The sequence below is a fragment of the Microcoleus sp. FACHB-1515 genome (genome assembly GCF_014696105.1).
Taxonomy (GTDB): domain Bacteria; phylum Cyanobacteriota; class Cyanobacteriia; order Elainellales; family Elainellaceae; genus JAAUTJ01.
On record NZ_JACJPO010000049.1, the window covers coordinates 1 to 43,465 of the forward strand.

The 43,465-nt window shown below is 53.5% G+C and carries 36 protein-coding genes; 19 read left to right on the plus strand and 17 right to left on the minus strand.

Translation table 11 applies throughout. From position 1 onward, the window contains the following. Window positions 1–195 precede the first annotated feature (195 nt). Window positions 196–420, minus strand: a complete 225-nt coding sequence (locus tag H6F67_RS16920) for a hypothetical protein (RefSeq protein ID WP_190767798.1) — start codon at window positions 418–420, stop codon at window positions 196–198. Window positions 421–833: 413 nt separating this feature from the next. Between H6F67_RS16920 and H6F67_RS16925 the strand changes: the two genes are divergently transcribed. Then, complete coding sequence (locus tag H6F67_RS16925; RefSeq protein WP_190767799.1) at window positions 834–1,133, plus strand: SDR family NAD(P)-dependent oxidoreductase; 300 nt, start codon at window positions 834–836, stop codon at window positions 1,131–1,133. A 384-nt stretch (window positions 1,134–1,517) separates the two neighbouring features. Here the strand turns inward: H6F67_RS16925 and H6F67_RS16930 are convergent, their stop codons facing one another. The 10 genes from H6F67_RS16930 to H6F67_RS16975 all read right to left on the minus strand — a co-directional run bounded on the left by H6F67_RS16930 (window position 1,518) and on the right by H6F67_RS16975 (window position 20,152). Then, window positions 1,518–2,192, minus strand: a complete 675-nt coding sequence (locus tag H6F67_RS16930) for a pentapeptide repeat-containing protein (RefSeq protein WP_190767800.1) — start codon at window positions 2,190–2,192, stop codon at window positions 1,518–1,520. 57 nt (window positions 2,193–2,249) lie between these two features. Further along, a complete protein-coding gene (locus tag H6F67_RS27800) occupies window positions 2,250–5,123 on the minus strand; it encodes a response regulator (RefSeq protein ID WP_190767801.1) in 2,874 nt (957 codons plus the stop codon). A gap of 5 nt (window positions 5,124–5,128) precedes the next feature. Next, complete coding sequence (locus H6F67_RS16940; protein ID WP_190767802.1) at window positions 5,129–8,548, minus strand: GAF domain-containing protein; 3,420 nt, start codon at window positions 8,546–8,548, stop codon at window positions 5,129–5,131. A gap of 69 nt (window positions 8,549–8,617) precedes the next feature. Continuing rightward, the gene (locus H6F67_RS16945) at window positions 8,618–9,151 is read right to left on the minus strand and encodes a chemotaxis protein CheW (RefSeq protein ID WP_190767803.1); all 534 of its coding nucleotides are present in this window, start codon (window positions 9,149–9,151) and stop codon (window positions 8,618–8,620) included. A 7-nt stretch (window positions 9,152–9,158) separates the two neighbouring features. Next, window positions 9,159–9,536 carry a response regulator transcription factor gene (locus tag H6F67_RS16950; protein WP_190767804.1) on the minus strand — a complete coding sequence of 126 codons (378 nt, stop codon included), beginning with the start codon at window positions 9,534–9,536 and terminating at the stop codon, window positions 9,159–9,161. Between the two features lie 44 nt (window positions 9,537–9,580). After that, complete coding sequence (locus tag H6F67_RS16955; protein WP_190767805.1) at window positions 9,581–10,663, minus strand: response regulator; 1,083 nt, start codon at window positions 10,661–10,663, stop codon at window positions 9,581–9,583. 672 nt (window positions 10,664–11,335) lie between these two features. After that, complete coding sequence (gene bcsA, locus H6F67_RS16960; protein ID WP_190767806.1) at window positions 11,336–13,924, minus strand: UDP-forming cellulose synthase catalytic subunit; 2,589 nt, start codon at window positions 13,922–13,924, stop codon at window positions 11,336–11,338. 126 nt (window positions 13,925–14,050) lie between these two features. Further along, the gene (locus tag H6F67_RS16965; protein ID WP_190767807.1) at window positions 14,051–16,375 is read right to left on the minus strand and encodes a cellulose biosynthesis cyclic di-GMP-binding regulatory protein BcsB; all 2,325 of its coding nucleotides are present in this window, start codon (window positions 16,373–16,375) and stop codon (window positions 14,051–14,053) included. Between the two features lie 106 nt (window positions 16,376–16,481). Further along, a complete protein-coding gene (locus H6F67_RS16970) occupies window positions 16,482–18,689 on the minus strand; it encodes a tetratricopeptide repeat protein (protein WP_242020681.1) in 2,208 nt (735 codons plus the stop codon). After that, window positions 18,686–20,152, minus strand: a complete 1,467-nt coding sequence (locus H6F67_RS16975) for a carbohydrate porin (protein WP_190767808.1) — start codon at window positions 20,150–20,152, stop codon at window positions 18,686–18,688. Before H6F67_RS16975 ends, H6F67_RS16970 begins: the two co-directional genes overlap by 4 nt. Window positions 20,153–20,154: 2 nt before the next feature. Here H6F67_RS16975 and H6F67_RS16980 point away from each other — a divergent pair, with 2 nt between their 5' ends. Further along, on the plus strand, window positions 20,155–20,301 hold the full coding sequence (locus H6F67_RS16980) for a hypothetical protein (protein WP_190767809.1): 147 nt from the start codon (window positions 20,155–20,157) through the stop codon (window positions 20,299–20,301). Window positions 20,302–20,786: 485 nt separating this feature from the next. After that, a complete protein-coding gene (locus tag H6F67_RS16985; RefSeq protein ID WP_190767810.1) occupies window positions 20,787–21,515 on the plus strand; it encodes a hypothetical protein in 729 nt (242 codons plus the stop codon). 88 nt (window positions 21,516–21,603) lie between these two features. On the opposite strand, the gene H6F67_RS16990 is transcribed toward H6F67_RS16985, so the two are convergent. After that, a complete protein-coding gene (locus tag H6F67_RS16990) occupies window positions 21,604–22,104 on the minus strand; it encodes an orange carotenoid protein N-terminal domain-containing protein (RefSeq protein ID WP_190767811.1) in 501 nt (166 codons plus the stop codon). Window positions 22,105–22,223: 119 nt separating this feature from the next. Here H6F67_RS16990 and H6F67_RS16995 point away from each other — a divergent pair, with 119 nt between their 5' ends. Both H6F67_RS16995 and H6F67_RS17000 read left to right on the plus strand, forming a co-directional pair. Next, window positions 22,224–23,033: an SDR family NAD(P)-dependent oxidoreductase gene (locus tag H6F67_RS16995; protein WP_313926848.1), complete on the plus strand. Its 810-nt coding sequence runs from the start codon at window positions 22,224–22,226 to the stop codon at window positions 23,031–23,033. Window positions 23,034–23,058: 25 nt separating this feature from the next. After that, window positions 23,059–23,790 carry a sulfotransferase domain-containing protein gene (locus H6F67_RS17000; RefSeq protein WP_190767812.1) on the plus strand — a complete coding sequence of 244 codons (732 nt, stop codon included), beginning with the start codon at window positions 23,059–23,061 and terminating at the stop codon, window positions 23,788–23,790. On the opposite strand, the gene H6F67_RS17005 is transcribed toward H6F67_RS17000, so the two are convergent. After that, window positions 23,787–24,092 carry a TIGR03792 family protein gene (locus tag H6F67_RS17005; RefSeq protein ID WP_190767813.1) on the minus strand — a complete coding sequence of 102 codons (306 nt, stop codon included), beginning with the start codon at window positions 24,090–24,092 and terminating at the stop codon, window positions 23,787–23,789. The two genes, H6F67_RS17000 and H6F67_RS17005, sit on opposite strands and share 4 nt — an antisense overlap. A gap of 82 nt (window positions 24,093–24,174) precedes the next feature. On the opposite strand from H6F67_RS17005, the gene H6F67_RS17010 reads away from it, so the two are divergent. The 5 genes from H6F67_RS17010 (at window position 24,175) to H6F67_RS17030 (ending at window position 29,540) form a co-directional block, all read left to right on the plus strand. After that, window positions 24,175–24,495, plus strand: a complete 321-nt coding sequence (locus H6F67_RS17010; protein ID WP_190767814.1) for a phasin family protein — start codon at window positions 24,175–24,177, stop codon at window positions 24,493–24,495. Window positions 24,496–24,545: 50 nt separating this feature from the next. Then, a complete protein-coding gene (locus tag H6F67_RS17015) occupies window positions 24,546–25,079 on the plus strand; it encodes an FKBP-type peptidyl-prolyl cis-trans isomerase (protein WP_190767815.1) in 534 nt (177 codons plus the stop codon). A gap of 177 nt (window positions 25,080–25,256) precedes the next feature. Further along, window positions 25,257–26,060, plus strand: a complete 804-nt coding sequence (locus tag H6F67_RS17020) for a CAP domain-containing protein (RefSeq protein WP_206753913.1) — start codon at window positions 25,257–25,259, stop codon at window positions 26,058–26,060. A gap of 44 nt (window positions 26,061–26,104) precedes the next feature. Then, entirely contained in the window at window positions 26,105–28,867 is a 2,763-nt protein-coding gene (locus H6F67_RS17025) for a PAS domain S-box protein (RefSeq protein WP_190767817.1), read from the plus strand. After that, complete coding sequence (locus H6F67_RS17030; protein WP_190767818.1) at window positions 28,839–29,540, plus strand: response regulator; 702 nt, start codon at window positions 28,839–28,841, stop codon at window positions 29,538–29,540. The genes H6F67_RS17025 and H6F67_RS17030 overlap by 29 nt, the downstream gene beginning before the upstream one ends. A gap of 36 nt (window positions 29,541–29,576) precedes the next feature. Here H6F67_RS17030 and H6F67_RS17035 read toward each other — a convergent pair whose 3' ends face one another. After that, window positions 29,577–30,482, minus strand: coding sequence for a LysR family transcriptional regulator (locus H6F67_RS17035; protein WP_190767819.1), 906 nt, complete (start codon window positions 30,480–30,482; stop codon window positions 29,577–29,579). A 104-nt stretch (window positions 30,483–30,586) separates the two neighbouring features. On the opposite strand from H6F67_RS17035, the gene H6F67_RS17040 reads away from it, so the two are divergent. The 9 genes from H6F67_RS17040 (at window position 30,587) to H6F67_RS17080 (ending at window position 37,569) form a co-directional block, all read left to right on the plus strand. After that, complete coding sequence (locus H6F67_RS17040; protein WP_242020682.1) at window positions 30,587–32,002, plus strand: Na+/H+ antiporter NhaC family protein; 1,416 nt, start codon at window positions 30,587–30,589, stop codon at window positions 32,000–32,002. Continuing rightward, window positions 31,945–32,247 carry an urease subunit gamma gene (gene ureA / locus H6F67_RS17045; protein ID WP_190767820.1) on the plus strand — a complete coding sequence of 101 codons (303 nt, stop codon included), beginning with the start codon at window positions 31,945–31,947 and terminating at the stop codon, window positions 32,245–32,247. Before H6F67_RS17040 ends, ureA begins: the two co-directional genes overlap by 58 nt. A 21-nt stretch (window positions 32,248–32,268) precedes the next feature. Next, on the plus strand, window positions 32,269–32,640 hold the full coding sequence (locus tag H6F67_RS17050) for an urease subunit beta (protein WP_190767821.1): 372 nt from the start codon (window positions 32,269–32,271) through the stop codon (window positions 32,638–32,640). Next, window positions 32,640–33,245, plus strand: coding sequence for a glutathione S-transferase family protein (locus H6F67_RS17055; RefSeq protein ID WP_190767822.1), 606 nt, complete (start codon window positions 32,640–32,642; stop codon window positions 33,243–33,245). The genes H6F67_RS17050 and H6F67_RS17055 overlap by 1 nt, the downstream gene beginning before the upstream one ends. Before the next feature lie 32 nt (window positions 33,246–33,277). After that, window positions 33,278–33,631 carry a DUF2237 family protein gene (locus H6F67_RS17060; RefSeq protein ID WP_190767823.1) on the plus strand — a complete coding sequence of 118 codons (354 nt, stop codon included), beginning with the start codon at window positions 33,278–33,280 and terminating at the stop codon, window positions 33,629–33,631. Beyond that, a complete protein-coding gene (locus tag H6F67_RS17065) occupies window positions 33,632–34,357 on the plus strand; it encodes an aspartate/glutamate racemase family protein (RefSeq protein ID WP_190767824.1) in 726 nt (241 codons plus the stop codon). It begins immediately after the preceding gene. Between the two features lie 631 nt (window positions 34,358–34,988). Continuing rightward, entirely contained in the window at window positions 34,989–35,825 is an 837-nt protein-coding gene (locus H6F67_RS17070; protein ID WP_190767825.1) for an SH3 domain-containing protein, read from the plus strand. A 157-nt stretch (window positions 35,826–35,982) separates the two neighbouring features. Further along, window positions 35,983–36,738 carry an SH3 domain-containing protein gene (locus H6F67_RS17075; RefSeq protein WP_190767826.1) on the plus strand — a complete coding sequence of 252 codons (756 nt, stop codon included), beginning with the start codon at window positions 35,983–35,985 and terminating at the stop codon, window positions 36,736–36,738. 165 nt (window positions 36,739–36,903) lie between these two features. Beyond that, a complete protein-coding gene (locus H6F67_RS17080) occupies window positions 36,904–37,569 on the plus strand; it encodes a Pr6Pr family membrane protein (protein WP_190767827.1) in 666 nt (221 codons plus the stop codon). A 24-nt stretch (window positions 37,570–37,593) separates the two neighbouring features. On the opposite strand, the gene H6F67_RS17085 is transcribed toward H6F67_RS17080, so the two are convergent. The 3 genes from H6F67_RS17085 to H6F67_RS17095 form a co-directional block, all read right to left on the minus strand. After that, the gene (locus H6F67_RS17085; RefSeq protein ID WP_190767828.1) at window positions 37,594–41,070 is read right to left on the minus strand and encodes an AAA-like domain-containing protein; all 3,477 of its coding nucleotides are present in this window, start codon (window positions 41,068–41,070) and stop codon (window positions 37,594–37,596) included. 18 nt (window positions 41,071–41,088) lie between these two features. After that, window positions 41,089–42,462 carry an AAA-like domain-containing protein gene (locus tag H6F67_RS17090; protein ID WP_190767829.1) on the minus strand — a complete coding sequence of 458 codons (1,374 nt, stop codon included), beginning with the start codon at window positions 42,460–42,462 and terminating at the stop codon, window positions 41,089–41,091. Between the two features lie 148 nt (window positions 42,463–42,610). After that, window positions 42,611–43,027: a peptidoglycan-binding protein gene (locus H6F67_RS17095; RefSeq protein WP_190767830.1), complete on the minus strand. Its 417-nt coding sequence runs from the start codon at window positions 43,025–43,027 to the stop codon at window positions 42,611–42,613. Window positions 43,028–43,465 lie beyond the last annotated feature (438 nt).

The window sequence follows — 43,465 nt, forward strand, 5'->3', positions numbered from 1 at the left end:
ATAGCGCTGCTCTAACTCGTCCACACTCAAATGCTCGGCGATTTGAATTCGTTTGGGCATTGGTCGTATCAAGTGCTACCCCTTTATTATGGGCTTTTACCCGGATTTAATATTAAGTTTGCTTCGCAGTGTACTAAAGTGTGACACTTTAAAGTTTGCTAATTGAAAAAAGTGAAAAAGCGATCGAATCAAAAACTAGCTCATTGAGCCTTCATCACTGAACGTTGGCATTTTGGGTTTGAGGATAAACAAGCTCAGCAGGCCGATCGCCATCATCAACACCTGAGCAAGCTTAAGCAAGGTCAAGTGTTCTTCCGTTAACACACCAACAGTTCGTTCAATCAGGCCGAACATCCAAACCGCGATCGACATCAGCCAAATGCAAGTTTTGAGACTCGCTGATGCAAGAGAAGCACTCATTAATTGTCGGTTTACCATACACTCCTATCAAGGCAACAATTGACAACAAGTTTCAGTCGAAATTTGCAAAAAACAAATTTATTTTTGAGAAATTAACTGTCTACCACACTAAGAAAACAAGGATTGAATGAATTCGACCCTAGGCGGGAGTTAAGGCTTGATTAACATGCTCTTAGGATTGAAGAAGCAACTGTATGATTCAACACAATCAAGCTCAGTCCAATCGATTTTTTGGGTGCAGGAAAATTGAGATGGCGCTCAAGTTGCTATGTGATTGAATGAACACTTTAGCTTAAAAATATTCTACTCATTCAGATAGAGCGATCGATTCGACATCACTTCTTCAGTCAGAGTAATCAACAGTTTCACCTTGCGTAGCATGAAAGCATCAAAACTTCTTTTAATCTTGATTTATGAGCGCGAGTCAAAGTGTATTGCTGCTGACTACAGGTGCGATCGGCACGCTGTTCAGTTCTATTGTGGTCGATCGCTGGTGGCGCGAACGCATCTATGGCCTGCCCGGAAAAACAATTCTAATCACCGGAGGTTCACGCGGATTAGGACTTGTGCTGTCTCGCCAACTGATCAATGCAGGTGCAAAGCTGGCAATTTGTGCGCGGGATGCAGCAGAACTAGAGCAGGCGCGAACAGAATTAGAGCAGCACCGTGAAGTATTAGCCTTGCCTCATATTCCTTCGTTAATCACTCGTTGATCACAAAGTTGCGACACAGTGCGTTAAAGCTTGCCGTTAGATCGGGGAATGCCCTGTCGAAATAGCAGAAATGACGCTGGGATTTGATTGAGAGATTGAGCATCTATAGCCAGCACTTGGCGTTGCTTGTCGGTTTCATTTCCGTTGCACTTAATCTCGAACGCCGTTAAGCATCACTCGCCATACTCCGTTGATGCGCCAGGTGTGAAAGTAACGATAAACCGTTTTCTAGGGTGGAAACTTGTGCGGCAGTAGTCGTCAAGCACAACCGCTGTGAAGATAAAAAATGGCGTTGATGATCTCACGTACATCTGTCTCGTAGGTTTCGGTTCATGCTTCCAGTCTGGCGAATGCGGATAATGACGCTACTTCTCAGTCATCCTCTTAGTGATAGCGAACAACGCCATCCGGCATAATTGCCAAGTCCAATCTTGCTCCGGTTAAATTTGCGCCATTCAAATTCGCGCCCGTCAAATCGGCATAGCGCAAATCGGCATTTGAGAGGTCGGCGTTTTTGAGGTTGGCGTCGCGCAAAATCGCTCCATAGAGGCTGGCGTTGCGGAGGAGGGCATTTTCCAGCTTGACGCCTGTGAGGTTCGCGTCGCGGCATTCGATGCGATCGAGCGTCGCCTCACTCAGATCTGAGTGTGCCAAGCTGGTGTTGAGAAATTGCGCTTCTGTCAAATCGGCTCCCCGCAAATTGGCATTCTCGACATCGGCTCCATAGAAGTGAGCGGCAACGAGGCTTGCTCGATCGAGTTTCGCCTGATGCAGAATTGCGTTGATCAGTTTGGTGCGATCGAGCGTTGCCTCGGTTAAAGTGGCGAGCCGCAGATTGATTCGGCTCATATCTTGATTGCTGAAGTTTGCGCCTGCGAGGTTGCAGCCGATGCAGCGACGGTTGAGCAATACCTGTTCGGGGTCGCTGGGGGCAGTGGCTACTGCTTCCACTGCGGCAGGCGGATTGTCTTGCGCTTGGGTTTGAGTGGCAAGGTGGAGGGCGATCGGTAGAACAGCCGCTGAAATGGCTGCGATGATTGACAGGATTTGCAGATTCATGAGTTTTGAGGGAGAGGAGGCGAGGCAGAAGGGCGATCCTCCTGCCTCTGGCCTTGACTAAGCCACCAGTTGCTCTAGCGTTTGCAGCAGCGTTTGCTCGTTATATGGCTTTGAGAAGTAGGCGGTTGCGCCCAAACTCATTGCCAGTTGGCGATGTTTGTCGCCGCTGCGCGAGGTGAGCATGGCGATCGGAATTTGCTCAAAGGCGGGCATCGATTTGACTTTGGCAAGAAAGCCGTAGCCGTCGAGTCGAGGCATTTCGATGTCGCAGATCACGGCTTGGATGGGCAGTCCGGTCGAAAGTTTTTCGAGTGCGTCTTCGCCATCTTTGGCCTGGGCGACTTCGTATCCGGCCTTTTCCAGCGTCAGGGCGAGCAGGCGGCGGACGTTGATCGAGTCGTCTACCACAAGAATTGTGGGTTTGCGATCGATCGTCGTGGCAGAAGCCAAGGTGAGCAAAACGGGCGCGGTCGGCAGCATCGGCGGAGTGGGGGCAGGTGCAGCAGCCAGCCAGTGCAGCAGGTCGGGCACGTTGACTAGGGGCACGACGCGACCGTCGCCCAAAATGGTGCAGTTGCTAAATCCGGCGGGCATCGGCAGATTGCCTTCGACACGCCGGATTGCAACTTCCTGTTCGCCCCAGCAGCGATCGACCTGAAGCGCGACCATCTGCGTTCCCTGATTGACGATTAAGATCGTCGGGACGTTGATGACGGGCGGCGTTTCGAGTCCTTCCATTTGGCGCGGACAGTGGAACTTGAGCCAATTACCCAATCGCACAAGCTGGACGAGCGAATTTTGCCAGCCGATCGCCTCGCTGCCTGCGGTTTGAATGACGCGATCGGCCTCCAGAACCGACATTTCTTCGATTACGTCGGTCGGGAAGGCGATCAGCATTCCGTTACTTTCGGCCAGCACGACGCGAGCGACCGAAAGTGTGAACGGAACGGAGATCGTGAAGACTGTTCCGACTCCCGCTTCGGTGTTGACCGTGATTTCGCCGCGCACCTGTCGGAGGTTGCTGCGAACCACATCCATGCCGACGCCGCGACCGGACAAGGCTGTCACCTGATCTTTGGTGCTGAAGCCGGGTTCAAAAATCAGCGACAGCAGTTCTTCGTCGCTGGCCGCTGCCAGCAGCGTTTCGTCGAGTCCCATTTGGCGGGCACGATCGCGCACTCGATCGAGCGGAATGCCGCCCCCGTCGTCGCGAATTTCGATCTGGGTGCGGTTGCCTTTGTGAAAGGCGCGAATTTCGATCGATCCGGTTTCGGGTTTGCCGCGATCGCGCCTGAGTTGAACGTTCTCGATGCCGTGATCGAAAGCGTTGCGAATCAGGTGCATCAGCGGATCGCTGAGCGCTTCGAGGATGTTGCGATCGACCAGCGTGTTCGCCCCTTGCAGCTTAAGCTGGACGGGCTTGTCGTACTGCAACGACAGCTCGCGCAGGGCTTTCGGGAAGCGCTCGACCACATCTGACAGTGGACGCATCCGAATTTGACTGAGATTCGTCTGAAGCTGTTTGGCCGTTTTCTTGAGATCGTGGCTGGTCTGGTCGCTGTCTTCCAGGCCAAGCTCAATGTCGCTGGTGACTTCTTGAATCTGGACGATCGTTTCCATCACCGACTGCGCCACGAGATGCACTTCGCCGTAGCGATCGAATTCGAGCGCGTCAAAGTTGAAGTCGTTTTCCGGCGGCAACTGGCGCAACTGCGTTTTGTCGTAGGTCGATCGCCACTGCGAATTGGCTTCGTCCAACACCTGGACGCGCTGAGACAGCATTCGCACCATGCTCCGCAAGCGCTTCAGGTGCAGATCGAGTCGATTGCGCTCGATCGTCAGTTCGCCAAACAAATCGTTGAGCGTGTTGAGCTGCTTCATCGGGACGCGCACCGAGTTGTCTGGCTCGTCCTCGATCGGTTCGGGCGCAACGCGATAGGCACTGGCGCGATCGCTCCGGGTCGACGCCGCGACAGGTTGCGGTTCCTCGGCTTCCGGTTCCGGGTAGAAAATTTCTTCCTCGGCTTGCGGATAGAAGAGTTCTTCCTCCGATTCCGCAATCAAATCGATCGCAGGCAGATCGTCAGCCTGAGCATGGAACGGATGCACTTCGACGATCGTGGGTTCATCGCTGCTGCTAAATTCGATCGGCTCGATCGTTTCAGCGGCAATACCGGGAATCGATCGCGGCATCAAATCAAGCTGTCCGGCCAGCACGAGGGCTTGCGATCGCCGCCATGCTTGTAGGGCTTGCGTCGCGATCGACGTGATGTCGGGCGATTGAGCGAGGTGAAAGGCGATCGATTCGCAAAGCTGCACGAACGCTTCAATCTGAAGCATTTCACCCAGTCCGCCCAATTCTTGCGCCAAGACTTCGACTTCTTCACGCAGGCAGGGGTCTTGGGCATTGAGGACAGATTCGAGCCGCTGGAGGCAGCCCTCGACCTCGGTTTCAAACAGCAGCGGCACGATATCTTGACCGTCTTCGGGAGACAGCATCGACTGGGCATCTTCGTCTTGCGGATCGCCCAAGCGATCGTGCAGTTGCGTAAAGATCGATTCGACCTGCGATTCCAGCCAGCCTTCGGGCGGAACGATTTGATTTTTGCTGGCGGCGATCGACTGCGCGATGCAGTCAATTCCGCCGAGCAACAGCGCTTCAAGTTCTCCGTCCAGGGCGATCGAATTGCGCTGGACTTTCAGAACTTTGAACGAATCTTCTAGTCGATGGGCGAGGGCGCTCAATTCGTGGTAGCCCATCATGCCTGCGCCGCCTTTGATCGAGTGGGCAGCGCGGAGGGCGGCGTTGATTTTGCCGCTGTCGATGCCCTGTTGGGCAATGCCGAGGACGGCGGCTTCGAGCGTTCCTAAATAGGCTTGCGCTTCATCGAGGAACTGACGCTGAATTTCAAGTTCTTTCTCGTGTGACACCGATGTTACCCCCTTTCGCCGACTTCAAATTCACCGACCGAGGCTTGCAGTTCTTGAGCGATCGCCACCGTCTGCCGCAAGGCTCCCGACACCTGCTTGGAAGAAGTCGAAGTGCGCTTGGAGACTTGCGCGATGTCTTTCATCAGGCGGGTCACTACCTCCGAGGTTTCCACCTGCGAAGCGGTCGCCTGCGAAATCGACTGCACCAACTGATCGATCTGCTGCGACACATTGAGAATCTGACTGAGGCTTTGCTTTGCGCCCTCGACAAGCTGCGTGCCTTCAACGACTTGAGCGGTACTTTCTTCCATCGCCTGAACGACCATGCTAGTTTCGCGCTGGATGTTGTTGACGATCGCCTCAATCTCTTGCGTGGCGGCACTCGATCGCGCAGCCAGTTCGCCGACTTCTTCGGCCACGACTGCAAAGCCCTGACCTTCTTCTCCGGCTCTGGCCGCTTCGATGCCCGCATTGATGGCGAGCAGGTTGGTCTGCATGGCAATCTGGTTAATCAGCGAGACGACCTTGGAGATTTGCTGCGAGGCTTCACCCAATCGCTTTACTTTCTTGGCCGTTTCGCCAACGGTCTCGCGCAGGCTGAGGATGTTCTGGACGGTGAGATCCATCGCCTGACCACCGGATTCTGCCGTAACCGAGGCGGTGCGGGCGACTGCGGCGGCTTGCTGAGCGCTTTCGGCAACGGCCTGGATCGATCGCGTCATTTCCTGCATCGAGTCCAATGTCCGCGTTGTTTCTTCTGCCTGAATCAAAGCGGCTTCGGCCAGTTGGCGAATCGCGCCTTCGTTTTCACCCAGCGAGCTGTTGACCTGCGTTGCTGAGTCTTTTACCTTCGTGACGATTTGGCGGAGGCTTTCCACGATCGAGTTGAAGAAGTCTGCCACCGTGCCGATTTCGCCTGCCGTCACGTCCGCGCGGACGGTCAAGTCACCTCTGGTTGCGCCTTCCACATCGCTCAGCAGGCCAAGAAGCTGCATTTGCAGCGATTCTTTTTGCTGACGGCGTTCTTCGGACAAGGCTTCCGCTTCGAGGCGGGCTTGTTCGCGCTGGGCAAACAGGTCAGCTTGCTCTAGCGCAAAGCCAAGCTGAATTCCGGCCTGCCGCAAAAAGTTGATGTCGGCTTCTTTCCAGTGGCGCGGCTGTCTGCACTGATGGACGATGAGCAGGCCGATCAGTTGCTCTTTGAGCAGAATCGGCGCGACGATGTTCGCCTTCACGTGCATCGGGTCAAGCTGACGTTTGTAGCAATCGCTCAAACCAGATTCTGCGATGTTGTCCAGCGCATGAACACGACCTTGCCGATAGCGTTCAACGTACTGATTGCCAAAGCACGGATCGTCTAGCTTGATGTCGAGGGCGGGCGGGAAGCCCGGTTCGATCGATTCCGCGATCACCTTGCCGCCCCAGTCGGCATCGAACTCGTAGACCATGCAGCGATCGGCCTGCATTGCCGCCTGCACATCGCGAACGACCGTGCGAAAAATCTGAGTGCGATCGAGCGAGTCGCGCATCCGCGACACCACTTTTGTCAACTGGCGTTCGCGCTCTGCCGTCAACTGTTGCTCTTCCAAGATTTGAGCTTGCTTGACCGCATAGCCAACCTGAACGCTGAGCTGCTGAATCAAATTGATTTCTCCGGCGTCCCACTGACGCGGGCCAGAACACTGATGGACGCAGAGCAGGCCGATCAGTTCATCTCCGACCAGAATTGGCGCAACCATGTTTGCCTGCACTTCCAGACGGCGCAAAATTTCGCAGTGACAGGCGCTCAAATCCGAGCGGTTGAGGTCTTCCACAGTGGAGATTTTGCCGCTCTTGAAGCGATCGATCGCTTCGGGCGTCAGCGGATCGTGAATTGTTTGGCCGATCGCCCGCATCCAGCCGCGACTGACGGCTTCAGCCGAAATTTCGCCACTCTTGAAACCAGGATGGAAGCGGTAAATGACAACGCGATCGACCTTCAGCACCTCGCGAATTCCTTCCACCGAAGTCCGCATAATCTCGTCACTCTTGAGCGACTGACGAATCTGGCTGGTCAGTTCGGCCAGCAGTTCGGCGCGGCGGGTAACTTGTTCTTGCTGCTGATATTGACCTTGCAGCTCAGCTTCCGACTGCGAAACGGTATCGGCCAAGTTGTTGAAGGTCTGCGTGAGCTGGCCGACTTCATCGCGAGCAAACAGTTCGGCTCTCGCTCGGCGATCGCCTCCTGCGAATGCGATCGCTGTTCGTCGCAAGCGTTCAATTGGGCTGACGATCGCATGACCAAGCAGCATTGCGAGCAAAACATCCACGCCGATCGCCAGCGTTGCCAAAGCCAACTGGAGCTTCAAGGTGTTTTGCACCAGTTGATTGAGTCCGGCTTCGGACGTGCCGCGCACCAAAACTGCGACAGGTTCACCATTGAGTTGAGGAACGGTTTGGGCGGCAACGGTGTAGGTTTGGTCGCCGATTTTCAATCGCTGGGCGACGGGTTCGCCCGATGCCACTGCCCGCTCTAATAAATTTGAGCTGGGCAAGGCGACGTTTCGCGCGACCTCATCGATCGCTGCCCCGTCGGGTAGCTTGGCCGACGTTGCCAGGGCAAATTCCCCGTTGGGCTGAAGCTGATACACCGCGCTGTAGCCGTTGTCAAAGGCGTCCACCGTGTCGGTTGCGATCGGCGCTTTGCCGTTGACGAGATCGCCTGAGAGCAACACGCCAACCAGCCGTTGCGTATCCGGGTTGATCACGGGCGTCGCCACATAGCGAATCAGCGCATCTTGATTGCTGAAGCCGTTGGGCAGGGGTGGCGCTTCCTGCTGAAGTTCTGCCCAAGACACGATCGCGCTGGCTTTAATCTGACGTGGATTATTTAGAACCGCCTTCACTAAGCCTTGCGGGTCAAAAGGCTGTCCGCTGCGATCGCGATTGGCGTTGGCAATGATTTGTCCATCGGTTCCAATTAGCGTCGCGTATTCGATGTTGCGCGATTTCAGTTCGTTCGCCAAAATTCGCCGCACATCCTGCCGCAAATCGCTGGAGAGGGTTTGGTTGCTGCTGTGGGCTTGCGCGGCTTCAACGATCGCGGCGTTTTCCGACTGACCCCGGAAGCCAAAGCCCATGCCGTTAATTTTGGTGTTGTACTGAATGTCGGTCACGGCCAGTTCTGACTTCGCCTGATGAACCAGTTGGGCGCGTCCGGCTCCAATAATCAGCAGCGAGCTGACGCCCACTAGACCGACGATCGAGATCGCCTCAGACGTAAACAAGCCGAGAAGCTGCTTGCGACGGACGGGCAAATTGTAGAACCATTGCAGTGCAGGATTGGGGCGGAGGGGATTGACCGGGCTGGATGGAGCAGGGACGGGCGATCGCTCAGGCTGTTCCCAGCCCTCATCGGGCTTTGCAGATCGAATCTCGATCGTCATGTGAAGATTTCCTTTGTGAGACAGAGAGTGACAAGAAAAGTGAGGAAAGGTGCGAAGCGTTCGGGCAGTTTAGGCTTCACTCTTGACGCCGAGGAGAATGGGCGACTGGACGATCGCCTCGGCATCCAAAATCAAAATGATTTCTTGCGTTTGGTCTTGCTGTTGCAGAACGCAGCCGCGCAGAAACGGAATCAAACTGAGGCTGACTTGACCGAGCGGCGACTGAATCGAGTCGGGTGAAATCCAAGACAAGCCTTCGACCTGCTGCACGGCCAAACCCAAGGGAACCGTACCGACCTGCACCATAACGAGGTTGTACTGCAACTTGTGCTGCGTGGCGTTGACTTGCAGGCCAAGCAATTGCGCGAGATCCACAACCCAGTTGACGCGACTGCGGCGATTCATCAAGCCGAGCATGGCGGCGGGCATATTGGGCATTGGCGTTAGGCGGCGCGAGGGCAGCACGATCGCTTCTTGCACATGCCGCATCGAAAAAGCAGCAGCGATATGATTACCCAGATGAAATTTCAGGTACGGATCGCCTGCTTTCGGAGTCGGCTGGCGACCCTGGGGAATTTGCGGAACGAGGGCAGAAGAATTCATGAATGCTTTACCCCGCTACTGACCGCACGGCTCGCACCAACTGTTCGCGCGTAAACGGCTTGGTGACATATGCATCTGCACCTTGCTTCATGCCCCAAAGCCTGTCAATTTCTTGATTCTTTGAGGTGCAAATCACGATCGGCACGTTTTCAGTCGCCGCATGTTTCTTCAAGCTGCGGCACAGTTCAAATCCGCTCATTCCCGGCATGACGACATCGGTAATAATCACGTCGGGCTTGAAGTCGATCGCTTTTTGCAGCGCGTCTTTGGCATTAATCACGCCGATGACGCTGTAGCCACTTTCACGCAAATAGTGGCTCATCAATTCCATTTCAGATGGCGTATCTTCGACGATCAAAATTGTCGTTGTCAGCGTTGCATTCATGTTGATAACTTCTCCAGGTTGATTTGCACTCTTGATCAAGCGGTCTACATCAAATGCAAATGCTTGAACACCATTTTGATCAAATCTGGCTGAGTGAATGGCTTGGTGAGATAGCCAGATGCGCCAACTAATTTCGCTTTGGCGCGATCGATAAATCCGGTATTTCCAGTCACCATAATCACCGGAGTTTGCTTGAAGTTTGGATGCCGCCGCAGCAGCGAACAAAGTTCATAGCCATCCAAGTTTGGCATCGTCACATCGAGCAAAATTAAATCCGGCTTGCTGCGGACAATTTGCATCAAAGCGCTGACCGGATTGTTGATCATCAAGACGGTGAAAATCTTGTCATCAAGATAGCTGTGAATGGCTTGTAAGACCGTTGGACTATCGTCAATGCAGGCGATCGTAAACGTGCCTTTGGCTTGCGGTGTCGGCGGAGTTGGCGCATTCGATCGCGTCGAACCAACAGCGGCAAGCGGCCATTTTTTCGGGGCAGGTTCAACGGTCAAGGCGGGAATTGGCGCACTGGCGCTAGCGATCGAGGTTGAGGCCGGAGCGGGCGACGAATCGCGCAGCGGCGTTACAATGCGTCCGGCAGCTTGCTTTTGCCGCAGTTGCATCTGGCTCAGCTCCACCAAGGGACGCAGATCAAGCTGACAGAATTGTGGGCGATCGTTCCAGCTTTGTTCTTGCAGTTCATAGCTGGCTTCTTGCAGGGCGAGAAACGATTCCAGCACTTCTTTGGCAAGTTCTTCAATCAGCAAAGCGGCTTGATCGCGACCCAAGTAGTGCTGTTCAACCAGCCAGCAAATTGCGTCATAATCGGCTACTGACTGACCGGGATTTTCCGTTGGTTTTTCAAACAACAGACGGGTTTGAACGCGAATTGCGCTGACAAGCGTGGGAACTTGAATGCTGAGGCGGCGCAGGTGACGATCGAGGCGATCGAAGGTTTCGATCGAGCAGGTTGCAAACAGTAGTTTGCCTTTGCTGAGATACAGCGACCAAGAGGTGAGGCCGCTAGAAACTTGCAGATGACCAGTGGTTTGACGGCTGGCAAGCTGTGCCAAGACACTGAGCGGATGAAACTTGTGAATCCGATAGCCAGTCATGGGAAGGGTGTTCATGAGTCACACTCTGGTGCAGTTCAGAAAGGGAGCGATTCAATGTTCAAAAGTGACAAACAGGTGAATGAAGCAGGAAGAGCGCGCACTTTGCTAGAGATACTTAACAGCCTCGCGGCTGACAATCAGTCAACCTTAAGAAAAATTAAATTTGCCAATGATTTCGATCAGGTTCAAATCTAAATTTGCTGTGCAAACCTAAATTTGAAGCTGATTCCAGCGCGATTTTGACGGGCAGCGCTGCGGAGTCAGCAGAACTGATTTGAAACGAGCTGTCATAAATACTGGCTCAGGCCGATCGATTGCAGTGCGTGCCGATTGCAGTGCGTATAAAGAAGGCGAACTTGGCTTGAGTTCGTTAGAAATCACCTAGATTGCTGAGATCAGGCGATCGAAATGGGAAAACTTGGTAGAGCGATGGCAGTGCATCCACTGAAACTTCGTAGCTCAGGTTCGGACTTCCGGCAGATGCGCTTCCTGCGGTTGTTACATTTTAGTGTAGCGAGTTTTACGGCGAGAACTATAGCTTATCCATGAAGAGCGTCCGAGAAATTACGAAGAGAACATAAATTCTCGTTTCTGATTGAACGCTCGTTAAACCTCTGAAAAATCGTCGGCTGGAGGCAATCAACAAAACCCAGCCGACGATTTTTCGTCGATTCAAATTGGGTCGTGCTACCTCAGCAGCCGCTTGATTTTCGCGTGCTGCTGGCGATCGAGATGCGTTGGAAAGCTCAGTTCCATCACCATTCGCTGCAATCTGCCTTCTGGAGTTGAGCGCGAAAGCACGTCGATCGCTTCAATTTGGGCAAGAACGCTTTGTGCTGGCATGGCCTCATCGCGGCTGATCAGTAGCGCAATGATCGGATGAAGTTGTTCTAAGTGTTCCCACTGATCGATCGAGGTATCCAGCTCCAGACGTAGATCACGTGTACCCATTTCGGTGATGATGCCACTGTAGGAATCGCCTTCCCACCCTTCCCAATACAGTTCGGCTGTGGCCTGCATCTGCTTGCGGACTTTCACGCCGATTTCCGGTCTCAGTTCGCGGAAAGCTCGCTTCAAGCTGGTGGCGATGAAGTGAATCGAGGCCAGCGGATTGTCTGCCTCGGCGCGACTTTGCGAATACCACTGCTGCACATCCGAGTAGAGCACCAGCACCAGGTCGTCAAGCTGGGTGCGGCTGACGTTGACAAAATCGATCGAAAGTAAGGTTTGCAGCTTGTCGGTGGCCGTTGCTCGCAGAATGTGAGCGTCTAGCAAAGCTCGCGCTCCGTAGTCTCCAATCAGTTCGAGGCGGACGCGATCGGCAATATTCGGCCACACGTCCAGCAACACTAAAGCGCCAGTTTCGCTGATGTTGACCGTTTGGCCTGCCCAGCTTTCGTTGTCTGTGTGGACGATCGCCGTAATTTCCCTGGGCAAACGGTGAGCGCGGCGAAGCTGTGGCTGCTCAAAGGCGGCAAGGCAAGCAGCCACCACCAAGACGATGTTGAACGCACACCAAATTGCGTTAATCAGAACCGCCTGCGTATTTTGGGGACTGAGAATCAGCCAGAACGGAACGGCGAGCAGCGACGCACCTGCCACAACGCCCAAAATCACCAGCAGGCGCATCGACTCAAAATCGAAACTGCGCTTGGTGACGACTAAGCCTTTGTCTGTGACGTTGAACGAGCCGAGCTTCGGGTTAATCAGCGCGAACATCGTGACGAGTCCGGCCTGAAACGACAAGGCAAATTCATAGATTTCGTTCCAGAAGGAAAAGCGGACGTGCTTGTAGGCGATGTGGTTGGTCTGCATTGAGAGGACGATGTGCGGCAAGGCATAGGCCAAGGTTTCGAGTCCCAAGCCGTTGACCGAGTTGATGCCAAATAAAAGAAACAGCGTCGGAGCGATCGCATACATCAAGCGCGGAAAGCCAAAAAAGAAATGCGACGTGGCGGAAAAATAGCAAATTCGCTGCGCCAAATTGAGCTTTAGCTTGCGATTCAACAGCGGATTTTCCAGCCGCAAAATTTGCGCCATGCCTCGCGCCCAGCGGACTTGCTGCCCCACATAGGACGAGAATTTTTCGGGTGCAAGTCCGGCCACCATGATTTTGTCGTAGTACACGGTTTCGTAGCCGAGCGAGTGCAGCCGCAAAGACGTGTGGCAATCTTCCGTCACGGTTTCTGTGGCAATGCCGCCGACTTTGAGCAGGTGCGATCGCCGCACGACTGCCGCCGATCCGCAGAAAAACGCTGCATTCCAAAAGTCGTTGCCTTTTTGCAGCACTTTGTAGAACAGTTCGTTGCCGACGGGAACTTGTCCTCCGGTCTGCAAGTTGCGCTCAAACGGATCAGGGTTATAGAACCAGTGCGGCGTTTGCACAAGCGAGACGGAATCTTTGTAGAAGAAGCCGACAGTTTCCTTGAGGAAGCTGCGGGTCGGAATGTGGTCGCAATCGAGAATCAAGACGAGATCGCCTTGTGTCCGCTGCAAAGCCGTATTGATGTTTCCGGCTTTGGCGTGGTCGTTGTTGTCGCGAGTCAACATCGTGCAGCCGAGTTCCAGGCACATCTGCCGCAGTTCTTCTCGTCGATCGCGATACTTCTCCGCCCGTCCGTCATCCAAAATGTAAACACGCTTTTTGCTGGCCGGATAGTCGATCGCTAAAGCACCCAGCGCGGTTTTGCGGACGATCTCGACATCTTCGTTGTAGGTGGGAATGTAGATATCAACGCTGAACCAGTCGGCAACGGGACGATCGCTGAAATCGATCGACTTGCGGTGATTGATGCGTAAAGTTTGAAAATAGGCCAGGGCAAGCGTGGCGATCGCATACAGTTCCGCTAAATACAGCAGCAGCGAAAAAATTGTGTTGATGATGCCGTCAAAGTTGAGCGTGTAGTTGGTGCGGTAGTAGAGGTAGCGCATCGTCACCAGCAGGCTCAAAACAATCAGCAGCAGGTGCAAATATTCGCTGGTGCGCGTTTCCGGTTGACGTTCTTCCAAATGCAAAAACAGCGAACCCGCCGCAATCAGCACGATCGCGACGATGCTCTGCTGCAAAATTCCTGGTCGAATCGTCAACAGCGGCACAAACAGCCAGATCAACGCACCAATGAGCAGCACAAGCTGGCGGCGATCGAGCCACTGCAAGACGGCATCAAATCCGGCAGGCAGGCGATCGACCAGCCAGCGCGTCAAGTCGGTATTGAATTTTTGCCAGCGGCGAGAAGGTTTGCGAAGGCGCGATCGGTGGGAAGTGAGCCAGGTCATTTTGGGGGTGTTGGGTGTCGGGTGTCGGTGTAAAAGCGTGGCTCGACTGTGGCAGGCCCTCCGCCCTCATCCCCTACCCAACTCCCCCAGGGAGTTGGGTAGGGGATGAGGGCGGAGGGCCTGAAGCTACCCGCGCTCTGCGGTCATGCGCTTGAGGAGAAGCTGACTGACGCCGTAAAGGACGATCGCGGCAATCACGATCGCGGGAGCCAAAACGTACCAGTTGCTCCGCACGAATCTCAGGAGGTTCCAGCGATCGATTCCCCTCAGTTCGCGCACAGGCGCTTGCTGGAGAAATTCCAGATTGTAGTCTCCGGGTTCGTAGGGCGAAGCGTCGGGGCGATTGGCGCTAATTAGAACGGTGTCGCCTTGAAGCTGGCTAAACAGCGGGTCGTCGCTGATCAGTTGGCGCACCTGCTTGAGGCCAGCAGGCGACTGACCGCTGAGAGCAAGCAGGACGCGATCGCGATTCCAAGGCGAAAGAATTTGTTTGACTAAGCCTTCGGGGTCGGGCAGCGTTTGGATTTGGCTTTGCTGCCACTGCCGCGACGATCGATCGCCCAGCTTGAAGCCTTGATCAGAAGAGAACACTTCGGGATAGGGAAAGTTGGCCTGCGTGCCGATCGCAATCAAGTTCCGGTCTTTTCGCAAGTCTTCTGATAGTTTGCTGCTGCGAGTGACGACAAGCTGAATCGAGTCGGCTTGGCTGAGGCGTCCGAGGCGTTCGCTGACGCCCAGCAGCAAAAGCAGATCATCGGCAGTCGGTTTGTCCGGAACAACGATCGCCGTTGTGGACAAGTCTTGCGGGGCAGCAAACGGATAGCCGAACTGCATCAGCTTCAGGTTGGGAAGCTGCGTGACGTTTTCGCGCTTGAGGTCGAAGTTGGTGTCGGTGTGAATCGTGCCCCAAAGCTGCTGATCGGTGACGCGACTGCACGATCGCCGCTCGCGTGGGTCAAGCCGAAAGTTGATTTGCATCCGCGAGCTGGGCTTGACGGCTTCTGGCGGAATGCTGAGCTGGAGTTCTTCATTTTCGCCGCCGTTAATTGAACTGAGGCGATCGCCGCCGATTGCCACACCGTCGATCTTCACTTCCACAAGAGACGTCAGCGGATTCACCTGTGGACCGTAGCTGTAGCGCAGGGTCATCGTGCTTCCGGGCAAAAAGCGATCGTCCGGCAAAGCGCGAAAGTCCACTTCGTAGGCCGGAGCGTGGGAACCCCAAACCGTCACATCTTGCGGCGTGGAGCCGTCTGGGTTCTTCAGGTCGGCCAGGGTGAAGCGATCGCGATCGGGCAGATATTTCGGCCATTCCCGCGCAGGCGGACTGGCAACCTGCGTCAGTTCGTTGACGACGATCGCTTGTCCTGTGCCGATTTGCTGGTCGCGTCCCTGCACGAGAAACTGAACAGCTTTTGCCACGCCTGCCTCGGAATTTCCGGTCGCCACCAAGACGGGAACTTTGTTTTTCTCGGCGCTGGTCAGCACCAAAAGGCCAGCCGTATCGGGAATTGGTTTTTGCTGAGCGTCGAGGAATTTGCCGTCTTTGAGGGCGATCGGCAGCTTCAGGGCAGCGATCGCGCTTTGGCTCTTGGGCGTTCCAATGATGACAAGCTTTTCATTTTCCTCGACCTGATCAAGCGTTGACACCAAGCGCGTTTCCATTGCGCGATAGTCGGCAATGCGTCCGAGCGAAGCTTGATAGCGAGAGACTGCGGTGAGCCACGCTTCATCGATCGACTGCGGCTGCATCAGAGCCAGGCGATTCGCTTCCAAACTCAGCTTGTCGAAAATTGGATAAGGATACTGGCTGAAGTTGAGCGGAATCGCTTGCGGCTCAAACTTGAAGACCAGCTTGGAATCGGGCAGAATCTCTGTCCACAGTGAGGGGTCGAACGGGTCTTGGGTACAGGTGGGCGAGTTGTTTTGCAGTCCGGCAACGACAATTTCGTTGTAGTCGTGGATGATTTCGGGCGGCACGGGATAGGAAACGCTGCCGATTTGTCCTTCGGGCATGTTCATCGGCGTGCTGCCAATGCTCGTGCCGTTCACCAAAACCGTCAGATTCGATCGACTCGCATACAGCGCTGGCGAATGCCGAAACTTCAGCAAAACCTGCATGTTGGCGGGCTTCCAGTTGCGCGGACGGGTAAAGGCCAATCGCGCTTCGTCATAGATGCCGTCGAGCCGCAGGCGATTTCCGACAATTGGCGATCGATTAAACTCCAGCACATAGGTTCCCGGTTCGGCAGGAGCAACGGTCGGGGTGGCACTGGCGGCAGGCAGCGGAATCGTGGGGGCAGGTGTGGCAGCAGGAGAGGGAGCAGTTTGTGCGTTCACCGATCGCCCCATCAAAACAAAGCAGCAGGAGAGCAGCAGCAATCCGGTGAGCAGCACGGACTTGATCGATCGCCGTGACCAGCGACGAGACGGAGAGAAGCGATTTTTCATGGAGTTCCTAGTTCAAGATGCGGGAATCGGAAGTTGGGCTTCCGTAAGCGTCAGCCGAACGAAATCGGGAATCGGCGTTTGGGCTGAGACCCAATTCTTGATGTGTCTAATACCGCTCCCAACTCGGTTGGAAGCCGCGCCTTCTCAGTAGATCAACCTGGATGCGGCGTATCCGGGATTCGGTTCCATCAATGTTGCGAAGCTGCTCGATCGCGCTCAAGGGCTGGTCTTGCACCAAGCTCAAATCGGCCAAAATCTGCCGCACCTGGCGATCGCCCGGACGCAGACTGAGAACTTGCTGATAGAGAGCAGTTGCCTCGGCATAGTTGCGCTGCTGAAAGCGGACTCCGCCCAGCGCAGCGATCGCATCGGCATTTTCCGGTTGGCGATCGAGCAGCGTCGTGTAGGCTTGGCTGGCAAGGTCGAGGTCGCCAAGCTGCTGCGCCAGTTCGCCCTGCACAAAATACACGGTCGGGTCTTGCGGATTGCGAGCGATTAGCTCGTTGACTTCAGCGATCGCCCGATTGGGGTCTTGCTGAGCGACAACCTGGATGCGGCGGCTGGCAATGCCGATGTTGTTCGGATCGATCGCCAGCAGTCGATCGTAGAGTGTCGATCGCGATGCGTCTGGAGGCAAGGCGGCGACGAGGCTAAACAGTTCCGGTGGCGTTTCACTCGAAGACTGCCAGCGATCGAGAACGCTTTCGGCTTCGGTTTCGCTGAGGCGATCGCTTTGGTAGGCCAGCGTTGCGCGACCGAGTTGGGCGGCAGCATCGTCCGGACGGGCGGCGAGAATTTCGTCATAAACGGCGATCGCGCCTGCTGAATCACCTTGGGCGACGAGAATGCCCGCCAGTCCGCGCCGTGCTGCCAGATTGGTGGAATCGCGGTTGAGAATCGCTTGATAGCGCTGGCGGCTGGCGTCGAGATTTCCCTCGCGGCGATCGAGGTCGGCCAAGAGCAAATCCGACGCGGCATCTTGCGGATTGCGACCGGCATAAATTTGGATGGCTTGCCTGGCGGCTGCGTAATCTCCCTGTGCCGTCAGCATTTGAGCGATGCGGAACTGCAAGAACGGCTCGTCAACTTCAGCAGCGATCGATCGATAAATCGTCAGCAGTTGCGGGTCAGGATTGTCAAGCGGCACAAGAGCGCGAGCGAGCGAGCGGCGTTTTGTCTCACTATCAGCAGCCTGGACAAGATTCGTTAGCTGACTGACAAATTGCGATCGATCGATTTGTCCAAGCTGCACTTTCAAGACAAGCTGCTTCACCTGCAAACTGAAGTCCTGCGGCTGCACTTGTGCGTAAAGCTGAAGGGCTTCGGCTCTGGTGGCTGGAAGTTCGCTCATCACGTCGGCGGCTTCCACGAGCAGCGCGAAACCTGTGGCTTGGGGCAGCACTTGGCGATAGAGGTCGATCGCTTCCGCCGTGAGAGTGGGATTGTTGGTTTCACGAGCGATCGCGCTGAGTGCCCGTGCCAGCGGCAATCGATCTTCGCTTCGACCCCGGAATGGTTCGAGCGTCGTAAGCGATCGATCGACCTGCTGATTGGCGGCATAGGCAACGGCCAAGGCTGCTCGAATCTCTGGTGTAGGGCTGGTGCGGAGGCGTTCAGAGAGGATGGCGATCGCTTGTTCCACCTGTCCTGTTTCCTGCAAGGCCAAACCATAAGCGGGAATTGCCGCAGTGGGAATCACGCCGCGATAGCGATCGAACAAGGCCGCACTCTGCGAATAGTTGCCGCTGTAGGCATAGACCTGAGCCGCACCCAGCAAAATTTCTGGAGTCGGATTGCCAGCCAGAACAATTTCGTAGTCGGCGATCGACTCGGCAAATTGACCCTGATAGCCGTAGAGCAAAGCGCGTTGTCCTCTGGCGGCGGTGTCGTTGGGCGATCGCTCCAGCAAGGTCGTTAATGCGCCGATGCCGATGCGGTTCCATTCCGGGCGAAAGCTTGCCAGCGTGCCGATCGCCCGCAGCGCCACATCGTTTTGAGCATCGATCGACAAAGCACGATTGTATGCTTGCCAGGCATTCGCGTCCTGTCCGGCTCGCTGATAGGACTGCGCCAAACCGAGCCACGCTTCGATCGACCGGGGATTTTGCTGTGTCGCTCGCTGAAATGTGGGAATGGCGCGATCGATCCAGCCCCGATTGAGGTAGTCGTTGCCTTGGCGAATCAGCGGCGTGGTTTGGGCGGTTGCGGGCAGGGCGATCGCACCTGCAAGCAAAAGGGCAATTGTCCACTGTCCCACCGTTCGATTCAAGCTGCCGACACTCGATCGCTGCAAATTATGTTCCCAGTTCATCATCGTCCTCCTAATAAGTCAAAGTCCGCGCGGATGCGAAAGCCCAAAACGGTTTCCGAAAAAGCGTCGCGCTGCTGAAAAGAAATGCCCGCCCGCAGATTCGGTGAAATGCGAGCGTCGTAGAAAAGTTCCAGCACGTCCGGCACAGCGGCATTTTCGGCTTGTCGCAGGTCGCTGTTGGAAAGCTGCCGCCCGTAAGCAAGGCCGAGACGATCGTCCGTCATGAACAGATCCAGCAGATTGAAGCCGAAGCTGAACGTGTCGCCGCCGCGATCGAGTTCCAAATTTTCGTAGCGTCCGTAGCGGCCAAACAAGCCAAGATTCGCGCTTGGAATCCACCATTCAGCGTTGATGCCGTAAGCCTGTTCGCGATCGTCCGACTCCAAGCCAAAGTTGCCATTGCCGCGATCGAAGCCGAAGATTTCGCGGAAGCCGTCGTTTTGTCCGTCGTCGCGATCGCTGCTGAACGTGCCGCGCACGATTAGATCGCCCAGGCGCACGCCCAACTCGCCCGCAAAGCCATCAAATGCGAACTCATCGAGATTGCGGCTGGAAGAAAAGGTGGCGGCTTTCACTTCGATCGAGTCGTTCACCTGCCAAATCACCAAGGCAGATGGACGCGAACCAATGCCCGTTGCAGCCAAAGCCGGATTCGTTTGAAAGACCGGATTGAAAAAGTGCGTCACGCCATCTTTGGCGAAGCTGTTGCGATCGAAATACGAAGTTAGATCGACCATGCCTGCAACAAAGCGCAGTCCGGGCAAGCCTTCGGGCGAAGCGGCAACATACAGTTCGTTGATGTTGAAGCCTTCCGATTCCGAATCGACGAATGCGTTGCCTGTGGTCAAATCGATCGTCGTTCCAATCAGCAAATTGGGATTGATGGCGTATTCGGCGGTCAGTCGCGCTCGTGCTGAAGTGTCATCACCTTGCACCACGATCGCGCCCTGTGCCCGCACCAGTGGTTCACCCACCAGATCGCTTGCTTGTTGCGAAGCTGGCTCTGGCTGGGGTTCGCTCGATCGCTGTGCCACCCGATCCGGCTCCATTGCAGTTGGGGCGATCGATGTGGCTGGAATGGCAGTCGGGACTGATTCTGCTATTTCTGGTTGAGTCACAGTCGGGGCGATCGATGCGGCCGGAATGACATCAGGCGCGATCGCATCTGCTGCCAAACTGTCCGCAGATGTGGGTACGACGGAATCGGCAATTTCTTTTGACTCGATCGCGGCCAAATCCGCTGCTTTGGGAAGGGAAGCGATCGCTTCGCCTTCGGGCGAGTCAGTGGCGGAAAGTGCTTCAAGAGCTTCGTTGGAGGCGATCGGCTGGTCATCCGGCAGAATGGAGTCGAGCGCGATCGGATTCGATTCAGCTTGAGCAGGAACAGACAGAATGCAAATGAGCAGGCTTGTAGATGCTGTGCCCAGGAGGGGGCGCAGCCAAGGAACAGACGATTTTCGATTCATGAGTGACTTGGGAGATTGAGCAGGCGAAACAAAAGCTCAAGCAGCGATCGTCAGGCTGGCGGCACTGCCACAGCGCGATCGCACTCGATCGGCTTGAGTGCAAGCAGGAACGCGAATTTAAACAAAAGTTCAACAGCCATTCACCCTGAAGCCTAAGCAGTCTTTCTCAGCACAAAACGCTCAGCCCCAAGGCGATCGAACCTAAACGGTAAAACAGTAAACTTCCTGATTCAAATCGAAATTGAGTGTTACAAAGAAAACTCAATTTCAAGGCAATATGCTTCAAAACAGTTACGATCCCGTATCGGGAGCGCTGCGCGATACGGTTCCCGGAGCGCTGCGCGATCAGCCAATCTGCTTACATTCTTAGCGAATCTTCTTTAAGAAAAAATAAAGCTGATCCGCAATTTCTTTAAAGAAGCTAAAAAGCCTGCACTCAACCAGCAAATTCAGCAAAAATACGGAAGCTGCTTAAAGTTTTACGCACCTTTGCTATCAAATATTATGTTTTCAAGAAGTCGCTCGTAAACGTTCGGATTTGGATTGCGATCGTGGAATACACGGGTGTTCAGGGCTAGGAGTTCGGGAACAGCCGACACCCAATCTCTAACTGCTCGATCGCTCATTCTTCACTATGCGTAAACCCGGTTTTCTGCTGCTGCGCAGCATTTTCGTCTTCACCCTTTTGCTTTCGAGTTGCGATCGACTGCGCTTTGTGCAGCAGCAGGCCGAAGCACGATTCACAATTCGCGTTTCTGGCAGCACACCCGGAATTTATGCGGTTGACGGAACGGCCAATCTACCAGACGGTACCAAAATCAACGTCATTGCCCTGCGCTATCTCAAGCCAGGAAATGCCGCTTCCGCCAAACTCAATCCCAACCCGACCTATTCAATTTTGGCCTACCAATCTGTCGAAGTGAAGCAGGGCGAATGGCAATCGGACTTGAACCTGTGGCGAATTGCTCGCGACGGACGCCTGCAAGAAAACTGGCAGCAAGAACAAGAACGGCTGGGCATCACCTTCGCACCCGACGAACAAGTTTTGTTTCTCGCTACGCTTGACCCGATCGAAAACCTCAGCCAGCTTGAGCAAGACCTCAAAGCACAAAACCTCCAGCTTGCCAAAGGCGCGATTCGCACGGGTCGAGACGGACTGCGCTTTGCCCAAGTGGACTATCTGATGGCGATCGTGCCTCCCACTGGCAGAACTGCTCCCCCACCCATCGACCCCAACACCGAAAACGGCGGCTGGGGCAGACGCTACCTCATCCCTCAAGAACCGCAAAACCCTACGCCGATCGAAAATCCTACCGAACGACAGACAAACGCTCCTTCGCGGCCTGAAGAGTTTTTGCAGTGAGGGAAAGACAAGAGGGCAGGAGGCGGAAGGCAAAAGGTTCTGACCCTTGTTCCGTCCCTAACTCCTCGCCCCCTTCTGCCTTCCCTACCTACAGACCCGTCGATTCATCATGCTCAGTCGTCGTCGGATCAACGCCCATCGGCGCGACGATGTTGCGGAACAGCGTGATTTGTTCACCAAAATCGATCGCTTTGATCTTCTCTAGCACCTGCTGCGACTGCTCCGACAGTTCATATCCGGGCGGCATCGGAATAATTTCACCGCTGTCCATGCCTTGCGCGAGGCGATACCAAAACAGCAGCTTGGTCGTGTCGCTGAGCGCACCGTATTCACGCCCGATCAATGTGTTCTTGTGTTCGATCAAATCGCGCTGAATTTGAAGCTGTTCTTCCTGCGATTTCTCTTTCACCTGATTGTAAAGACCTTCCGCAATCTCAGGGGAAACTGTGCTGGCACCCGGAGCCGCAGGCGTAATCGAATCGCCCATTTCGGTGTAAACAAACCAGAATAAAGCGAGCTGTTCATCCGTGCCCAAGCTTTGAAAAGCACTGACAAGTTCTTCAGAAGAATTAGAAGTCGTATATGTCATAAAGCTGTTACCATTCGTCTTTCGCAATTTATCAAGCTCGACTGATTCGTCACACTCGCTACAGACAGAACTGCGTAACCTGACTTTCGGCAGAGGAAATTCCGATTGCTTTTGCCAAAGTGAAATTGTCGAATTGCGATCGCATCATGCAGCTTTCAGGAAAAGTCGCACTCATTACCGGAGCCGGATCAGGAATAGCCAAAGCTACTGCCTTGCTGATGGCCGAAGCAGGCGCAAAAATTGGCGCGCTCGATCGCAGCGAAGACGACCTGAAAGAAACCGTTCAGCAGTGCGAAGCCAAAGGCTCGGAAGCTATTGCGATCGCCGCCGACATTTCGCAGCCCGATCAAGTTGAACAAGCCGTGAAAAAGCTGGTCGATCGCTTTGGTCGCATCGATATTGTGTTTGCCAATGCCGGAATTAACGGCGTTTGGGCACCGATCGAAGAGCTGACGCCGGACGAATGGGACAAAACGCTCGACATCAATTTGAAAGGCACATTTTTGACCGTGAAATATGCCGCGCCGTATTTAAAGCAGAACGGCGGCTCGATTATTGTCACATCCTCCGTCAACGGCACACGAATTTTTAGCAACTCTGGCGCAACCGCTTACTCCTGCTCAAAAGCCGCCCAGGTTGCCTTCACCAAAATGATTGCCGTTGAACTGGCTCCGCACAAAATTCGAGCCAATGTGATTTGTCCAGGCGCGATCGACACCAACATCAGCCAATCCACTGAACAGCGCGACCTGGAAGAAATCAAAATTCCCGTCGAATTTCCCGAAGGCAAAATTCCTCTAACCAAAGGCGATCCGGGCAAATCCGAACAGGTCGCCCAGCTTGTGCTATTTTTGGCTTCAGACGCCGCCAGCCACATCACCGGAACCGAAGTGTGGATTGACGGTGCCGAATCGCTGCTGAAGGGTTAAAGGCTGTTCAAGGATTAAAGAAAGCATGTGGGTGTTTTGCTGCGGCATGTTTCGATCGGCCTCGACACTGCAATTTCAAATTACTTCGCAGCTTGTGCAAGAATCCGGGAGGGGCATTCAGGTCGGCTGGATTGACGCCAAGCGATTTGCCGAAGTGCGATCGCATTACACTGACGACGGCTACAAAGTAATCAAAGTTCACCTCTGCCCCGAAGCAATTCAGGCCGAATTTGCAGCAGGCAACGCACTCGGCATCTACATCCATCGTGACATTCGCGACGTGTACGCCTCGATGATGAAGCAGCGGCAAAAATCCTTTGATTTCTTGTGGAACGAAGGCTTCCTTGACACCTGCCTGGAAAGCTATCAAACCTGGACGCAACTACCCAACGTCCTTATCTCCGAATACGCGCAGGTGATGGCCGACTTGCCTCGCGAAGTCGATCGCATCGCCCAGCACCTCAAAATCGACATCACGCCCGATCGCACCTGCTCGATCGCTGCCGCCCACTCGATCGCTGCCCAAAAAGAGCGCATCACCCAATTTCGCCAGCAGCTTCTTCAAACCCCACTCAACCCCAGCGACCATCGCGAAATTGTCGATTACCACGACGAAGCCACACTGCTGCACATGAACCACATCGACTCGGCCAAGATCGATCGCTGGAAAGACGATTTAACCGCAGAGCAGGTCGATCGAATTGAGGCGAAGGTCAGAGAATGGGGAATTGGGTATCGAGCATCGACACTGAACTAACCCGGAAACCGCCGCACCTGATAGCCGCCTGCATCCACAATTTCGTGCGTCTCCCCCATCACCGCATTAAACTCCGCATCCAACCGCGCCAACGCATCCGAAGGAATTGACTTCCAAGCGGCAAAACTCTCCCAGCGAATCACCAAAACCACCTCATCCAATCGATCGGGACTAATCCAAACCTCTTTGTTCAAAAACCCCGGATATTGAGAAAGCCCCGCCGTCCAAATTTCATGATCCTTTTGCACATACAGTTCGCGCAGTTCCGGCTCAACCCGCACCCGCAGCCACTCGATCACCATACTTCACACCACCACCGCGCAAATTTGCCAGAATTAAATCAGAGATAATATCGATCGACATTCAAGCATATTCTCCTGACATATGGATAGTAATAATCTGCTCAAACAGCTTTTGACGATTGGCATCAGCACCACGACCTTGGTGGCCGACAAAGTGCGCGAAGTCAGCGACCAGTGGGTGCGCGAAGGCAAAATTGACCCTGAACAAGCCAGCAGCTTTGTCAACGACCTGATGCAGCAGCTCAAAAGCGAACAGGGCAACCTTGAAGAGCAGATGCAGCGCCAACTGCAAAAAACCCTCCAAGACCTCGGTGTGCCGCGCCAAAGCGAAATGGATGAACTGCGCGGACGACTCGATCGCCTCGAACGCCAACTGCGCGACTTGGAAAACAAACGCTGGTAGTTCCGTCGAAATGCGAAAATTTGGGTGGATTCATCAAGGAGCAAGCAACCGTGCGAGAGATTTTAATTAGCGTCGGCGTCATGCTGGTGTGCGTCGTCTTTTTGATCGTGGCACAGTTCAACCAGCCTAAAGAAGCGATTGCCACACCGCTTCAACCCACCATCGAACAAGCCCAACTGCCTACCCCTATGTCAGACGACGCAACCGAACCCGCTTCCACTTCAGAAACAGCTACTCCAGAAGCCGCCGTCACCACCACTGATTCTGGCCTGCAATACGTTGACCTGGTGGAAGGAACCGGAGCTACGCCGCGCCCCGGACAAACCGTCTACGTTCACTACACCGGAACGCTGCAAGACGGCACAAAGTTCGATAGCTCTCGCGATCGCAACCGTCCATTCTCGTTTCGTTTGGGCGCAGGACAAGTGATTCGCGGCTGGGACGAAGGCATCTCAACCATGCGCGTCGGTGGCCGCCGCCAACTCGTGATTCCGCCCGAACTCGGCTATGGCTCACGTGGTGTTGGTCCAATTCCGCCGAACTCCACGCTAGTCTTTGACGTTGAGCTATTGCGAATTGGTTAAGTCAGTTACAACAAAAAACCGCTTCGATCGAGGCGGTTTTTTGTTGGGATTTGCATTCAAATCAGATCAAAAAATTATGCAAATTTTCTTAAAACCCCGCAAATTTTCGCTACCTGCTGCTCTCGTAAATCCTGGGTTGACCCGCGCTTTCGCAACTCGGCTTACTGGATAGGAACCTTGCCAAACATTCCTATGCAGCCGAGCCATTTCAATTCAGCACAAGCCATTGATTTGAAGTCGGAAAGCTTCCGCATGACCAAACCAATTCGCACATCCGATCGCGGCGATCGCTATCACCTGAGCGTATCGAGCCGTCGCGGATTGAACCTGCAACTGCAAAGCATTCGATCGAGCGTGCAGGCCACGATCGGATTCGATCGCAATCGCAACGGTCGGCTGGAGCAGCGAGAAACGCTCGCTCGCACCGTGTCAGACCAATCGATCGCCACGCTGACGCGATCGAATTTGCGATCGGGCACATTCCTGATTCGCGTTGCGCCGATCCAGCAGGGCGACGCTCGCGATCGCCTGATGCTGAAGCCGCACAAGTTGCAGGCTGGAGCCACCCGCAACGTCAGCAATTTTGTTCGTCGCGTTTGGCAGTTGACGAATGCGTTTCGTCAGCAGAACGACCTGAAACCGTTGCGCTGGAACGATCGCCTCGCTGCCGCCGCCCAGCAGCACAGCCAAAATATGGCAACTCAAGATTTCTTTGGGCATCAAGGACTGGACGGCACATCAGCGCAAGCTCGCGGCAGCGCCAGTGGCTATTTGGGCGGCATCGGTGAAAACATCGCGGCAGGCCAAACCACGCCCAGAGCCGTTGTGCAAGCGTGGATCGACAGTCCGCCTCATCGCGCCAATCTGCTCAATTCGCGCTATCGCGATCTGGGGGTCGGCTTTTTTGACAATCCAGCCGATCGCGGACTGGTGAACTATCGCTATTATTGGACGCAGAATTTTGGCATTCCGATGCAGTAGTGGCGGCGATCGTCTCCAGCCCGCAGCCAGATAGGATTGAAATCATGCCACCGAATTCAGAAGCGACATTTCAGCGGCGCTTGCTTGGCGCGATCGCCTTGCCGATCGTGCTGCTGGTGTTGCTGACCGGATTGTCGATTTGGCAGACGATCGGGCTGCTGTCTGAAATGCAGTGGGTGGACCACACCGATCAGGTGATTTCGCAGGCCAATCGAGTCCAAAAGCTGCTGCTCGATCAGGAAACGGGGATTCGCGGCTATTTAATTGCGGGCGAGGCGGAATTTCTGGAGCCTTATGAGCAGGGGCGATCGCAAATCGAGGCGGCGATCGATCAGCTTGCCGATCTGGTTTCAGACAATCCGCCGCAGGTCGAGCAGGTGAACCAGTTGGAATTGCAGCAGGCGGCTTGGCACGAAGATGCCGTGCGATCGATTCAGCGCAAACAGCAAGGCGGAACGGAACCGATCGCAGAGTTGCGCGATCGCAAGCGGCAAATGGACGTGCTGCGGAGTCGAATTGCTCGCTTTATCAATATTGAGGAGCAGTTGCCCGATCGACGAGTGCAAACCGTTCAGCAAACGGCGCGACGAGTGATCGCCACGCGCATCGGCTTGGGCGCGATTGTGGGCGCGATGTTGGCCTACTTTAGCGGGCGGCAGTTGCAAAAAGTGGCGCAGACCTTTCAGCAGATTTTGCGATCGCTTCAGCAAAGTTTGGCCGAGCGCGATGTGGCGGAGGCAGCACTGCGGGCGAGTGAAGAGCGCTTTCGGCGGGCGATTTTGGCAGCACCGCTGCCGATCATGCTGCACACTGAAACTGGGGAAGTCGTTCAGATCAATCGCCAGTGGACGCAAATCACAGGCTATACGATCGCCGAAATTCCCACGATCGCCGACTGGACAGACCGCGCCTATGGCGATCGCAAACATCAAGCGCGAGCAGACATCGCTCGTCTTTATGACCTGGATGAGGCGATCGCGGAAGGTGAAGCTGTCGTGACCACGCGATCGGGCGATCGGCGCACCTGGGAATTTTTCTCGGCTCCAGTCGGTCAACTGTCGAGCGGAGACCGACTGGTGATCAGTACGGCGATCGACATCACCGATCGGCTGGGCATCGAGCAGCAAATCCGCGAAAGCTACAACCTGCTGCAAACGTTTATTGAAAGCACAACCGACGCGATTTTTATCAAAGATCGATCGGGTCGCTGTTTGCTGCTGAACGAACGCACCGCACAGATTTTGGGCGGCACAAAATCTGAAATTTTAGGCAAAGACGAATACGAACTGCTGCCGCCCGACATTGCCCAAGCCGTGCAGGAAGCCGATCGCCAAATTATGAACAGCGGTCGCGGCCAAACCTTTGAAGAACAAATTCCCGAACATGGCGAACTTCGCACGTTTCTTTCCACCAAAGACCCCTACCGAAATGCCCAAGGCCAAATTGCAGGCGTGATCGGCATCTCGCGAGACATTACCGATCGCAAACGGGCTGAAGAAAAGCTGATGCGATCGACGCAGCGCTTGAGGGCGTTGCAGGACATCGATCACGCAATTTTGCGGGTCGATTCGCCCGCAGAAATTGCACAGGCAGCACTCGATCGCCTTCAGCAGATCATTCAGTGCGATCAAGCTGCCGTTGTGCTGTTTGATTTTGAAGCGGAAACGCTGGAAGTATTGGCAGGCGCGATCGAAAACAATTTGGCAGGCAGCGTTCTTGCCATTGCGGACAGCATTGATTCCGAAAGGCTGCGGCAGCGACCCAATCTGCTGTATATCGAAGATTTGGCCGCTTGGAACGATCGAGCTGCCTTGGGCGATCGCCTCTTGAGCGCGGGCTACCGTAGCTTTTTGGCGATGGCGCTGCTGCTTGAAAATCGTTTGATGGGAGACTTGCTGCTGATTGCCCGATCGCCTCACGCTTTTTCAGCCGAAGACCAAGAGATCGTGCAGGAGGTGACCAATCAGCTTGCGATCGCGATCGCACAATCGAAGCTGCGTCATCAGCTTCAGCAGTATGCCGCCGAACTGGAGCAGCGCGTGGCCGATCGCACTGCTGCCTTGGCCGAAATGAATCAGGAGCTAGAAGCGTTTACCTACTCCGTCTCGCACGATCTCCGCGCTCCTCTGCGGACGATGCAAGGGTTCGCGCAGGCGTTGCTGGAGGACTATGGTGGCGAACTCGATGAATTTGGCAAAAGCTACATTGAATCGATCGTGGAAGATGCGACCCAAATGGAATCGCTAATCGCCGATTTGCTTTCCTACAGCCGCCTGACTCGCGCCCAAATTTCCCCTCACTCCGTCAATCTTGATGAAGTCGTGACCGCTGCCCTCAATCAAATTCGCACTCAGATCGAGGAAAAACAAGCCAAAGTGTCGATCGCTTCTCCGCTCGGTCAAGTTTTTGCCCATCGACCGACGCTCGTGCAGGGACTTGTCAACTTAATCAGCAACGCAATCAAGTTTGTCGAATCAGGAGTAGAACCGCAGATCGCAATTCGATCGAAAAGTGAACAGAAAGAGTGTGATTGGATACGATTGGAAATCGTAGACAACGGCCTCGGCATTGCCCCGGAACACCAAGAGCGAATCTTTCGTGTCTTCGAGCGGCTACACGGCGTTGAAACCTATCCGGGTACAGGCATTGGCTTAGCGATCGTCCGCAAGGGCATCGATCGGATGGGCGGGCGCGTCGGCGTGGAATCTGGACTCGGCCAGGGAAGCTGCTTTTGGATGGCGCTGCCAAAGGCCGTTCAAACCTCGACAGTAAAAACGCATGATGCCCCTTCGGATTCTAGTCATTGACGACAATCCTAGCGATCGCGTCCTCGTGATTCGCGAACTTCAGCGCTATTTTGATCAGCCCCAAATTCGTGAAATCTACAGCAGCGGCGATCTAACGCGAGCGATCGCCCAAGGTGAATTTGATGCCGTCGTGACGGATTTTCAACTGCGCTGGACAACCGGAATCGACATTTTGCAGCTTGTCAAAAGTCGCTATCCACGCTGCCCCATCGTCATGTTCACCAACACGGGAACTGAAGAAATTGCGGTTGAAGCGATGAAAATTGGCCTGGATGATTACATTCTCAAAATTCCCAGCCGCTATGCGCGTGTGCCGATCGCCCTTGAAACCGCGATCGATCGCACCAAAGCTCAACTCCAAGCGGAACTGCAAGAAATTCGCTTCCGCAATCTGCTCGATCGCCTCAAAATCGGCGTTTTCCGCATCGACCTCGACGGCAAACTGCTCGAAGCCAATGCCGCCCTGCTCAGACTGCTTGGCGCCAACTCGATTGAACAGGCCGAAAGCTTCCTGCCAGGCGCCACCTTGATCAATCCAGGCGAAGTTCAACAGGAAATCACGCTCCAAACCGCCGACGGTTCATCGATCGCCGTTTCGATCTCCACCGTCATCAGCCAGATTGAAAACATCTTGGCGATCGATGGTTTGGTCGAGTTGGTCGATCGAGTTTGAGATGAATGGACGGCGAGCGGTGCTTTAGTTCAGCCATTATTGGACGATCGCCGCCTTCACCGTCGATTGCTTCAGCACATCCAAAAAGGCAAAAACCGATCGCGGCAGCAGCACATCCGCAACGGTAATCACACCGATAGTTCGCTCTAGCGGCACGGGCAAACGGCGAATTTGGATGCGATCGGGAATCGGCTCAGCCGACAGTCGCGGCATAATCGTTGCGCCCAACCCTTGCTGCACCATGCCCAAAATCGTCGAATCTTCGCGCACGTTGTAATCCAAGCTCAGATGATAGCCAAACTTTGCCAGATGCTCATGCACCATTTTGTTATGCAGCAAATTGCGCTGATTCATCACCATCGGAAAATTCACGAGCTGCGGCCAAGTCAACGCTTGATCGTCAGCCAAACTATTCGGCGGCAGCAAGGCAACAAACTCATCACGAAACAATTCTCGCGCTTCAAATTCCGGCAGCGTTGGCAAAGCGGTAAATCCCACTTCTGCTCGCCCTTCGCGTAACGCCTGCTCCACCTCCAAAAAGCGATCGCACTCGGCAATCATCACGCTTAAGCGCGGATATTTTTGCCGAAATCGAGCGATCGCGATCGGCAAAACATGCGTGGCAATGCTGCGAACAGCGGCCAGCCGCACCTGTCCATCCTGCAAATCTCGCAGATTCTGCGCCTTTTGCTGCATCCCGTCTAGCAGTTGCAAAATCTGCTTCGCATCCGGCAAAATCTGCTCTCCTTCTGGCGTCAACGTTGCCCCATGCCGACCCCGCGCCAGCAAAACCACGCCGATCGCATCTTCCAAAGTCGCGATCGAGTGGCTAATCGTGGATTGCGAAAGCTCAAGCTCTAGAGCAGCCTCACTAAAGCTGCCCAAGTCGGCGATCGCTACTAGCGCTTGCAGTTGAGAAATTTTTACTTTGCTTTCGCCCATGTCTTGTCGATCGATTTTGAATTTAGCTTAAAAAGCGATTGAACGATTATCTATCGATTTTTTAGATAAAAGCAATGAACTGAATCTTTTGATTGATTTTTCCGATGCCTCTATCGTTTGAGAAGTTAAGAATTCACACGAAAATGGATTTGCTGATCGCGATCGCTTCTTCCTTTGCTCTCCTCGTCCTCAGCACTCGCAAAGGCATTTTTATCGCCTATCCGCTGCTAGCAGCAATGATCATATTTATTGTGCTGCTCATGCAGCGGGGATTTTCTTTCAAAAGCTTATTAGAAATGGCATTTCGAGGCAGCAAAAAGTCAACTTCTGTCTTCAGCGTTCTGCTGATGATTGGTGTTGTTACAGCGGTTTGGATGGCAGCGGGAACCGTGCCTGCGATCGTCTACTACGGCATTCAATTCATCAATCCAAAATTCTTCATTCTCGCTGCATTTCTGCTCACCAGCTTTGTCTCGCTCTTAATTGGCACATCGTTTGGAACCGTCAGCACGATCGGCATCGCTCTGATGATTATGGCAAGCAGCAGCGGCATGAATTTACATCTTGTTGCAGGCGCAATTATTGCCGGAGCGTATGTGGGCGATCGCTGCTCCCCCATGTCTTCGAGCGCCAATTTAATCGCTAGCGTGACAAAAACAAATCTGTACAGCAACGTCAAAAGAATGTGGCGAACTTCGCGGCTGGCCTTGAGTTTATCGATCGCCCTCTACACAATCTTCTCACTTCTCAGTCCAGCCGCCCAGATCGATCAAAAATTTGCGACAGAAATCGATCGCCTCTTTCAAATTGGCTGGATTGAGCTATTACCCGCAGCGGTCATTTTAATTTTAGCTTTTTTGCAAATCGAAGTGAAGCGATCGATGCTTGTCAGCATTGCTGTCGCCTCAGTCATTGCCCTAACTAAACAGCATTATTCACTTTTTGAATTAGCGAAATTTGCCGCGATTGGATTCCGATTAGAAGAAGCTTCATTTCTTCAGGAAATCTTGACAGGCGGCGGATTGTTGTCAATGTTACGAGTTACGATCGTCGTGATCATTTCAACCGCTTTTGTTGGCATCTTTGCAGAAACTCAGGTGTTAGGACGGGTCGAAAGCTGGCTCGATCGCATCCGCACCAAAGGCGATCGATTTTTGGGCGTTTGTGCGATCGGAACGGGCGCAGCGGCCTTTGGCTGTACGCAGACGATCGCGATTTTGCTAACGCAGCAGTTGGTGCGATCGAAATATAAAGAAAACGAAACAGATAAATCGAATTTGGCGATCGACCTGGAAAATACAGTAGTGGTAATTTCACCACTGGTTCCCTGGAATATTGCTGGACTCGTTCCCGCGACGATTCTTAGCACAGATGCAAACTTTATCCCGTTCGCTTTTTACCTTTATCTGCTTCCCCTGTTAAACTTAATTGCGCTAAAGTTCACGCCTCAACTTCGCAAATTATGCAGCTTACGCCCCAAGAAAAAGACAAGCTCCTCATCTTCACTGCCGCCCTTTTAGCTGAACGCCGCAAAGCCAAAGGCCTCAAGCTCAACTACCCCGAATCGATCGCCTACATCTCCGCTGCCATCCTCGAAGGCGCACGTGAAGGCCGCACAGTTGCCGATTTGATGACCTACGGTACAACCCTTCTAACCCGCGACGATGTCATGGAAGGAATTCCCGAAATGGTGCACGAAGTTCAGGTTGAAGCCACCTTTCCCGATGGCACAAAATTGGTTACGGTTCACGATCCAATTCGCTAGTTTATAAGCTGGAGCTTGAGTATGATTCCTGGTGAAATGTTTATTGAAGATGGAGAGATCGAGCTTAATGCAGGTCGATCGATTGTCACGCTAAAAGTGGCTAACACAGGCGATCGACCAATTCAAGTTGGCTCACACTTTCACTTCTTTGAAGTCAACAGAGCCTTGAGTTTCGATCGCGAACAAGCCAAAGGAATGCGACTTGATATTCCGGCTGGAACGGCGGTTCGATTTGAACCCGGAGACGAACGTGAAGTAACCCTAGTTGCCTTAGTTGGTAGTCGGGAAGTTTATGGGTTCAATAATTTGGTGGATGGAGCGATCGATCGCATTCAAGACAATTCCGAAGAAAAGAAAGGCGACAAGAAAAAAGGCAAAAAGAAGAAAAAATAATGTATCGACTTTACGACTATTACGATTCTGGCAATGGCTACAAAGTGCGACTGCTGCTCACTCAGCTTGGTATTCCATTTGAGTATATTGAAAAGGATATTTTGAAGGGCGAGACGCGATCGCCTGACTTCCTCGCTATCAACCCAAACGGGCGCATTCCCGTCCTTGAAGTGGAACCAGATTTGTATTTAGCTGAATCAAATGCCATTTTGATTTATTTGAGCGAAGGAACTAAATTTTTGCCGGAAGATAAGCTCGATCGCGCTCGCGTCATGCAGTGGCTTTTCTTTGAGCAATACAGTCATGAACCGTTCATTGCCACTTCAAGATTTTGGCTCAGACATGGTTTTGCAGAACAGAAGCAGCAGGCGCTTCAAGAAAAGCAAGCACTCGGATATGCGGCTTTAGAAGTATTAGAAAAGCAATTGAAAGATCATTCATTTTTAGTTGGCGATCGCTACACGATCGCCGACATTGCCCTTTACGCCTATACTCATGTCGCGCCTCAAGGTGGATTCAGCTTAAATCAATTTCCGGCAGTTCAAGCTTGGTGCGATCGCGTCTCAAAGCAGCCAAATTACATTACGATTGAAGCAAAGCTGTAGATAAAAAATCGCCTTCAACTGGAGCATTCATCATGACAGAAACAAGGAACGTCTTAGGAGAACCGCTCGAAGTTTGCTCGATCGATCCAATGACTGGATTCTACCGCAATGGCTGCTGTGAAACGGGCGAGCAAGACACAGGAACGCATGTGGTTTGTGCTCAGGTGACGCAGGAGTTTTTGGAGTTTACCAAGTCGCGCGGCAATGATTTATCAACGCCGCGATTCAATTTTCCTGGATTGAAAGCAGGCGATCGCTGGTGCTTATGTGTCTCCCGCTGGAAAGAAGCATTTGATGCTGGCGTAGCACCGCCCGTCGTCCTTGCCGCCACGCACGAAAAAACGCTGAGCGTCGTTTCAATCGAGCAGCTTCAAAATGCCCTCTAGATGATTCGTATCAAAGTCATCAATCCGAACACCAGTCCCGACATGACCGCTTCGATCGATCGCATCGCCAAAGCGCACGCGCCGATCGGTGTGGAAGTCGTGACGACCTGTCCGAGTGCGGGACCAGTTTCGATCGAAAGCTATTACGACGAATATCTCGCGGTCCCGAATGTGCTGGCTGAAGTGCAGCGCGATCCGCATTTTGACGGGTTTGTGCTGGCCTGCTGGGGTGATCCCGGTGTTGATGCCGTGCGTGAAACCACGATCAAGCCTGTCGTGAGCATTGCGGAAGCGTCGATGTATGCGGCCAACGCGATCGCCCCGCGCTGGTCAGTGGTGACCACGCTCGCTCGCAGTCATCACATGGTCGAAGCGATCGTCCAAAAAACCGGGCTGACTGCCCGATGCGCTTCAATCCGCTGCCTCGATCTGCCTGTTTTAGCTTGCGAAACGGATCCAGAAGCGATCGTTACAGGGCTGGAAATGCTCAGTCGGCAAGCTTTGCAGGAAGACAAAGCAGAAGCGATCGTCTTGGGCTGTGCGGGCATGGGCGGACTCGATCGAAGATTGAGCGATCGCTTGGGCGTGCCTGTCGTTGATCCGGTCGCGGCAGGCGTGCGATTCGCCACTGTGCTGGTCGAGATGAAGCTGCAAACAAGCAAATGGCTTACCTATCGCTATCCTGAAATGAAAGCGGGTGGATGGAATGAGTCGCTGAAATCGTGAGCAATTGAACTGACTAAAGCTGAAATATCTGAAAAAATTCTGTATTTTTACAGACGATTTCTGTAACCCGCCCTAACAGTTTAGGAAGCAGAAATCACAGCTTTGTTCGGCAATCTAACAATTCTGTACTTACCTTAATTCACTCAGTACAAGCCACAAAAAACTTAGCAAATACTCAATTTTCGTGATTTATCTATAGGTTAGAAATTAGTACAGGCCTGACGTGGATGCACCAGGAAATGCATTTCCTGGCTGCTGCCGCTGGTCTATTAATAGTTCAAGACGCTTTATTGCAATTCGATCGAAAGGTTGTTCCAGCCTTCAAATTTCGATCGCAGCCTAGGAGAACACAGACAAAACAGCGGCAGCCCCAGCGATTGCAGCAACCATTAATCAAAGCTGAATTGCTTAAGTGTCTTAATTGGTCTTGAAATTCTTAAAGTCATGAATTTTACTTGGCAGTAGTAATTGATAGCTTGTAATTCGATTTCATGCCAGCACAGCGATCGCGGCGACAAGCTGACCGATAGCTTCTAGCTGGTTGATTGCTGAATTCGATTGTGATTCGCTTCTTGAACGCGGCTAGAGAACCCTTGAAAACAAACCACAGAAACGAAAGACGGAGAAAACAATGGAATCACTTGCCTACATTCATGCAGCAGTGGAGTATGAAGATCCCAATCCTGCGCCGGAAGTGCGATCGATCGACGAAATGACTTCGGCCATCCCCAGTTCTGCCTTGATGGGCGTGGCCGGAGCAGCGGTTGCCGTTGGCGTTCTCACCCATGCACCCGACGCGGATGCCGCTTTGCGGCGTGGCAATGTGTGCAGCGCAGTTTCGACGCTGCAATCGACGCTGCAACGCAACGGCTACAGCGTCGGCGGCGTGGATGGCGCATTTGGCAACAACACCGAGTTTGCTGTCAAGCAGTTTCAGTCGAAGAATGGCTTGTCTCGCGATGGCATCGTTGGCCCTTCTACCGCCAGCAGAATGGGCTTGAATCCCAATATTTCCTGCGGCAGTAGCGGCGGCGGTGGCGTTGGTGGTGGCGGTGGCGGCGGCTCGGTTCGCGTCACGGCAAGCAGCGGCCTGAATGTTCGCAGTAGACCGACTACCAGCAGTTCGATTATCGGTTCGCTGGCAAACGGCGCAGTAGTTTCCACAACCGGATATGGTGAAAACGGCTTTATCCAACTCAGCAGCGGTGGCTTCATTGCCTCTCGGTTCACCGCTCCTGCTGGTGGCGGCGGCAGTGGCGGCGTTGGCGGCGGCAGTCAATCCGCTGTTGTGGCGGCTGGAAATGGCTTGAGAATTCGCTCTGGCCCCGGCACAGACTACCGCCAAATCGGTGGGCTAGGCTATGGACAACAAGTCCGGCTCACTGGAGAGCGCGTGTCGCGCACAGGCTACACATGGGCGAAGCTCAGTGGTCAATCGGGCTGGGTCGCAACCTCTGGCCTGAAGTGAGTTAGCAGCGCGATTCAGGCGATCGCAAAGCAGGATGGCGTCTTTGTGTCTGTGCGATCGCCCTTCAATGCACCTTCGGCAGTAGGGAATGCTTGCATCGGTCTTCAAAGCTGGCCGATGCAGGTTCTTTATACAGTCTTGAACAAAAACAACAAATATGAAAACTCAAAATTGGGCAATCTCGTTCCGGGAGCGCTTCGCACTCGCGCTGCTTTCTACAACTGCTGCGATCGTCATGTCGGTTTCCAGTGCGATCGCGCAGACTGCGGAAGTGAATACTCAGGTGAATGTGCGAGCCAATCCCAGTCCGACGGCTGCGATTCGAGCCACGCTGCCCGTAGGCACTCGCGGCACGATTATCGATCGGCGCGGCAATTGGGTTTACCTCGTGGTAGGGCGCGTTGAGGGCTGGGTTTATGCCCCTTACATTACAGAAGCAAGCAGCGGCGGCAGTTCCGGCGATCGGCAAAGCGCCACGATTAACGCTTCTGATGTGAATGTGCGATCGAATCCCAATTCCAACGCTGCGATTCGGGCAACGCTGCCGCAGGGAACAGGCGTGACGATTATCGATCGCAGCGGCAACTGGTCTTATGTGGTAGCTGGACGAGTCGAAGGCTGGGTTTTCTCTCAATATCTCACGGTGAACAGCGGCGGCAGTTCAGGCGGACAGATTGCAATCACCAATGTGGCAGATGTGAATGTGCGATCGCAGCCAGATCCGTATGCGGCCATTCGTGCCACGCTGCCGCAGGGAACGGGCGTGACGATCACCGATCGCAGCGGCAACTGGTCTTATGTGGTGGTGGCAGGTGGACGAGGCGAGGGCTGGGTCTTCTCGCGATATCTAACGGTGGGCGTTGGTGGAGATGGCACAGGCGGCGGATTGATTACTCCCGGATCAGTTCCCTAAGCATCGCGATCGAATGTCGCTTTGCCCGATGCGGCATCAAGAAATCGTGACGAGGAACTTGTTCAATTCAGTCAGCATTGACTGCAAGTTCCTCGTCTTTTCACCTGTTGGGTGAAACGAATCAAAATTCCGTTAAAAGCAGCTTGAATAGACATTCACAATGTCATGAAAATTCGCGCTAATTCGGCTCGACGATCGCTCAATTTCAGCGCAATCTATGCCGCGATCGCTGGAAGTTTAGTTTGGCTTTCTTTAGGTTTACAGTTCTATTTGCTAACGGCCAAAACGATCGAAAATGGCTCCGGCTTGTGGGTCGGCATCGCTCGATACTTTGGCTACTTCACGATCTTAACGAATATTTTAGTTGCGCTTGTGTGGACTGTGCCGCTGCTGATCGGCAGAAGTCGCTGGAGAAAATATTTGACGCGATCGAGCGTCAGAACGGCGGCTGCGGCTTATATTGCCATAGTTGGGTTGGGCTACTCGCTGCTGCTGCGACATCTGTGGAATCCAGAGGGTTGGCAGCTTGTGGCCGATCGAATGCTGCATGACTTCACGCCGATCGCATATGTTTTGTTTTGGTTTCTCTTTGTGCCAAAGGGCGACTTGCGCTGGCGCGATCTACGATCTTGGCTGGTTTATCCGCTGGTTTATTTGACGATCGCGCTTTTGCGTGGCGCAATTTTTGGCTGGTATCCCTATCCGTTTCTGGAAGCGAACAATCTGGGGTATGTTCAGGTGTTTTTGAACAGCGGAATGCTCTTGATTGGATTTCTTGTGGTTAGCTCACTTCTCATTGGCATTGGCCGACTGACTGGCCGAACTGACTGACCGAATTGATGTAAAGAAAACAAATTAGCGACACAGGTTGCGATCGCCTTGAATGTCGCGATTGGTTCGCAAAAAGTCGCGGACGCGATCGCAACCATAATTGAGCAAATCGACTTCCAAAATTTTTGGCAAATCCCAGACAATCAGCGTGTTGTCTTCGCTGACGGAAGCAACAAAAGTTTTATCCGGGCTGAAGGCGACGCCGCGCAGAGCAGCGCTGTGTCCGCGCAGGCTGACAAGTTCCGTGCCGTCTAGATTCCACAGCTTCAGCGTCGTATCAACGCTGCCAGAAATCAAGCGTTGACTGTCTGGGCTGAAGGCGACGCCCCAAACGGCGGCAGTGTGACCTGTAAACGTTTTGAGCAGTGTGCCGTCGATCGACCACAGTTTCACGGTTGAATCACCACTGCCAGAGGCAAGCATTTTTCCATCCGGGCTGAAAGCGACGCGCCACACCGAAGCTTGATGACCCGTCAAGGTTTTGAGCAACGTACCGTCGATCGACCACAGTTTCACGGTACCGTCGGCACTGGCTGAGGCGATCGTCTCACCATCTGGGCTAAAGGCAACTTGCCAAACGGTGGTGCGATGTCCGGTCAAGGTTTTGAGCAGTGTGCCATCCGGTCGCCACAGCTTGACGGTGCTGTCATCCCCGCCGGATGCGATCATATTCCCGTTTGGACTATACGCCACGCCCCAAATCGCCGCCGTGTGTCCACGAAAGGTTTTCACCAGCGTTCCGTCCCGCTGCCAAAGTCCGACGAGGTTGCCGCCGCCTGCCGAGACCAGAAATTGATTGTCAGGACTGAAGGCAACCGAGGCCGTACCCACTTCGTCACCCGTCAGCGCTCGAAGCAGTTTGCCTTGCGAATTCCAAAGTTTTGGCCGACCACCGACCGTTCCCGTTGCGATCGTTTTGCTATCCGAACTGATATCAACCGCAAAAATGCCGCCTGCATGAGCAGTAACGATCGTGCGGAAAGGATTGTCACTTTGCCAAAGACTGACCAGATTTTCTGTGCCAGCGGAGGCGAGGAAGCTGCCGTCCCGACTCCAGGCCACGTCCCAAATGGCTGCTGCATGACCTCTGAGCGTGTTGAGCAACGTTCCGTCTCGGCTCCACAGCTTTACCGTCTTGTCCAAACTAGCCGAGGCGATCGTCTGTCCGTCAGGACTCCAGGTCACTTGATTAATGGTGGCTGTGTGCCCCTCAAGCGTGTTGAGCAGTGTTCCGTCTCGACTCCACAGCTTCACCGTTTTGTCACCGCCGCATGAGGCGATCGTTTGCCCATCTGGACTAAAGGCAAGCCCAATCACTAGCGAAGCTTGGTTTTGCAGCGTTTTGTCAAGCGTTCCATCGCGCTTCCACAGTTTGATTGTGCGGTCATAGCCGCCGCTGGCGATCGTTTGTCCATCCGGACTCCAAGCGAGTGCCCAGGTTCCTGCCCCGCCCTGTTGCAGAATTTGGATGGGTGAAGTTCGATCCGGTCGCCAAAGTTTCACCGTTCCGTCCATGCTGGTAGACGCCAGCAGTTTGCCATCCGGACTCCAAGCCACGCCCCAAACGGGAGCGTTGTGTCCCTGAAGCGTCCGCAGCAGCTTACCGTTCCGCTGCCAGATTTTCAGCGTGCGATCGTCACTGGCTGAAGCAATGAACTGACCATCCGGGCTAAACTGGACAGCGCGGACAGTTGCCTGATGGCCGCTCAAGGTTGCCACTTCAGTTCCGTCCCGTCGCCACAGTCTGATGGTGCGATCGACCCCACCGGAAGCAATTAAAGTGCTGTCAGAACTGATATCAACCGCAAGAACAGCCGCTTGATGACCGCTCAAGCGATTGATTTCATCCACTTCATAAACAGACTGCTGCAATACGCTGTTGACTTGTCGTTCAATCTCTTGATCTGTGTTCTTCAACGCTTGCAGTTTACGCTTTGCTCTAATCGCTTCAATGAGCGCATCGAGCCGCCGATCCGATAGAAAAAGGCCGTTTGAAGACGAAACTAGCGCTTGAATTTCACTCAGTCGCGCTCGCTGTTCGCTCTCGATCGCTTGACGATACTGCCCGAAACTTCCAACTCCCAAACTAATCGAAACCACCAGGCCAATACAAACCGCAGCCAGCAGGAAGCGTTGCAGGCTAGCAATTTTCTTTTCAATTTTGAGACGAGTTTCAACCGCCTTGAGGCGATCGGCTTCCCAGCGCTGCTGTGCTTCCCGCCGCTCTAGTTCCTGACTGGCTGCCAAAAATTTATAGTCCAGGTCGCTGAGGCTTTTGTGCTGCGTCCAGTCCCGCGTTTCTTGCAGCGCTTTTCCTCGCAATAATCGCGATTCATCCTGAAAATCCGAGGCCACCCAAGCATTCAGCGCTTGCGAATAGGGACGTAAGTTATCAAGCTGTTTGGCAACCCATTTCTCGTTAAAAATCGATCGATAAATCAAATTCTTAACGTGCAAAAATCCTTGATGTTTCTCCAGCAGTCCCGTCAGCAAAAGTTGCGTCTGCTCAAGAGAATCATCGGCCTCGATCGCGTCCTCTGCCTGCAAAATCTGCTGATAAATGCCAAGCAATCGGCCTGCTCGCTGCTGATCAAACAACAAGCGATCGCGAATTGTTCTGAGATGTTCTGGCTCGTCTTGCGATTCCCAATTTTGCAAAATGCACGATCGCACAAGCTGTTCAATCCAAAATGCTTCGGTTCCAGGTGGCAAATTCAGCTTACCGTCAGCCGCTTCCCAAGCTGATTGCAGCGCAAGCTGACAGAGTTTTTGAGTTAGAAACGGCTGACCGTTCGTCCACCGCAATATTTCTCGCAAAACCGCTTTTGGCTGACTAATATGAGACTCTAAACCCGTCAGCAGCGGTGTGGCTTCATAGAGTTGAAATCCGTGCAGTTCGATCGCTGTGCCGATGTTAAACGGAGTCCGCCGCTTATCTGCGATCAGATCAGAAGGAGTCGCCACGCCAAATAAGGCAAATCCCAGACGATCAAATTCCGGACTGCGGACGCGCTGTTCATAGCAGTGACGGATCCAGGCAAAAAAATCATTAACCGGAAAACTTAAGCTCAGCAAGCTATCAATTTCATCAACAAAAATGAAGATGCGGCGATCGACATTCGGCAGCAACACTTCCTCAACAAACTGATGAAGTTGCTGAATTGAAGATAGATCAGCTTGCTCTTGCCACCACTGCTTTAAGTCAATTCGATCGGACAAGTTCAAGTCGTGAAACAGAACGGTGATGATGCCGCGATACCACTGTTTTGGCGTAATCGTTTCGCTACCCAACTGTGTAATATCCAGATAGGCACAGGCACAACCTTCCGCTTGCAATCGCGCACTCGTGCGCTGAAGCAGCGAGGACTTTCCCATCTGCCGCGAATTCAATACATAGCAAAATTCGCCGTCTCTTAAGGCATGATAGAGGCGATCGTCTGCCTGACGAATCACATAGGTTGGATCGTCGCTACGAAGACTGCCACCTGCCTGATATCTCATACAAGTTTGCTGTAGAAACTAGTGTTGAAATGCCAATAGCTGCTGCTTGAAGTAGATACGGTAAAGCTCACATCGGGCTACAGTGTGTTCTCCTTCACGTCGAATTAATCCTTGACTTTCAAGCTTATAGGTTTGAATCGGATTGATTGCAACGTCGGGTCGATCGCCCAGCATCACCGCTAAAGCTTCAACCAAACTCGGATTTTTTTGCAGATTTACCCATTGATGCCACAGATGATTTTGAAAAATTCCACCGTTTTCGATCGCGCCTTGCAGCACTTGTTCCAAAGAAATCTGTTGCGTGCAAACATGATAGAGCGCAATCCGAATTAAAGCAGGATGTCCGCCAACTAGTGCGATGAGCTGCTCGACTTCTTTCACACCCCAATTTAAGCCGTGTCGCTCAACGAGATCTTGAACCTGCTGCGGCGTAAATTCAGGCAGTCGCAGCGGCAGACCCACGTTAAAGGGCGATTGATTAATATTGAGCGACACATACTCTTCGGTGGAGTAAATCACAACGAGCCTGAGCTTTTGTAAGTTGACGTTGCGTCGAGCGTCTTCATACCACGATCGCAAGAGCGGAAAAAATTCTTGGGCGAATTCAGGGTGTTCAAAGAAGCGATCGATCTCATTAAATAGCAGGACAATTGGACTATCAATTTGCTTTAACAAATAGTTTTTGAGGTAGAAAGTGCAACTGAGCTTGCTGCCAATTTCATCGTCCCAGTGCTCATCAAGACGCGGTTCAACGTCTAGCTCTCTGGCAACTCGCAGACAAAAACTCCGCAAAAAACGCTGCAAATCCGTCAAACAACTCGCATCGATTTGATTGCAGTCGATCGTCACGATGCGATAGCCCTGCGCTTCTGCAAAGTCTACTAGCCGCAGCATCAACGAGCTTTTTCCCATCTCTTTCGGGGCGCGAATCCGAATTACACAACCGGGCTGCGTCACTTCCTGATAGGCCAGCGTTTCAATTGGCGGACGCCCAATATAAAACGGCGAATCGAGCGGCTCAGGCCCATTGGGATAAGGCATCGGCTCAGATTCAGCGTGCCGCGATCGCATCCGCACTGGCTCAGGCTCATCTAGCTCGCTTAGCAGCGCATAGTCTTCTTTGTGCAGTTCCAGATTGAAAGCGCTAAAGCAAAGCCGTAGTGTTCTTTGGTCAACACCTGAATTGAGCGACCACAGCCGCGTCAGTGTTTTTGTTGAAAGATTGATACGATTGCCCAACTCTTCTAAGGTGAAGCGATCGCCTTGGTTTTGCTCGATTTCGACTAGGGCGATCGCCGCTTGCAATCGCTGAAGCCCGCTCGGAGTCAAGACCACACCGCGCTGCCGCCGTTTTGGTTGACTGGTTGCCTCTGTCCATCTGCTTCCGTTCACACCCGACTATCCTCTACGAATTGATACAGAGGAGCTACCATAGACTGTTTAGCCTATACTGCTCTAATGATATCTATCGAAGGATAGATTTACGAGTGCAATGGAATGGAATTGCAGAGCGCGATTCTATGCTACCGACGCCTGAGAACTAGGGGATGAGCCAAGGGAGCGGTGCACCATAGGGGTTTTCCCGTAGATCCAGAACTTCCCAGGTCGCAGGAGTGACCACTCCTGTAACAGGAAGATCATAGCGCTGTTGTAAGTCGCGAATTGCGCTTTCGGTTACCGCTCCAAAGATGCCATCAACGGTGTTCAATCTAGGATTGCCAAGCCGCACACTTGCCGCCCCCAAATAGCCGTTGCTCTGCAAAATTCCTTGGAGTTTGCGAACCGCTTCACCTCGACTGCCTCGTGCCAGTGTGGGCAAAGTTTGCTCGGTGTAGGCTGTTGCAATCAGAAGCGGAGCTTCCGGAGGCGCGGTTGCCGTTGCAGACTGAGAAACGAAAATCGGTATTCCGAAAGAACTTACGGTCAGCAACAGTGAGAACAAAGGTTTCAACAACATTGAATCTAACTCAAAGAATTTAACTCGAACTACAAGCTTTGTGAATGGTGTCGATCTTTTCAAGGTAGGCAGCTTGGGCAGTAATTCAATGTTGCAGTAGGTGTTTGCAGTCCATCGAACCACTGCCCATTCACTCCTCAACAATCTCGATATCGATCGCCCTAAGGCGTGGTTTAAGATCGCTTAATCCTCCCCAACCCTCCTTGAAAAGAAGGGAGACGAACCACCCCTCAAAATTTCCCTCTAGAAGGGGGATTGAGGGGGATCGATGCCTGCAAAGAGTCGCGATCGCACACCACTCTTTTTGGAGCTTTGAAAACATGCGCTAGGGCTTCATGCTCTCGCGCACGATTTCCTCGCGCTCCAGGACGCGGCGTGTATCATCGGCAAACACCGCTTGGTAGACAAAGCCCGCTAGCACCGCTCCCACAATCGGCG

What these genes read in the sequence shown, in the direction of transcription:
- H6F67_RS17010 (WP_190767814.1), top strand. Translation starts at nt 24,175, where the DNA reads ATGGATAGTAATAATCTGCTCAAACAGCTTTTGACGATTGGCATCAGC.
- H6F67_RS17005 (WP_190767813.1), bottom strand. Translation starts at nt 24,092, where the DNA reads ATGGTGATCGAGTGGCTGCGGGTGCGGGTTGAGCCGGAACTGCGCGAA.
- H6F67_RS16920 (WP_190767798.1), bottom strand. Translation starts at nt 420, where the DNA reads ATGAGTGCTTCTCTTGCATCAGCGAGTCTCAAAACTTGCATTTGGCTG.
- H6F67_RS17085 (WP_190767828.1), bottom strand. Translation starts at nt 41,070, where the DNA reads ATGAGATATCAGGCAGGTGGCAGTCTTCGTAGCGACGATCCAACCTAT.
- H6F67_RS17095 (WP_190767830.1), bottom strand. Translation starts at nt 43,027, where the DNA reads ATGTTGTTGAAACCTTTGTTCTCACTGTTGCTGACCGTAAGTTCTTTC.
- H6F67_RS16970 (WP_242020681.1), bottom strand. Translation starts at nt 18,689, where the DNA reads ATGATGAACTGGGAACATAATTTGCAGCGATCGAGTGTCGGCAGCTTG.
- H6F67_RS16985 (WP_190767810.1), top strand. Translation starts at nt 20,787, where the DNA reads ATGCGTAAACCCGGTTTTCTGCTGCTGCGCAGCATTTTCGTCTTCACC.
- H6F67_RS17030 (WP_190767818.1), top strand. Translation starts at nt 28,839, where the DNA reads ATGATGCCCCTTCGGATTCTAGTCATTGACGACAATCCTAGCGATCGC.
- H6F67_RS17025 (WP_190767817.1), top strand. Translation starts at nt 26,105, where the DNA reads ATGCCACCGAATTCAGAAGCGACATTTCAGCGGCGCTTGCTTGGCGCG.
- ureA (WP_190767820.1), top strand. Translation starts at nt 31,945, where the DNA reads ATGCAGCTTACGCCCCAAGAAAAAGACAAGCTCCTCATCTTCACTGCC.
- H6F67_RS16925 (WP_190767799.1), top strand. Translation starts at nt 834, where the DNA reads ATGAGCGCGAGTCAAAGTGTATTGCTGCTGACTACAGGTGCGATCGGC.
- H6F67_RS16945 (WP_190767803.1), bottom strand. Translation starts at nt 9,151, where the DNA reads ATGAATTCTTCTGCCCTCGTTCCGCAAATTCCCCAGGGTCGCCAGCCG.
- H6F67_RS16930 (WP_190767800.1), bottom strand. Translation starts at nt 2,192, where the DNA reads ATGAATCTGCAAATCCTGTCAATCATCGCAGCCATTTCAGCGGCTGTT.
- H6F67_RS17040 (WP_242020682.1), top strand. Translation starts at nt 30,587, where the DNA reads ATGCCTCTATCGTTTGAGAAGTTAAGAATTCACACGAAAATGGATTTG.
- H6F67_RS16940 (WP_190767802.1), bottom strand. Translation starts at nt 8,548, where the DNA reads ATGACGATCGAGATTCGATCTGCAAAGCCCGATGAGGGCTGGGAACAG.
- H6F67_RS17035 (WP_190767819.1), bottom strand. Translation starts at nt 30,482, where the DNA reads ATGGGCGAAAGCAAAGTAAAAATTTCTCAACTGCAAGCGCTAGTAGCG.
- H6F67_RS17075 (WP_190767826.1), top strand. Translation starts at nt 35,983, where the DNA reads ATGAAAACTCAAAATTGGGCAATCTCGTTCCGGGAGCGCTTCGCACTC.
- H6F67_RS16950 (WP_190767804.1), bottom strand. Translation starts at nt 9,536, where the DNA reads ATGAATGCAACGCTGACAACGACAATTTTGATCGTCGAAGATACGCCA.
- bcsA (WP_190767806.1), bottom strand. Translation starts at nt 13,924, where the DNA reads ATGACCTGGCTCACTTCCCACCGATCGCGCCTTCGCAAACCTTCTCGC.
- H6F67_RS17000 (WP_190767812.1), top strand. Translation starts at nt 23,059, where the DNA reads ATGTGGGTGTTTTGCTGCGGCATGTTTCGATCGGCCTCGACACTGCAA.
- H6F67_RS17060 (WP_190767823.1), top strand. Translation starts at nt 33,278, where the DNA reads ATGACAGAAACAAGGAACGTCTTAGGAGAACCGCTCGAAGTTTGCTCG.
- H6F67_RS17055 (WP_190767822.1), top strand. Translation starts at nt 32,640, where the DNA reads ATGTATCGACTTTACGACTATTACGATTCTGGCAATGGCTACAAAGTG.
- H6F67_RS16955 (WP_190767805.1), bottom strand. Translation starts at nt 10,663, where the DNA reads ATGAACACCCTTCCCATGACTGGCTATCGGATTCACAAGTTTCATCCG.
- H6F67_RS17080 (WP_190767827.1), top strand. Translation starts at nt 36,904, where the DNA reads ATGAAAATTCGCGCTAATTCGGCTCGACGATCGCTCAATTTCAGCGCA.
- H6F67_RS16965 (WP_190767807.1), bottom strand. Translation starts at nt 16,375, where the DNA reads ATGAAAAATCGCTTCTCTCCGTCTCGTCGCTGGTCACGGCGATCGATC.
- H6F67_RS17070 (WP_190767825.1), top strand. Translation starts at nt 34,989, where the DNA reads ATGGAATCACTTGCCTACATTCATGCAGCAGTGGAGTATGAAGATCCC.
- H6F67_RS16975 (WP_190767808.1), bottom strand. Translation starts at nt 20,152, where the DNA reads ATGAATCGAAAATCGTCTGTTCCTTGGCTGCGCCCCCTCCTGGGCACA.
- H6F67_RS16990 (WP_190767811.1), bottom strand. Translation starts at nt 22,104, where the DNA reads ATGACATATACGACTTCTAATTCTTCTGAAGAACTTGTCAGTGCTTTT.
- H6F67_RS17065 (WP_190767824.1), top strand. Translation starts at nt 33,632, where the DNA reads ATGATTCGTATCAAAGTCATCAATCCGAACACCAGTCCCGACATGACC.
- H6F67_RS17050 (WP_190767821.1), top strand. Translation starts at nt 32,269, where the DNA reads ATGATTCCTGGTGAAATGTTTATTGAAGATGGAGAGATCGAGCTTAAT.